Origin of the sequence: Marinobacter lutaoensis (genome assembly GCF_001981305.1) — a bacterium.
In the GTDB taxonomy this organism is placed as follows: domain Bacteria; phylum Pseudomonadota; class Gammaproteobacteria; order Pseudomonadales; family Oleiphilaceae; genus Marinobacter; species Marinobacter lutaoensis.
The window spans coordinates 227,157-284,827 of sequence record NZ_MSCW01000004.1; the positions used below are offsets into that span (position 1 = coordinate 227,157).

At 56.9% G+C, this 57,671-nt stretch carries 45 protein-coding genes (2 of these 45 cut by a window edge); 18 read left to right on the top strand and 27 right to left on the bottom strand.

All coding sequences use genetic code 11. The features are described from left to right. The 4 genes from recC to BTO32_RS05705 form a co-directional block, all read left to right on the top strand. A protein-coding gene (gene recC / locus BTO32_RS05690) for an exodeoxyribonuclease V subunit gamma (RefSeq protein WP_076723550.1) crosses the window boundary here: on the top strand, positions 1–690 show its final stretch. It extends 2,898 nt beyond the left edge of the window; 690 of the gene's 3,588 nt are visible here — the last part of the coding sequence; its start codon lies off the left edge, out of view; it ends in the stop codon at positions 688–690. Continuing rightward, the gene (recB, locus tag BTO32_RS05695; protein ID WP_076723552.1) at positions 687–4,397 is read left to right on the top strand and encodes an exodeoxyribonuclease V subunit beta; all 3,711 of its coding nucleotides are present in this window, start codon (positions 687–689) and stop codon (positions 4,395–4,397) included. The genes recC and recB overlap by 4 nt, the downstream gene beginning before the upstream one ends. Next, the gene (recD, locus tag BTO32_RS05700; RefSeq protein ID WP_076723555.1) at positions 4,394–6,574 is read left to right on the top strand and encodes an exodeoxyribonuclease V subunit alpha; all 2,181 of its coding nucleotides are present in this window, start codon (positions 4,394–4,396) and stop codon (positions 6,572–6,574) included. Before recB ends, recD begins: the two co-directional genes overlap by 4 nt. A 136-nt stretch (positions 6,575–6,710) precedes the next feature. Further along, the gene (locus BTO32_RS05705) at positions 6,711–7,499 is read left to right on the top strand and encodes a VC0807 family protein (protein WP_076723557.1); all 789 of its coding nucleotides are present in this window, start codon (positions 6,711–6,713) and stop codon (positions 7,497–7,499) included. Positions 7,500–7,585: 86 nt separating this feature from the next. Here the strand turns inward: BTO32_RS05705 and gyrB are convergent, their stop codons facing one another. The 5 genes from gyrB to dnaA all read right to left on the bottom strand — a co-directional run bounded on the left by gyrB (position 7,586) and on the right by dnaA (position 15,278). After that, positions 7,586–10,000, bottom strand: a complete 2,415-nt coding sequence (gyrB, locus tag BTO32_RS05710; protein ID WP_076723559.1) for a DNA topoisomerase (ATP-hydrolyzing) subunit B — start codon at positions 9,998–10,000, stop codon at positions 7,586–7,588. Positions 10,001–10,083: 83 nt separating this feature from the next. Then, positions 10,084–11,199: a DNA replication/repair protein RecF gene (gene recF, locus BTO32_RS05715; RefSeq protein ID WP_076723561.1), complete on the bottom strand. Its 1,116-nt coding sequence runs from the start codon at positions 11,197–11,199 to the stop codon at positions 10,084–10,086. Positions 11,200–11,315: 116 nt separating this feature from the next. Continuing rightward, positions 11,316–12,587, bottom strand: coding sequence for an ABC1 kinase family protein (locus tag BTO32_RS05720; RefSeq protein ID WP_076723562.1), 1,272 nt, complete (start codon positions 12,585–12,587; stop codon positions 11,316–11,318). A 63-nt stretch (positions 12,588–12,650) separates the two neighbouring features. After that, on the bottom strand, positions 12,651–13,754 hold the full coding sequence (gene dnaN, locus BTO32_RS05725; RefSeq protein ID WP_076723565.1) for a DNA polymerase III subunit beta: 1,104 nt from the start codon (positions 13,752–13,754) through the stop codon (positions 12,651–12,653). A gap of 54 nt (positions 13,755–13,808) precedes the next feature. After that, positions 13,809–15,278, bottom strand: a complete 1,470-nt coding sequence (gene dnaA / locus BTO32_RS05730; protein WP_076723567.1) for a chromosomal replication initiator protein DnaA — start codon at positions 15,276–15,278, stop codon at positions 13,809–13,811. Between the two features lie 647 nt (positions 15,279–15,925). Here dnaA and rpmH point away from each other — a divergent pair. From rpmH to BTO32_RS05760, 6 genes are all read left to right on the top strand, one after another. Further along, entirely contained in the window at positions 15,926–16,060 is a 135-nt protein-coding gene (gene rpmH / locus BTO32_RS05735) for a 50S ribosomal protein L34 (RefSeq protein WP_008940054.1), read from the top strand. A gap of 14 nt (positions 16,061–16,074) precedes the next feature. Next, complete coding sequence (gene rnpA, locus BTO32_RS05740; protein WP_076723569.1) at positions 16,075–16,482, top strand: ribonuclease P protein component; 408 nt, start codon at positions 16,075–16,077, stop codon at positions 16,480–16,482. Beyond that, complete coding sequence (yidD, locus tag BTO32_RS05745) at positions 16,482–16,730, top strand: membrane protein insertion efficiency factor YidD (RefSeq protein ID WP_076723572.1); 249 nt, start codon at positions 16,482–16,484, stop codon at positions 16,728–16,730. The genes rnpA and yidD overlap by 1 nt, the downstream gene beginning before the upstream one ends. Before the next feature lie 4 nt (positions 16,731–16,734). Continuing rightward, positions 16,735–18,447, top strand: coding sequence for a membrane protein insertase YidC (gene yidC / locus BTO32_RS05750; RefSeq protein ID WP_076723574.1), 1,713 nt, complete (start codon positions 16,735–16,737; stop codon positions 18,445–18,447). 88 nt (positions 18,448–18,535) lie between these two features. Next, positions 18,536–19,906 carry a tRNA uridine-5-carboxymethylaminomethyl(34) synthesis GTPase MnmE gene (gene mnmE / locus BTO32_RS05755; protein WP_076723577.1) on the top strand — a complete coding sequence of 457 codons (1,371 nt, stop codon included), beginning with the start codon at positions 18,536–18,538 and terminating at the stop codon, positions 19,904–19,906. A 203-nt stretch (positions 19,907–20,109) separates the two neighbouring features. Continuing rightward, positions 20,110–21,330 (top strand): site-specific integrase, encoded by a 1,221-nt coding sequence (locus BTO32_RS05760; RefSeq protein ID WP_068812299.1) that lies wholly within the window; start codon positions 20,110–20,112, stop codon positions 21,328–21,330. Here the strand turns inward: BTO32_RS05760 and BTO32_RS05765 are convergent. From BTO32_RS05765 to BTO32_RS05800, 9 genes are all read right to left on the bottom strand, one after another. Further along, entirely contained in the window at positions 21,320–21,697 is a 378-nt protein-coding gene (locus BTO32_RS05765; protein ID WP_197746072.1) for a helix-turn-helix domain-containing protein, read from the bottom strand. The two genes, BTO32_RS05760 and BTO32_RS05765, sit on opposite strands and share 11 nt — an antisense overlap. 586 nt (positions 21,698–22,283) lie before the next feature. Beyond that, on the bottom strand, positions 22,284–23,120 hold the full coding sequence (locus BTO32_RS05770) for a replication protein RepA (protein WP_068811996.1): 837 nt from the start codon (positions 23,118–23,120) through the stop codon (positions 22,284–22,286). Continuing rightward, on the bottom strand, positions 23,120–23,341 hold the full coding sequence (locus BTO32_RS05775) for a helix-turn-helix transcriptional regulator (RefSeq protein WP_068811997.1): 222 nt from the start codon (positions 23,339–23,341) through the stop codon (positions 23,120–23,122). Before BTO32_RS05775 ends, BTO32_RS05770 begins: the two co-directional genes overlap by 1 nt. 115 nt (positions 23,342–23,456) lie before the next feature. Then, complete coding sequence (gene traN / locus BTO32_RS05780; protein ID WP_076723579.1) at positions 23,457–26,288, bottom strand: conjugal transfer mating pair stabilization protein TraN; 2,832 nt, start codon at positions 26,286–26,288, stop codon at positions 23,457–23,459. A gap of 139 nt (positions 26,289–26,427) precedes the next feature. After that, complete coding sequence (locus BTO32_RS05785; RefSeq protein WP_076723582.1) at positions 26,428–27,015, bottom strand: FlhC family transcriptional regulator; 588 nt, start codon at positions 27,013–27,015, stop codon at positions 26,428–26,430. Then, positions 27,012–27,635 carry a flagellar transcriptional regulator FlhD gene (locus tag BTO32_RS17680; RefSeq protein WP_068893789.1) on the bottom strand — a complete coding sequence of 208 codons (624 nt, stop codon included), beginning with the start codon at positions 27,633–27,635 and terminating at the stop codon, positions 27,012–27,014. The genes BTO32_RS05785 and BTO32_RS17680 overlap by 4 nt, the downstream gene beginning before the upstream one ends. A gap of 2 nt (positions 27,636–27,637) precedes the next feature. Beyond that, entirely contained in the window at positions 27,638–27,811 is a 174-nt protein-coding gene (locus tag BTO32_RS17885) for a hypothetical protein (protein ID WP_172515170.1), read from the bottom strand. A gap of 508 nt (positions 27,812–28,319) precedes the next feature. Beyond that, positions 28,320–28,607 (bottom strand): hypothetical protein, encoded by a 288-nt coding sequence (locus BTO32_RS05795; protein WP_076723587.1) that lies wholly within the window; start codon positions 28,605–28,607, stop codon positions 28,320–28,322. Positions 28,608–28,618: 11 nt separating this feature from the next. Beyond that, positions 28,619–32,032 carry a conjugal transfer protein TraG N-terminal domain-containing protein gene (locus tag BTO32_RS05800; protein WP_076723589.1) on the bottom strand — a complete coding sequence of 1,138 codons (3,414 nt, stop codon included), beginning with the start codon at positions 32,030–32,032 and terminating at the stop codon, positions 28,619–28,621. A 213-nt stretch (positions 32,033–32,245) separates the two neighbouring features. On the opposite strand from BTO32_RS05800, the gene BTO32_RS05805 reads away from it, so the two are divergent. Beyond that, the gene (locus tag BTO32_RS05805; RefSeq protein WP_076723592.1) at positions 32,246–33,130 is read left to right on the top strand and encodes a hypothetical protein; all 885 of its coding nucleotides are present in this window, start codon (positions 32,246–32,248) and stop codon (positions 33,128–33,130) included. A 273-nt stretch (positions 33,131–33,403) separates the two neighbouring features. Here the strand turns inward: BTO32_RS05805 and BTO32_RS17685 are convergent, their stop codons facing one another. The 9 genes from BTO32_RS17685 to BTO32_RS05850 all read right to left on the bottom strand — a co-directional run bounded on the left by BTO32_RS17685 (position 33,404) and on the right by BTO32_RS05850 (position 42,260). Next, complete coding sequence (locus BTO32_RS17685; RefSeq protein WP_139339025.1) at positions 33,404–33,757, bottom strand: hypothetical protein; 354 nt, start codon at positions 33,755–33,757, stop codon at positions 33,404–33,406. A gap of 107 nt (positions 33,758–33,864) precedes the next feature. Beyond that, positions 33,865–34,056, bottom strand: a complete 192-nt coding sequence (locus BTO32_RS05810) for a DUF7706 family protein (protein ID WP_076723594.1) — start codon at positions 34,054–34,056, stop codon at positions 33,865–33,867. Positions 34,057–34,110: 54 nt separating this feature from the next. Further along, positions 34,111–34,377 carry a hypothetical protein gene (locus BTO32_RS05815; RefSeq protein ID WP_068811900.1) on the bottom strand — a complete coding sequence of 89 codons (267 nt, stop codon included), beginning with the start codon at positions 34,375–34,377 and terminating at the stop codon, positions 34,111–34,113. 1,170 nt (positions 34,378–35,547) lie between these two features. Further along, positions 35,548–36,513 (bottom strand): integrase domain-containing protein, encoded by a 966-nt coding sequence (locus tag BTO32_RS05825; RefSeq protein WP_172515165.1) that lies wholly within the window; start codon positions 36,511–36,513, stop codon positions 35,548–35,550. 1,281 nt (positions 36,514–37,794) lie between these two features. Beyond that, a complete protein-coding gene (gene corA, locus BTO32_RS05830) occupies positions 37,795–38,748 on the bottom strand; it encodes a magnesium/cobalt transporter CorA (RefSeq protein WP_076723599.1) in 954 nt (317 codons plus the stop codon). After that, a complete protein-coding gene (locus BTO32_RS05835) occupies positions 38,748–39,761 on the bottom strand; it encodes an FAD:protein FMN transferase (protein WP_076723601.1) in 1,014 nt (337 codons plus the stop codon). Before BTO32_RS05835 ends, corA begins: the two co-directional genes overlap by 1 nt. Continuing rightward, positions 39,758–40,732, bottom strand: coding sequence for a calcium/sodium antiporter (locus BTO32_RS05840; protein ID WP_076723603.1), 975 nt, complete (start codon positions 40,730–40,732; stop codon positions 39,758–39,760). The genes BTO32_RS05835 and BTO32_RS05840 overlap by 4 nt, the downstream gene beginning before the upstream one ends. Positions 40,733–40,741: 9 nt before the next feature. Then, the gene (locus BTO32_RS05845; protein WP_076723606.1) at positions 40,742–41,542 is read right to left on the bottom strand and encodes an undecaprenyl-diphosphate phosphatase; all 801 of its coding nucleotides are present in this window, start codon (positions 41,540–41,542) and stop codon (positions 40,742–40,744) included. 127 nt (positions 41,543–41,669) lie between these two features. Then, the gene (locus BTO32_RS05850) at positions 41,670–42,260 is read right to left on the bottom strand and encodes a recombinase family protein (protein WP_076723608.1); all 591 of its coding nucleotides are present in this window, start codon (positions 42,258–42,260) and stop codon (positions 41,670–41,672) included. A 319-nt stretch (positions 42,261–42,579) separates the two neighbouring features. Here BTO32_RS05850 and BTO32_RS05855 point away from each other — a divergent pair, with 319 nt between their 5' ends. Beyond that, positions 42,580–44,781, top strand: coding sequence for an AAA family ATPase (locus BTO32_RS05855; protein WP_076723611.1), 2,202 nt, complete (start codon positions 42,580–42,582; stop codon positions 44,779–44,781). 169 nt (positions 44,782–44,950) lie between these two features. Here the strand turns inward: BTO32_RS05855 and BTO32_RS05860 are convergent, their stop codons facing one another. Next, positions 44,951–45,643, bottom strand: a complete 693-nt coding sequence (locus tag BTO32_RS05860) for a LysR substrate-binding domain-containing protein (protein WP_076723614.1) — start codon at positions 45,641–45,643, stop codon at positions 44,951–44,953. A gap of 322 nt (positions 45,644–45,965) precedes the next feature. Here BTO32_RS05860 and BTO32_RS05865 point away from each other — a divergent pair, with 322 nt between their 5' ends. The 4 genes from BTO32_RS05865 (at position 45,966) to BTO32_RS05880 (ending at position 49,699) form a co-directional block, all read left to right on the top strand. Then, positions 45,966–46,841 carry a hypothetical protein gene (locus tag BTO32_RS05865; RefSeq protein ID WP_217697001.1) on the top strand — a complete coding sequence of 292 codons (876 nt, stop codon included), beginning with the start codon at positions 45,966–45,968 and terminating at the stop codon, positions 46,839–46,841. A 61-nt stretch (positions 46,842–46,902) separates the two neighbouring features. Next, positions 46,903–47,568 (top strand): LysE family translocator, encoded by a 666-nt coding sequence (locus BTO32_RS05870; RefSeq protein WP_076723616.1) that lies wholly within the window; start codon positions 46,903–46,905, stop codon positions 47,566–47,568. Positions 47,569–47,766: 198 nt separating this feature from the next. Continuing rightward, entirely contained in the window at positions 47,767–48,816 is a 1,050-nt protein-coding gene (locus BTO32_RS05875) for a cytochrome-c peroxidase (protein ID WP_076723619.1), read from the top strand. A 133-nt stretch (positions 48,817–48,949) separates the two neighbouring features. Continuing rightward, positions 48,950–49,699, top strand: a complete 750-nt coding sequence (locus tag BTO32_RS05880) for a substrate-binding periplasmic protein (protein WP_076723621.1) — start codon at positions 48,950–48,952, stop codon at positions 49,697–49,699. A 100-nt stretch (positions 49,700–49,799) separates the two neighbouring features. Here BTO32_RS05880 and thpD read toward each other — a convergent pair whose 3' ends face one another. Together thpD and BTO32_RS05890 are read right to left on the bottom strand one after the other, a co-directional pair. Then, positions 49,800–50,735 (bottom strand): ectoine hydroxylase, encoded by a 936-nt coding sequence (thpD, locus tag BTO32_RS05885; RefSeq protein ID WP_076723623.1) that lies wholly within the window; start codon positions 50,733–50,735, stop codon positions 49,800–49,802. Positions 50,736–50,884: 149 nt separating this feature from the next. After that, a complete protein-coding gene (locus tag BTO32_RS05890) occupies positions 50,885–52,705 on the bottom strand; it encodes an acyl-CoA dehydrogenase C-terminal domain-containing protein (protein ID WP_076723625.1) in 1,821 nt (606 codons plus the stop codon). A 276-nt stretch (positions 52,706–52,981) separates the two neighbouring features. Between BTO32_RS05890 and BTO32_RS05895 the strand changes: the two genes are divergently transcribed. Together BTO32_RS05895 and BTO32_RS05900 are read left to right on the top strand one after the other, a co-directional pair. After that, entirely contained in the window at positions 52,982–54,076 is a 1,095-nt protein-coding gene (locus BTO32_RS05895; RefSeq protein ID WP_076723628.1) for an efflux RND transporter periplasmic adaptor subunit, read from the top strand. A 3-nt stretch (positions 54,077–54,079) separates the two neighbouring features. After that, a complete protein-coding gene (locus tag BTO32_RS05900) occupies positions 54,080–57,232 on the top strand; it encodes an efflux RND transporter permease subunit (RefSeq protein WP_076723630.1) in 3,153 nt (1,050 codons plus the stop codon). Between the two features lie 9 nt (positions 57,233–57,241). On the opposite strand, the gene BTO32_RS05905 is transcribed toward BTO32_RS05900, so the two are convergent. Further along, positions 57,242–57,671, bottom strand: partial view of a sensor domain-containing phosphodiesterase gene (locus BTO32_RS05905; RefSeq protein ID WP_245820280.1) — the 3' end only. 803 nt of this gene lie beyond the right edge of the window; 430 of the gene's 1,233 nt are visible here — the last part of the coding sequence; its start codon lies beyond the right edge, outside the window; its stop codon occupies positions 57,242–57,244.

A 57,671-nucleotide genomic window follows, 5' to 3' on the forward strand; every position in this document is an offset into this window, starting at 1 on the left:
GCCCGACTGCCGGACCTGTATCAACGCTATCGGCGCGCCCTCAATGACTGGCCTGACGCGCTGCCCGAGCCCCTGCCGTTCGACTACCGGTACCAGGGGCCCGACGGCACGGTGACGGTGACGGACCTGATCGACTCGGTGCGCCGCGACCGCGACGGCCGGTACTGCCGACTGGTGCTGGCCCAGTCCAGCCTGCTGGCCGGTGCCGGCAACCAGCGCCGGCTGCGCTACGGCAACCTGATGCGGGACTGGGTGCTGCACCTGGCCGGCCAGCTCACCGACACCCCCTTCCAGACCCGCATCCTTGCCAAGGAAGCCGGCCGTGAGGTGCACCTGCCCAGCCTGGCGCCGGACCTCGCCCGGCACTGCCTGGACCGCCTCCTGACCCACTGGATCGCTGCCACCACCCGGCCGCTGCCACTGCACTGCGAAGCGGCCTTTGCCTGGATCTACAGCTACTACCAGAGCCGCGACTACCGCCAGGACCGGGCCCGCGCCGACGACCAGGCCCGTCAAGCGTATGAGCAAGCGCTGGCGCGCGACACCGGCTACCTCCGCGGCAGCTACGACAGTGCCGAGGCCCTGCTGGACGGCGAAGCGTTCGTCACCCTGCTGCACCAGCTGTACCTGCCGCTGTGGCAGGCCGAGCAGGGCCAGCCGCTGACCAACCCGATGGAGACCCCGGCATGAGCGACACCCCCGCTGCGGGCCTCGACCCGCTGGCGCTGCCACTGCATGGCAGCCAACTGATCGAGGCCAGCGCCGGCACCGGCAAAACCTTCACCATCGCCCTGCTGTACGTGCGCCTGGTGCTCGGCCACGGCCAGCCTGACGGCAGCCCGCTGGCGGCGGGTCTGCTGCCTCCGAACCTGCTGGTGGTGACCTTCACCGAAGCGGCGACCCAGGAACTGCGCGAACGCATCCGCGCTCGACTGACCCAGGCCGCCGAGGTGTTCTCCGACAGCGCCCCCGCGCCAACGCCGGACACCGAGCTGTTGGTGCGGCTGCGCGACCAGGGCTATCCCGACCGCAGCCAGTGGCCGGAGTGCCGCCGCAAACTGCTGCTGGCCGCCGAATGGATGGACGAAGCCGCCGTGGCCACCATTCACGGCTGGTGCCACCGCATGCTCGGCGAACACGCCTTCGACAGTGGCAGCCTGTTTCGGCTGACCCTGGAAACCGACCAGAGCGAACTGCTGGACGACGTGGTGCGCGATTACTGGCGCACCTTCTTCTACCCGCTGCCGGCGACGCTGATGGACGAAGCCCTGAACCACTGGCACACCCCGGCGGATCTGCGCGCCTCGCTGCGACCGCTGCTGTCCGAGGCCGCTGACTGGCCGCTGCCGGAACGGGACGTGGCCGCCGCCCTCGACGCCCTGGTGACACAGCGCCAGCAACAGGCCCAGGCGCTGAAACAGCAGCCCTGGACCCGGTGGCGGGAGGACGTGGCCGAGCTGCTCAACCGGCTGCACCGGGACAAGCGGCTGCACGGAGCCAGCCGCAACGCCATGCTCAAGACCTGGGACGCGCTGCTGGCCTGGGCTGACGACGCCGAAGCCCTGCTGCCGGCCAACCTCGACCGGGCCAAAGGATTCCATAACCAGACACCGGCCGGCCTGGCCGACGTGCTCAAGGGGGAGGGCGAGGTGCCGGGACACCCGGCGTTCGACACCATCGCCGAGCTGATCGCCTTCGGCCAGAGCAACGCCAGCGCCCGCGCCGATATCCTGCGCCACGCCGCCGCCTGGGTCGCCCGGCGCCTGGAGACGGAAAAACAGCAGCGCTCGGAAATGGGCTTCGACGACCTGCTCACACGTCTGGACGCCGCCCTGCAGGGCCCCCGCGGCCCCCAACTGGCTGCCACGCTGCGGCGCCAGTTCCCGGTGGCCCTGATCGACGAATTCCAGGACACCGACCCGGTCCAGTACCGCATCTTCGACCGCATCTACCGGGTCGCGGACAATCATCCGGATACCGGCCTGCTGATGATCGGCGACCCGAAACAGGCCATCTACGCCTTTCGCGGTGCCGACATCTACACCTACCTGAGCGCGCGCCGCAGCGCCGGCGACCGCACCCACACCCTGGGTCGCAACTTCCGCTCGGCCCGCGCCATGGTGGCGGCGGTAAACCGGGTGTTCGCGCACGCTGACCAACAGCGCCCGGACGGCGCGTTCCTGTTCGGCCGGGGCGACCAGTCACCGCTGCCATTCCAGCCGGTAACCGCCGAAGGCACCCGGCACCAGTGGCAGGTGGACGAGCAGCCCCAACCCAGCCTGACCTTTTGGACCCTGGACCCGGACCCTGACACCGGCCGGGGCCTGGCCAAAGGCCGCAGCACCGAGCAGCTCGCCGAAGCCTGCGCCGGCGAGATCACCCGCCTGCTGACCCTGGGCCAGCAGGGCAGGGCGGGGTTCCGCCCGGCCGACGACGGCCCGTTGCAACCGTTGCAGCCCCAGGACATCGCCGTTCTCGTCAACAACCGCGGCGAGGCCGCCGCGGTGCGGGAAGCCCTGGCACGCCGGCGGGTAAAAAGTGTCTACCTGTCCGACCGGGACTCGGTGCTGCGCTCGCCGGAAGCCACGGAAATCCTCACCTGGCTGCGCGCCTTTGCGGAGCCACGCCAGCTGGCCCTGGTGCGCGCCGCCTTGGCCACGCCCACCCTGGCGCTGGACTGGGCAGCGCTGGACCGGCTGCTTACCGACGAACTGGCCCTGGAACGGGAAATCGAACGCTTCCAGGGCTACCAGCAGCAATGGCAGACCCAGGGCGTGCTGCCAGTGCTGCGCAGCTTCTTGATGGACTTTGACGTACCTGCTCGCCTGCTGCAACGCCCAGACGGTGAGCGAAGACTCACAGACATCCTGCACATCGCGGAGCTGTTGCAGCAGGACAGCCTACAACTGGACGGCGAACACGCCCTGGTGCACCACTTCACCCAGATCCTTCGCGCCGCCGACGAAGAGAACGAGCACCGCACCCTGCGGCTGGAAAGCGACGCGGGCCTGGTGAAGGTGATCACCGTGCATAAGTCCAAGGGCCTGGAGTACCCGCTGGTGTTCCTGCCGTTCGGTACCGCCTACCGGGCCGAAACCGAACGGCGGGCGTTCGTGCGCTACCATGACGACCAGGGCCGGCTGGTCACCGTGTTCGACCCGGAACCGGAGCATCTGGCCCGGGCCGACCGGGAACGCCTGGGCGAAGACATCCGCAAGCTGTACGTCGCCCTGACCCGGGCCCGCCACGCCACTTGGGTGGGCGCCGCCGCGCTCGATGGCTGGCCCCGCAGCGGCCTCGGCTACCTTCTGGCCGGTACCGACACCGGCGCCGACACACCGCCCATCACTCCCTACCTGCAGCCCCTGGCCGAAGCCGAGCCGGCCATCGCTGTGCGCCCCGTGCCAACACCGGACGGCGACAGCTACCACCCCCCGGGGGACCCGGGCCTGGGGCCGGCCCTGGAAGCTCAACGGGAAGCCCGGGAAGACTGGTGGATCGCCAGCTATTCCGCGCTCGAATACCAGGGCCTGAGCGGCGCCGGTGGCCCGTTCACCGCCGAAGCGGAAGATCCGCAAAGCCAGAACCTGGCGGAGGAGCCGGAGATCCCGGAGTTATCCACAGGACCGGCGACAACCCAGGCCCCCCAGCACGAATTCCCCCGGGGCGCCGGCCCGGGCACCTTCCTGCATGAAGTGCTGGAGTGGTGTGCCCGGAACGGTTTCGGCCCTCTTGTGGATAACTCCGAGCCGCTGCGGGACTACCTGCACCGGCGCTGTACCAGCCGGGGCTGGGAAGCCTGGGCCGAGCCACTGACCGAGTGGCTGCTGGCGTTGTTCCGGACGCCCCTGCCCTTGGACCGGGACGGTCACACCCGGATGCCACTGGCCGGACTGACCAGCGCCCGACCGGAACTGGAGTTCTGGTACGAGAGCTGCCAGGTCAGCACCTCGGCCCTGGACCGGCTGGTCCGGCGTCACACCTTGGGTGGCGCCGACCGGCCGGCACTGGAACAGCGCCAGCTCAACGGCATGCTCAAGGGATTCGTGGACCTGGTGTTCGAGCACCAGGGCCGCTACTACCTGCTGGACTACAAATCCAACCACCTGGGCGAGGACGACAGCGCCTACACCCCGCAGGCGCTCGGGCAGACGATACTCGACAAGCGCTACGACCTGCAGTATTGCCTGTACCTGCTGGCCCTGCACCGCCTGCTCAGGGCCCGGTTGCCGGACTACGACTACGACCGCCACCTGGGCGGCGCCGTGTACCTGTTCCTGCGCGGCTACCGGGCACCGACCGCCGGCACCTTCACCGACAAGCCCCCCCGTGAGCTGATCGAACAGCTGGACGGCCTGTTCGATGGCGAACCCCGGCATCAGGAGACCGCCGTATGAACCGGCACAGCCCGCCGACGCCCCAACTGGATCTCGACCTGCCACCGCCGGAACCGGGCGACGACAACGCCCTGGCCAGCCCCGAACACACCCTGGCGCTGCTGCGACGCTGGCGCGAGGCCGGCTGGCTGCGGCCCCTGGACCTGGCCTTTGCCGAACTGATCCGCAACCTCGCCGATGAACAGGGCGAAACCGTGCAGCCACTGGTGCTGATGCTCGCCGCGCTGGTGTCACACCAGGTGGGGCGCGGCCACGTCTGCCTCGACCTCGCAGGCCTCTGCACCCGGGCGGACGCCACCCTGGCCCTGCCGCCGGCGGAGGCGCCCGCACGCGCCGGCGACGACCGGCCACCGGCACCGGAACGCCTGTTCCGGCACCTGAGCCTGGCGGACTGTCAGCAGGCCCTGGCGGCCAGCCGCGCGGTCGGCGACGGCCACCGCACCACGCCTCTGGTGATGGCCGGCGAACGCCTGTACCTGTACCGCTTCTGGCGCTATGAACAAATCATCGCCGCCGGCATCCGGCAGCGACTGGCCCCGGTGTCCAGTGTGACCGACGGCCAGGGCCCGGCGGCCCGAACCCTGGCGAAGGCCCTGTCGGTGCTGTTTCCCGACCCGGGCAACCCGGACTACCAGAAAATCGCCTGCGCCCTGGCGGCCCGGCACCGGTTCGCGGTGATCACCGGCGGCCCCGGCACCGGCAAGACCACCACCGTGGTGAAGCTGCTGGCGGCGTTGCAGGCACTGGCGGGGGAGGACCCGGCCCGGGCCGGACGGAAATACCGCATCCGCCTGGCGGCACCGACCGGCAAGGCGGCCGCCCGGCTGAACGAATCCATTGGCGGCCGGGTACGGCAACTGCCGCTGGCGCACCTGCCCGGACAGGTGACTCTGGAAGACATTCCCACCCAGGTCACCACCGTGCACCGACTGCTCGGCAGCCGCCCGGACAGCCGCCGTTTCCACCACCACCGGGACCAGCCGCTGCCGGTGGACGTGCTGGTGATCGACGAAGCCTCCATGGTGGACGTGGATCTGATGGCCTCGGTGTTCGAGGCACTGCCACCGGAGGCGCACCTGATTCTGCTGGGCGACAAAGACCAGCTCGCCTCGGTGGACGCCGGCGCCGTGCTCGGCGAACTGTGCCTGCGTGCCCAGCACGGCCATTACCGGCCGGACACCCTGGCCTGGATTCAGGCAGTCACCGGCCAGACTCTGCCCGACACCCAGGCCGATCCCGGCGGCCGGCCTCTCGATCAGGCCGTGGCCATGCTGAGGCTCAGTCACCGCTTCGGCGCCGACAGCGGCATCGGTCGCCTGGCCGAGGCAGTCAACACCGGCCGGCTCGACGATCACCTGCTTCAGTCGTGCCATGACGGCCGCCTGGAGGATGTGATCTGGCTCAACGGCCCGGCCCCGGGGCCAGACCCCGACACCACCCTGGCCCTGATCTGCCGGCACGCCCTGGACGGCAGTCCAGGTGCCTTCCGTCACCAGGGCCAGGGTCGTCACGACCACCAGGGGCCGGTACCGCCGCCGGTGGGTTACCGCCACTACCTGTCCCTGATGCGTGCTGGCAGGCCGGAGACCGACAGCCCCCGGGAAGCCTGGGACGACTTGGCGCGCCGGGTGCTGGCCGCCTTCAACGACTTTCAGGTGCTGTGCGCTCTGCGCCAGGGCCCCTGGGGCGTGGACGGACTGAACCTGCGCATCGGTCAGCAGCTGAAGGCTGCGGGGCTGATCGACCGCGCCGAGGGCTGGTATGCCGGACGTCCGGTGCTGGTCACCGCCAACGACTACAACCTGGGGCTGATGAACGGCGACATCGGCATCACCTTTGAACTGCCCTGGGGCAGGGAAGGGGAGCCGGTGCTGCGGGTGGCGTTCCCCGCCGCCGACGGCAGCGACGGCATCCGCTGGATTTCTCCGAGCCGCTTGCAGCAGCTGGAGACCGTGTTCGCCATGACGGTACACAAATCCCAGGGCTCGGAGTTCAGCCACACCTGCCTGGTGTTGCCGGATCGCCTGAGCCCGGTACTGACCCGGGAGTTGGTCTACACCGGCATCACCCGGGCCCGTTACTGGTTCAGCCTGATCACCGGCGACGCCCGGGTGCTGCGCCAGGCGGTCACGCAACGGGTGCAGCGGGCCTCTGGCCTGTCCGACCTGCTGACCTGACCCAGGAATGACGACGACCTGGCGCACTGGCCCGAAGGCCAGACCGTCGTCGCCCGAGGGGGCGAATCGTCGTATACTGGTGACCGTCACCAACGTGTGAATATCTCAGATAATTTGATTTAAATCAGGGACTTAAATGAATACAAGCAAGACCGGAACGGTTCCCGACCACAAACCACGCCCCTGGATCGACCTGCTCGTCAGCATCGTGATCCCGTCCGTGATTCTGATGAAACTCAGCGGCAGCGACTCCCTGGGCAGCGTTTACGCGCTGGTGGTGGCCCTCGCCTTTCCCATTGGCTGGGGCCTGTTCGAGCTGGTGCGTTACCGCAAGAAGAACTTCATCGCGCTGCTGGGGCTGATCAGCGTCACCCTGACCGGTGGCATCGGTCTGCTGGAGCTGAACCCGCAGTGGCTTGCTGTAAAAGAGGCGGCCGTCCCCGCAATCATCGGCCTGGCGGTCCTGATCTCCACCCGCACCCGCTATCCTTTGGTCCGGACCCTGCTGTACAACCCGTCGGTACTGGATGTGGATAAAATCCACCACCGGCTGCTGGCCGAGGGCACCGTCGAAGTGTTCGAAGCGCGGCTGCAAAAAGCCAGCTACTACTTTGCCGGCACCTTCCTGTTTTCCTCCATCATGAACTACGTACTGGCCCGCTGGATCGTCACCAGCCCCGCCGGCACCGAAGCCTTCAACGAGGAGCTGGGCCGCATGACCCTGGTCAGCTATCCGATGATCGCCATTCCATCCATGGTCATGATGATGCTGATCTTCTGGTACCTATGGCGCAGCATCCGGCGCCTGACCGGATACACCCTGGAGGAGGTGATGGCGCCGCATCTGCTGGAGAAGGAATCCCCAAAGGCCCCGACGAGCGGAGAGGCCAGCGACCGGGGGGCGAAGGACTGGAACGAGTCCTAAATCCGGTTCATCGCCGAACCGGGTAAAAAAAAGCGGTGGAGGACCGGATGCCTCCACCGCTTTTTTTGTGCGGTCAATGGCCTGGCTTATACATCCAGGTTGGTGACTTCCAGCGCGTTGGTCTGGATGAACTCCCGGCGCGGTTCCACGTCGTCGCCCATCAGGGTGGTAAAGATCTGATCGGCGGCAATGGCGTCTTCGATCGTCACCTTCATCAGGCGGCGGGTCTCCGGATCCATGGTGGTCTCCCAGAGCTGGTCCGGGTTCATTTCACCAAGCCCCTTGTAGCGCTGGATGTTCAGTCCGCGCTGGGCTTCCTTCATCAGCCAGTCCAGAGCACCTTCGAAGGACAGAACCGCCTGTTTGCGCTCTCCCCGCTGAACGTAGGCCCCGTCCTCAATCAGGCCATTGAGGGTTTCGCCCATCCGGGCGATGGCGGCGTAGGAGCCGGATTCGAAGAAGTCATGGCTGAATACGTAGTCGTGAGGAATGCCATGGACATGGAGCGTGACCTTCGGCAGGAACAGGCCCCGTTCCTCGTCCCGGGCCACCGAGAAGGTGTACTTGGTACCGGTCCGGGTGTCCAGGTCCAGCCCTTCCGCCAGGCGTCCGACCCAGCGCGCCACGGTTTCCTCGTCTTTCAGGTCCTCCGAGCTCAGGGTGCTGTTGTGCAGCATCTGCTCCAGCACCTTGGCGGGATATGCCCGTGACAGCCGCTCGATCATTGCCATCACCGCCTGGTACTCCCGCACCATGTTCTCCAGCGCCGCGCCTTTGATTGCCGGAGCCTCGGGATTGACGAACAGCTGTGCGCCCTCAAGGGCGGTCTGAGTCAGGTAGGCCTCCTTGGCCTTTTCATCCTTCAGGTACTGCTCCTGCTTGCCGCGCTTGACCTTGTACAGCGGCGGCATGGCGATGTAGACATGGCCGCGCTCGATGATTTCCCGCATCTGCCGGAACAGGAAGGTGAGCAGCAGGGTGCGGATGTGGGAGCCGTCCACATCGGCGTCGGTCATGATGATGATGGAATGATAACGGAGCTTATCGGGGTTGAACTCTTCCCGGCCGATGCCGCAGCCCAGGGCGGTGATCAGCGTGCCCACCTCAGCGGAGGACAGCATCTTGTCGAAACGGGCTTTTTCAACGTTCAGGATCTTGCCCTTGAGTGGCAGGATCGCCTGGGTCCGGCGATCCCGGCCCTGTTTGGCGCTGCCGCCAGCGGAATCACCCTCCACGATGAACAGTTCGGACAGGGCCGGGTCCTTCTCCTGGCAGTCGGCCAGCTTGCCGGGCAGGCCGGCAATGTCCAAGGCGCCCTTGCGGCGGGTCATGTCCCGGGCTTTGCGAGCGGCTTCCCGGGCCCGGGCCGCTTCGATCATCTTATTGACGATGCCTTTGGCCTCGTTGGGCTGTTCCTGCAGGTAGTCGGAGAAGGTCTGGTACATTTCCTGCTCCACCGCGGTTTTCACCTCCGAGGACACCAGCTTGTCCTTGGTCTGGGACGAAAACTTCGGATCGGGCACTTTGACGCTGATGATCGCGGTCAGGCCCTCCCGGGCGTCGTCGCCGGAGGTATGGACCTTGGCCTTCTTGCCCAGCCCTTCCTGTTCGATGTAGGTGTTCAGGGAGCGGGTGAGGGCCGCGCGGAAACCGGCCAGGTGGGTACCGCCGTCCCGCTGGGGAATGTTGTTGGTGAAGCAGTAGATGTTTTCCTGAAAGCCGTCGTTCCACTGCATGGCGACTTCCACGGTAATGCCGTCTTCCCGTTCCCGGGTGAAATGAAACACCCGGTTGATGGGGGTTTTGTTGGTGTTCAAATGCTCCACAAAAGCCCTCAGGCCGCCCTGATATTCGAACACCTCCTGCTTGCCCGTACGTTCGTCGGTCAGCCGGATACGTACGCCGCTGTTCAGGAACGCCAGTTCCCGAAGGCGCTTGGCCAAGATTTCGTAGTGGAACTTGATATGGGAGAAGGTGTCCGGCGAGGGTACGAAATGGATCATGGTACCGGTGCTGTCGGTTTCACCCACCACGGCCAGAGGCGCCTTGGGGACACCATGCAGGTAGACCTGTTCCCACACCTTGCCATCGCGCCGGATGGTCAGGGTGAGGTGAGAGGAGAGGGCGTTGACCACCGAAACCCCCACCCCGTGCAAGCCACCGGACACCTTGTAGGAGTTGTCGTCGAACTTGCCGCCGGCGTGCAGTACGGTCATGATCACCTGCGCCGCCGACACGCCTTCCTCCTCGTGCAGGTCCACGGGAATGCCCCGGCCATTGTCCTTGACTGTGACGGATTCGTCCGGATGGATGATCACCCCGATCTCGGAGCAGTAACCCGCCAGAGCCTCGTCGATGGAGTTGTCCACCAATTCAAAGACCATGTGGTGCAGGCCGGTGCCGTCATCGGTGTCCCCGATGTACATGCCCGGCCGCTTACGCACCGCATCCAGTCCTTTCAAGACTTTGATACTGGAGGAATTGTAGTTCGATTCACTCATTAGGTGACTCCTGAAGGGTGATACCGGTGCTCGCCCGGAGCTGCCGTCCGTCGGCAGCCAGGTTTCGGCACGCTGCGCCGGTTTTAATCTTCCGTCAATTTGCCATGTTCCACGTGGAACATCCGATACTCCGGCACCCGGTCCGAACGCCACAGGGAGGCGGGCTCCGGCCGGTCGATGCTGGTCAGGAAAACCTGACTGCCCAGGGCCCTCAGCTTCTCCGCCAGCATGGCCCGGTGCTCGGTGTCCAGTTCGGCGTTGATGTCGTCAAGCAAAAAGGTGACCTGCCTGCCCAGCTGGCTCAACACCATCCCTTGGGCAATTTTCATCAGGATCACCAGGGTTTTCTGTTGCCCCCGGGAAAAGGTCTCGGCCACCGGCCGACCCTGGAACTTCAACCTCAGGTCCGCCCGGTTGGGGCCATACAGGGTATGACCCATCTTGCGCTCCTGGTCCCGGTGCGCCATCAGAACCGCCTCCAAGGGGCGGTTCTGATCCCAGCCGGGGTAAAACTCCAGCTGCAAACCTTGGGTCCAGGGCACATCCAGCTCGCGCACCAGGCTTTCGAACGCCGACCGGAACGCCTCGAACGTACGGCTGCGAAACGCTGTCAGCCGCTCGCTGAGGGCACCGTACTGACGGTCCCAGACCCGCAACAGGGATTCGTCTAGTCTACCATTTCTGAGCGTCTGATTCCGCTGTGACGTGACCCGCTGGCACTGCTGCCACGTTACCGCGAACGAAGGTTCCACGTGGAACACCGCCCAATCGAGAAACTGGCGTCGCTTACCGGGACCGCCGGCGACAATATCAAACACGCCGGGGTCGATCACCGACACTGGCAGGTGTTTGGCCAGCGCCGACAGACTGCGAACCGTCTCACCATCCACCCTCAGGGTGGTTTCTTTGTCCCGAACGTCCCGGGACAGACCCAGGCGGTGAACAATGCCATCCGGGCCGTCCGCCTCGGCAGCGTCCAGTCCGCCGAATACGGTGAAGCGGCTTTCGCCATGGCGCACCACCGCCTGGTGACGACTGACCCGGAACGAGCGCCCCAACCCCAGATAGCCGATTGCTTCCAGCACGCTGGTTTTGCCGCTGCCATTGGCTCCGTACAGCAGATTGAACGACGGGGAAAAATCGACGACGCCCGAGACCAAGTTGCGGAAGTGTTCTGTCTGGAGCTTCACAAGTGCCATAGGGAAGGGGAGATCCGCAGGAGAAAAGCGTTGTTGGCCAGAACTGGAAAGGCCGCCCGTGCTCGGGCAACGGGCGGCCTTTTAGTGTACAAAAGCGCTGGCCGGAAGGCGACCGCTCAATGCAGCAGGTTCAGACGCTCGTCCATGAACACATCCATTTCCGGGGCAAGGATGTGGACGTAGCGGTCGAAATAGAGAAACTGCTTGAGCAACAACGCGAACTCCCGGGGGAAGTGAAGACCGTGGCTCTCGCCAACCTTGACCATCTCCATCAAGATATTGTTGACGTCCTCTTCGGCCTGGTCCGCCTGGTAGGGCACCTCGTCCGGGACCATCGCGTCCATCTGCCGGTACAGCCGGCGCAGATCCTCGGCCAAATCGGCAACCTTTACTCGCTGATGGGTCACACCGATCCGCACCATGGCATCGGCCATGCCATCAAAATTCCCCACCATGATCGCGGAAATAAAGTCGCTCACTGCCTGCCAGGTATCCGGCCGGATGCGCCCGACAATGCCGAAGTCGATGAAGCCGACCCGGCCGTCACGCAGCACCATCAGGTTGCCGGCGTGCACGTCGGCGTGGAAGAACTCGCACTGGGTCAGGCTGGCGAACCAGGTGTTCATCGCGGTGATCAGCGTGTGTTCCGGATCCCGGGCATACCCGCGGATGCTTTCCAGATCGGTCAGCGGCACGCCATGGAAACGCTCCATGGTGAGAATGCGGCGGGTGCTGCAGTGCTCGTACACCCGGGGACAGGTAGCGTCCTGGTTGTGGGTGTCGTGCAGGAACTGCCGAAACACCTTGAGGTTGTGGGCTTCCTTGATGAAGTCACATTCCTCCATCATGGTGCGCTGGATTTCCTCGACGATGCCGGATAGAGAGGTCCAGGACAGCTTCGGCGCCAGGGTTTCCAGCACCCGGGCCGACAGGTAGAGGAAATTCAGGTCGGTCAGCAGAATGTTTTCCACACCCGGCTTCTGCACCTTGATCACCACGTCCTCGCCGGTGACCAGCCGGGCAGCGTGCACCTGGGCAATGGATGCGGACGCCAGGGCCACCGGATCGATCTCCGCGTACACGGATTCAATCGGCCGCCCGAGCTCGTCCCGGATGATCTTACGGATGACGCCGAACGGCAGGCTCGGCGTGCGGTCCAGGCAGTACTGGAACTCCTCCACGTACTCCTTGGGGAAAAAGGTGGGCGAGCTGGCGATGAACTGCCCCAGCTTGATGTAGGTCGCACCCAGGGATTCGAATGTCTGCCGCAGCAGGCGTGGGGCCGGCGGCCGATCACCACGCAACCAGTTGACTCCGGTGCGCCCGAGAACCGCCAGAGTCTGACCAATCCGAAACGCACCCTTGATGCCGTTCGTCACCGTACCCATCCTTCGATACCCTCCTCAACGTTGCCCCCGGGAAACACGGGGGCAACGAGCTCCCGCGCCCGCCTACAACCGCATCGGCATGACCACATACAGGCAGCGGTTGTCGTTCTCCGCTTCAATGAGCGCGCTGCTGTTGGGGTTGGACAGCGTGATCCGGACCCGGTCTTCGTCCAGCGCGTTCATCACGTCCACCAGATAGCCTACATTAAAGCCGATCTGCAGGGATTCGCCCTGATACTCCACCGGCAAGGCATCTTCGGCCTGTTCCTGATCCGGGTTGTTGGCGAACACCTGCAGCTGGTCGGTCGACAGGTTCAGGCGCACGCCCCGGATGTTCTCGTGGGACAGGATGCCGGCCCGCTGCAGGGTGTTCTTGAGCGCGAGTCGGTCGGCCAGCACCACCTTGTCACCCCCCCGGGGGATCACCCGGTTGTAGTCCGGGAACTTGCCCTCGATCAGCTTGGAGGTGAAGGTGTAGGCCCCCACCGTGGCCCGCAGGTGGTTGTCGCCGATCACCAGTGTGACCGGAGTTTCCACGTCATCCAGCAACCGCGCCAGCTCCAGCACCCCTTTTCGCGGCACGATCACCTGACGCAGGTCGGCGCAGCCGGTGGCCAGCGTCAGATGCGCCAGCGCCAGGCGGTGTCCGTCGGTGGCCACGGTGCGGACATGGTCGCTGGCCACTTCCAGCAACAGGCCGTTGAGGTAATAACGGACATCCTGCTGGGCCATGGCGAAGGCGGTGGCATCCAGCATCCGTCCCAGCTCTTTCTGGGGCAGTTCCAGCCGGAAGCTTTCCGGTTCATCCTCCACGTTCGGGAAATGCTCGGCCGGCAGCGTGGATAGGGTGAAGTGACTGTTGCCCGAGCGCAGATGCAGCCGGTCTCCTTCCAGCGCCAGCTCAATCGGTGATTCATCATTGAGGGCCCGGCTGATGTCCGCCAATTTGCGCGCGGGTACGGTGATGCGGCCCGGCTGGTCCACGTGCACCGGTGTCACCCGGGCCACCAGTTCCACTTCCATGTTGGTACCGGTCAGGGTCAGGGTCGAGTCCTCGGCCACCAGCAGGACGTTGGAGAGTACCGGCATGGTCTGTTTCTTTTCTACCACGCCGGCAATGCTCTGCAGCGGGGTAAGCAGGGATTCACGGCTGATCGTCAGTTTCATGGCACTCAGCTTTCTTTTCCGTTGACAAGTGAATGGTGTCGCTAACGCCCGGCATCAGGTGGTCAGCAATCTCATAAAGTTCTGATAATCCTCACGAATCCCAGGATCTGTCTCCTGCAGCTCCTGGATTTTCTTGCACGCGTGCAGCACCGTGGTGTGGTCGCGCCCGCCAAAGGCATCGCCAATCTCCGGCAAGCTGTGGTTGGTCAGTTCCTTGGCCAACGCCATGGCGACCTGCCGCGGCCGGGTCACCGTCCGGGTCCGACGCTTGGACAGCAGGTCGGCCACCTTGATCTTGTAGTACTCCGCCACGGTACGCTGGATATTGTCGATACTGACCTGCTTCTCGTGCAATGCCAGCAGGTCCTTCAGGCTTTCCCGGATAAATGCCGGGGTAATCTCCGAACCGGTGAAGTGAGCATTCGCTATCACCAGACGAAGTGCACCTTCAAGCTCACGCACGTTGGATCGGATTTTCTGGGCGATGAAGAACGCCGCTTCGCTGCTGAGCTTGACGTTCGCCTGCTCCGCCTTCTTCATCAGGATCGCCACCCGGGTTTCCAGCTCCGGCGGCTCCACCATCACGGTCAGTCCCCAGCCAAACCGGGATTTCAGCCGCTCCTCCATATCCGAAATTTCCTTCGGGAACCGGTCACAGGTGACGATCACCTGCTGGCCCCCTTCCAGCAGCGCGTTGAAGGTATGGAAAAACTCCTCCTGGGAGCGCTCCTTGCGGGCAAAAAACTGAATGTCGTCGATCAGCAACGCGTCCACCGAGCGGTAATAGCGTTTGAACTCGTTGATCGCGTTCAGCTGCAACGCCTTGACCATGTCCGCGACGAACCGTTCCGAACGTAGATACACCACCTTCGCCCGGGGATTGCGACGCACGATCTCGTTGCCGATCGCGTGCATCAAGTGCGTTTTCCCCAGCCCCACGCCGCCATAAAGGAACAACGGGTTATAGGCGCCCCCCGGATTTTCCGCCACCTGCATGGAGGCAGCCCGGGCCAGCTGGTTGGACTTACCCTCGACAAAGGTTTCAAACGTAAAGGTCTCGTTCAGGAAACTCTGATGCTTGATGTCGCCCTCGACCTGCACCTCGCGCCGCTCGGACTCACTCTTGCTGGCCCGCACCACAGTCGCGGGCCCGGCCACGGTCGCCGCCACCCCCTGTTCCTCCTCGGTGACCGGACCGGCGGTTTCATCCGGCACATGACCGTTCACCGTTGCCCTCGGCGATTCCCGCACCGGCGCCGCCGGCGGTTCATCCGACTTCGGAGCCGATCCCACTTTCATATGCACGCGCGGTGCCTGGCCCCCGTTCAGATCCTTCAGGACTTCCTCGATCCGCCGCAGATATTTCTGGTTGACCCAGTCCATGACGAACCGGTTCGGAGCAAACAGCACCAACTGACCGTCCCGCTGATCCGACTGCAACGGCCTCAGCCAGGTGTTGAACTGTTGCGCGGGAAACTCATCCCGGAGTACTTCAAGACACTGATGCCACAAGCTGTTCGGCACGACCGCCTGCTCCCGATAAGACTGACGTTCCTATTGACCGGACAAGGAATCCGATACCAAGAGGTGACCGCCGATTCTACCGTGACGCCGTGGCCAGTAAAAGGGTGAGACTCCGGTCATAAACAGGCTGTGGAAATTTAACATTTTCAATAACAATAGCTTACGAACTTACCTACAAGGTTGTGTACAGCGAACTTTTGTCAAAAAAGTTACCCACAGGGCTGTGTGTACACCCTGCTTGCAACCCTGTTAGGAAGACCGGGAGCGTCCGGTGGATAACCCGACCCCGATCGGAATCGTCGACTTTCCCACAATCCGTCGCGTCCCCCTCCACAGAGCTCACCGGCCCTTGTCAAGACCCTTTTCAACGATACAACTTTTTGATTTTAAAGACTAAAAATGGTTTTTCCACAGAAACCTTGGAGACTAACAGCAGTAATAATTAATCCTTAAAGAATTCATAAAAGACCTACTGATTTTTTTACTGCGCCGGAGGCTCGGCGAGCCCCTCGGGAACCCCTCCAGCCACGACGCCACAAGCCATTGAACTTTTGCCGGGATTTGCATAGAATGCCGCACCTGTTTTGGCTGTACATTTTCCAGCCAGTTACTGACTTCCAAAACTTACCCGTTGTGAGATCGTCACCATGAAAAGAACGTTTCAACCGAGCGTCCTGAAGCGCAAGCGCGTACACGGCTTCCGTGCCCGTATGGCCACTGCCAACGGCCGCAAGGTTCTGTCCCGTCGTCGTGCCAAGGGTCGCGCTCGTCTGTCCGCGTAACAACCTGCTTGCTCATGAAGGCTTTGGGTTTTCCGAAAGCTCACCGTCTGTTGCGGCCCGCGGATTACAGCAAAGTCTTCAATGACGTACAGCTGAAGGTTTCGCATCGGAACTTTCTGATCCTGGCAACGCCGAACCCGTTCGGTCATGCCAGGATCGGCTTGGTGTTTTCCAAGAAACACCTTAAGCTGGCCGTCCAGAGAAACCGCGTCAAACGCCAGGTCAGGGAAACCTTCCGGCGTCAGCGGGAGTTGCCCGCCGTTGACATCGTGATTCTCGGTCGGCAGGGCCTCGCGGACCTCGACAACGCATCGCTTCAGGCCATCCTGAACGAGCTCTGGCGCCGGCTTAGAAAAAAATACCGTCAGTCATCGCCACCCGAGGCGGCTGAGTCTCAGCCTGCCGGTAGAGGAACGGGTTAATGCGCCAACTGTTGCTTCTGCCCATCCGCTTCTATCAGTACGCGATCAGTCCCCTGATGGCGAGCCACTGCCGCCACTACCCAACCTGTTCTCAATACGCGGTCGAAGCCATCAATCGTCACGGTGCCGTCAAGGGCTCCATCCTTGCACTTCGCCGTCTCGGCCGATGCCACCCCTGGAGTGAAGGCGGTTACGATCCGGTTCCAGGTACCGAGCATTCCCCTCAAACAACCCAGACCAGACAGTAATTCTATGGACATTCAACGCATTGTTTTGTTTGCCGGCCTGGCGATTGTCAGTTACCTGATGGTGCTCGCCTGGAACGAGGACTACCACCAGCAGCCCGTGGCCGCCACTGAGATGGCACAGGCCCCCGCAAGCAATGCCGGTGTCAGTGGCAACGGCGACTCGATGGTGTTGCCCGGTGAGGCCTCCGGTGATCACCCCGAGGAATTCGTCACTCCGGAAACCAGCCCGTCCGTGGCCGCTTCCGGAACCGACACCACCGCGGCTGTGGATAACCCCTACGTCACGGTCCGCACCGATGTGTTCGAGATCGTCATCAACCGGGTTTCCGGCAACATTGTCGAGAGTTCTCTGCTCCAGTACGACGCATCCCTGAACAGCAACACCCCGTTGAAACTGCTGACCCACAGCGCCAACCGCACCTACCTGCTGGAGAGCGGGCTGATCGGCAAGAACGGTCCGGACAGCCGCGCCAACGGCGAGGCTCCGGTGTACGAAGTCAGCCGTTCCGAGTACACCCTGGACGATGGCCAGGACCAGCTCGCGGTGGACCTGAGCTACACCACCGATCAGGGCGTTCGCATCATCAAGCGCTACGAGTTCCAGCGGGACAGCTACGAGATCGGTGTCAAATACCTGATCGAAAACCGCTCCGAGCAACCCTGGCAGGCCAACTTCACCGGCAAGATCGTGCGCGACGAGTCCCCCGATCCCACCAGCCAGGCCAGCATGGGCATCCGGGCGTTTCTGGGCATGGTCATGAGCTCACCGGAGGATCCCTACGAGAAATTCAGCCTCAAGGATCTGGCCGAGAAACGGGTAAACCAGCAGGTCACCAACGGCTGGCTGGCGTTCCTGCAACACTACTTCCTGACGGCCTGGGTTCCTGATCGCGACACTCCGGCGCAGTTCCAGACCACCCGCCGGGGGCCGCTGCACGTGATGGGCTTTGTCTATCCGACCACCACGGTCGCGCCTGGGGAAACCGCCGAGGTCGGGGCCCGGGCCTACGTCGGGCCGAAGATCATCGACCGTCTGGAAGCGGTGGCTCCGAATCTGGACCGTACCGTGGATTTCGGCTGGCTGTTCTTCATCTCGCTGCCGCTGTTCTACATTCTGGAGTGGTTCCACGGCCTGTTTGGCAACTGGGGGGTCTCCATCATCCTGCTGACGGTGCTGGTGAAGGCGGTGTTCTTCCATCTGTCTGCCACCAGCTACCGTTCCATGGCGAAGATGCGGGCCGTGGCGCCGCAGTTGAATCGGCTGAAGGAACTGTACGGCGACGACCGGCAGCGTATGAGCCAGGAAATGATGGCGCTGTACAAGCGGGAGAAGATCAACCCGCTTGGCGGCTGCCTGCCGGTGCTGGTGCAGATGCCGGTGTTCATTTCCCTGTACTGGGTGCTGTTCGAGAGCGTGCAGCTGCGCCATGCGCCGTTCATGCTGTGGATTCAGGATCTGTCGCAGATGGACCCGTACTTCATCCTGCCGATCCTGATGGGTGCCAGTATGTTCCTGCAGATGCACCTGAACCCGACTCCGCCGGATCCGATGCAGGCCAAGATCATGAAGCTGATGCCGTTGATCTTTACGGTGTTCTTCCTGTGGTTCCCGTCCGGTTTGGTGCTTTACTGGCTGGTCAACAACATTCTGTCGATCAGTCAGCAGTGGTACATTACCCGCAAGATCGAAGCGGAGGCGGCAGCCAGAAAGCGCTAAGGCCCGCCGCAGCCACCTGACCCGACAGAGGCTCCCTTCGTGGAGCCTCTGTCCGTTTTGTCTGTCCATCGGAAGAAGGTTTCCAGCCATGCAGGCCAGCACCGATACCATTGCCGCCATCGCCACCGCGCCCGGCCGCGCCGGCGTGGGCATTGTCCGCGTGTCCGGTGCCCGGGCCCGGGACATCGCCCGGGGCATGCTCGGCTTTGACCCCAGGCCCCGGCACGCCCACTATGGTCCGTTCCTGGATGGCGACGGCCAGCTGATCGACGAAGGCATCGCCCTGTTTTTCCCCAACCCCCATTCGTTCACTGGCGAGGATGTGCTGGAACTGCAGGGACACGGTGGTCCGGTCATCCTTGACCTGCTGTTACGGGAAGTCTGCCGCCGTGGCGCTCGGCTGGCCCGTCCCGGTGAATTCTCCGAACGCGCGTTCCTGAACGATAAGCTGGACCTGGCCCAGGCCGAGGCCATTGCCGATCTGATCGACAGCAGCTCGGAGCAGGCCGCCCGCTGTGCCGTTCGTTCCATGCAAGGGGTTTTTTCACGCCAGGTAGAGGATCTGGTGGAAGCGGTTACTCACTTACGTATGTACGTGGAGGCCGCCATCGACTTTCCCGAGGAAGAGATCGACTTTCTGGCCGACGGCAAGGTGGCCAGCGATCTGCATGCCCTGATCGGCCGGGTCGAGGGCATCCTGACCGAAGCCCAGCAGGGCTCGATTCTCCGCGAAGGCATGAAAGTGGTCATCGCCGGCCGCCCCAACGCCGGCAAATCCAGCCTGCTCAACGCCCTCGCCGGACGTGAGGCCGCCATTGTCACGGCCATTGAGGGCACCACCCGGGACGTGCTGCGGGAACATATCCACATCGACGGCATGCCCCTGCATGTCATCGATACCGCCGGCCTCCGGGACAGCCCGGATGAAGTGGAACGCATCGGCATCGCCCGTGCCTGGGAAGAAATTCGCCAGGCCGACCGCATTCTGTTGATGGTGGACGCCACCACCACCGACCAGACCGATCCCCACGCCCTATGGCCGGACTTCATTGACCAGTTGCCGCCCAGCGCTCCGGTGACCGTGATCCGCAACAAGGTGGACCTGACCGGCGAGCCGGTGGGACTCAGCGAGACGCCAGGCCAAGCCGCGCCGGTGATCCGGCTGGCCGCCAAATCCGCTGAAGGCCTGGAGGTGTTGCGTAGCCACCTCAAGGCGTGCATGGGCTTTGCCACCACCACCGAAGGCGGCTTTCTGGCCCGTCGTCGTCACCTCGATGCCCTGGAACGCGCCCGCGACGCCTTGCTTCAGGGACAGGCGCAGCTGGAAGGGTACGGCGCCGGTGAACTGCTGGCCGAGGATCTGCGCGCCGCCCAGGACGCCCTGGGCGAAATCACCGGGCGGATGACCCCGGACGACCTGCTGGGCCGGATTTTCGGCTCGTTCTGTATCGGGAAGTGAACCTCATTCTGAAGTGGTAAAGCCCCGTGAAACCCATCAAAACATATCAAAATAACTTATTGTTTTCTAAGGACAATATTCGCTTTTACCTCAAAAACCTTTTTCCCGCGTTTTCTTCTAATTTGCTCCGTTTCACTATAAATTGATCCCGATTTGCTCCAAGGTTAGAATTCGGGAGCAATGGGATCAAAATTGGAGCAAACATGAAGGTATCTGTTAACAAGAGGAACCCCAACTCGAAGGGGCTACAGCAGCTTCGCCTGGTGTACTACTACGGTGTGGTCGAAGGGGAGGACGGAAAAAAGCGGCCTAAGCGGGATTACGAGCCTCTTGAGCTGTACGTGTATCACAACCCCAAGACCCAGGCTGAGCGGCAGCACAACAAGGAGATGATGCGTCAGGCAGAAGCTGCGAGGTCTGCACGTCTCGTTGAAGCACATGCCAATAAATTCCAGCTTGAAGACCGCGTGAAACTGGCCTCAAGCTTCTTCGACTACTACGACCAATTAACCTCGACCAAAGAATCCGGAAGCGCATCTAATTATTCAATCTGGATCTCGGCAGGTAAGCACCTCAGAAACTACCACGGCAGAGCTGAACTCACCTTTGAGGAGATTGATAAGCAGTTTCTTGAAGGCTTACGGAAGTACCTACTGGAGGAGAAGCTCACCAAATCGAAAACCAAGCTTGCCAAAAATACTGCATCGAGCTACTTCAATAAGATCCGAGCTGCTCTGAATGAAGCATATCGAGAGGGCATCATCAGGGATAATCCGGTTCAACGAGTGAAAAGTGTCAAGCCAGAGAACACTAAGCGAACCTACCTCTCACTGGATGAGGTTCGAGCGTTGACAAAAGCGGAATGTCGCTACGATGTCCTGAAGCGGGCTTTTTTGTTCAGTTGCACTACCGGTCTCCGGTGGAGTGACATCAATAAACTCACATGGAGTGAAATCGAAGAGTTTGAGCCTGGCCACTATCGAATCATTTTTGACCAGAAAAAGCTTAAGAACGGTGGAAAATCCCTTGTATATCTGGACCTTCCAGATTCGGCTGTAAAGCTGTTGGATATAGATCGAAAGGGCGAACCAGAAGACAGAGTGTTCGTCGGCCTAAAATACAACAGCTACTTTAATGTGGCTTTAGAGAAGTGGGCAATGAGAGCTGGAATAACAAAGCATGTCACGTTTCACGTCGGGAGACATACATTCGCCGTAGCCCAACTTAACCGTGGTGTTGATATTTATTCTCTTTCTCGGCTCCTTGGACACTCAGAGCTGAGAACAACTGAAGACTATGCTGATATTCTCGAAAGCCGTCGAGTAACGGCCATGAGAAGCTTTCCAGACATATTCAAAGAGCGTGAAAGTGAGAATAACAGATGCTCCCATTGCGGGCAGGCAGTCCCCATGGCTATCGCTTAGGCGCTTTACGTCCAGGACGGCGAGAGTTCTTCATAAACTCCTCAACGTCGTTCTGCACATCCTTCTGAGATTTGATGCGGTTGGCCTCAACCCAATCCAAAAGGTCCGAGCGTTTAATCAATACACGATTCCCCCCCGGCTTTGTAAAGCTGATTCGCTTCTCATGAGTCAGCTTGTAGATATAGCTCCGCTTTGAACCGATCAAAGCTGCCGCCTCATCGACAGTAAGATACTCCTTTCCAGAAGGAGGGAGGTTCACGTTACTGGTGTCGCTCGACGCTGTTCCCGAAACGAAATCAGCCAAGATTTTTTTGATTTCTGCCAATTCATTCATCACGCACGATAACTGTTCTGTTTCAGACATCATTCACCCACATTGTCTTTGATTCGCTTTGATGGGTTTATGATGAAGGAGAGAGGTGCGAAACGACGGGTCTGCTTTTGCCCATTTTGGGCGGTTTGAGCGGAATTGAGAAAATTTTCTGGAAAGTGCCTACGTCAGTCCGACCGACTAACTGTCCACATTTCCCCTGTCACCAATAGTTGTAATTTATTATTTGTTTAAAACTACTTGAAAGAACTACTTGCAGACTGTCCAATGCAACGATTTTTCCTTTAGATTCATTGGTTTATTGTTAAAAAATCAATTATAGGCGTGGCGCTAGTGTCGTACAGGCGTGGCGCTAGTGACGTGACTGGCGTGGCGCTAGTGTCGTGGATAACTTGCCAAAACTCGCCGGAGCCCTTGATTTCACAGGCTTGGCTACTGCGTGGCGCTAGTGACGTGGATAACATTGGTTATAAACAGGGTTATCCACCATGGGAGCGAATTCGACTCAACCAGAATACCGCCCGTAGGGGCTGTAATTATCATAATTACCGTAATCGAAGTAGACGAGATAGGGCTTTGAATGAGGAGATGCGAACAAAGAAGGATTCGCCCCGAGGCTTTTTCACTTAGGGGCGATATGAGGGTTCGTCTTGGTAATTATCAGTTTATCGCTTTGAAAAAGCGTGCTGTTGAAAATCTCATGATGGAAAATAGACGCTAATATAGCGGCATTTTCCAGCTTTCGACGGAAGTCTCTCCGCTCCTTCGTTTCACTGCTGAACTGAAGCTTCAGGGCATCAAGCGGGATTTCAATCTGCCTTCTGCGCGACATCGAGTGGACTCGCCAATTCCACCAACAGTAGAAATCGATGGCGAGCGGGTTTTTAGTCAAAGCTTTGATCGCGTGGGCGGAAACTGGCACAGCATTGCTCAAAATGCTTTGGTAGAACTCTTCATCCAGGCTGATTGTTGATGACCAGCTTGAATTTTTGCCATGGCGCATTGAGATAAGCGCCTTACGGGATACAAGAATATTCTCAATTTCTACCCCGTTTCCAACCACTCTCTCTATCTGAAATGTAGAGCGAGCCAAACGATTGACCTGTTCGCGCAGTAGAGCTGCATATCGACCACTATTGCTTAGTCCAAGACTTTTCAGGAACTGGCTTTGGCTTGTATCAATCGCTAGCTCAGGACTCCTCTGTCGCTTGGCTTGTGTGGTTAACCATGCCAACAAAAGCCTTACCAGGCCCCCTGCGGGAACACGCTCGCTGGACAATACCGATACTTTGACATTGCCATTGGTGCGCTGAAAAAGGTTTTTATCAGTATTGGCCGCCGGTAATGGGCTAAGTTGGCAAAACAATTGCGGCATGAACCATGTTTCAGGGTTCAGCTCTTGATTTTCTGCCTGCTCAATAAGACTTTGATGGTAGGCAGTAAACGGCTTGCCTCCCATCAATCCACCTTCCGACGCTCAAGCCAATCCTCTACGTCGGCGCGCTTCCAGCGGACCGCTTTTGTGGTTACGGCAATGGGTTTTGGAAAATCAGCGTTCTTATCTGCCCGAATGCGGCTCAGCGTCGGATTTGAAATGCGTAAAAGTTGTTGGACATCACGTACCGTTAAAAGCACGTCTGACTCAACGCCAGCCCCTCGATCTTTCTTTTGGGATTTCATAAACAATAGCTCCTTCGATTTCTCTAGGAGCTATTTTCGGTTTAACTACCTTTGACCGAAGAACGCGCTTTTTACCATTTTGGGCGCATAAGGCAGTTTTTCAGTATTTTTATCGTTAGCTTCCCGGACCGCCCGGATTCACTTCTATTTTGTCCATTGCCTCCCGACGCTTTGCGTCCACGTCTATGTCATCAACGCGATCCATTGCACGCTGATCAGCAGGCAAACGGTCCCCATCAACATTGAAGACGCTGCCAGAACCTGTGAGGGCATCCATAGATAAATTGGCTCCACTGGGGAACTGACCGTTCTGCTGAAGAATAGCCAGCCACTCATCGAGATTTACCTCATCCCAATTGATTTGAGCGATTTGCTCAAAGGGAATACCTCCACAACTCGGATTCTTAGGAGTTCCGAAGTCCTGACCAAACTGAGGCCGAACCTGTTCCTGGATGATTCGAGACAGCGGTGAATTGAAGCAGCAGTACGCTTTACGCTTCTCGATACAGGCCCCAAGAACCTCTTCCTTACAGTAGGAGCCAACGTAGGTGCAGCTATCCGTTGCCCGCTTGGTGTTCATCTCCAGCTCTTCCTGCTCACAGGCGTAGACCATTTGAATTACGGCCACAGCGACCACGTACACCGTGTAGACCGTCATCGCCGCACCCAGCATAGAAGCGGCTTGGTTCGCCATTTCCGTCATTGCCTCCTCAGCCGCTCTATCTGCTGTAGCAGTGGCTGCCGCCTCGGTCGCGCCATCCTGGGCCAAATTACCCATCACGTCCTGCAACATACCTTTAGCCTGCTCCTTCAGCTTTTCTATGAGCTGGTTCTTCAGTTCCTCGATGGGCGACCATATCTCCTCAACAGCACCAGAGATGTTATCCATGTAATTTGTGAACGGCTGAGATACCTCCGTCCAAGCATTCATAACTGGATCACGAAGGGTTTGGTACGAGCTTTTGATGACGTTGGTGTCTTCAAGCGCCAATACCGCACCATCAAGCTTCGGAACCTGACGAATCATCATCAGGTAATCAGCCATGCTCACGTTAGAGGGTTTCTCACAGCAGTCCGACACTCCGCCGACTGCAATCTTGCATTCGCCAGCCTCGCCCCCGAACGCAGTACAGGTCACGTTCTCTTCACCGGTTGCGTTGCCATCGTCATCTTGGCCGGTGCAGCTCATATCCTGGGTCATGAACTGCGCCGCATTGAGCAAAGCCGAGGCTTTGGCAAAGTTCGCGGTCTGGTCGGTGGATTGTGTCGGGTCTAGGCAGTCGTCCCCCATGCAGCGGATAGCTCCACCACACTGGTATTCGGTTTTTTTCTCTATGGTGTCGATGTCCACACTACTCCCGCAGTCCCACGTCTCCTCTTTGACGTAACACACACCGGAGTTACCCTGAGCACCATCAACACACTCCGAGCTTATAAAGCCGCACTGCGGGTTTTCTTCGTACTGCTGGCACGTATTTAGATTCCCGCCTTCGTTGACCGGGCACTGCTCCTCACCGTTGACATCGGTGTAGCACTCCATATCCCCTTTGTAGAAATCGAAGTCCGCATCTACGGCGACTTTCTTGCAAAGGTTGGGGATACCAGGAATGGGAGAAGGCTTCAGGCTGTCCTCGCAGATTTTGATGCCATTCGTATAGGTGCAGCCTTCCGCGTCACGCGGGTCGTCCACGCAAGTCAGGCTCCCCTCTGCAAAACCATCCACCACGCCAGTCGCAGATTCGATGCAGCTATCTGGTGACCATTCATCTTTGATGATGGCTTTGGAGGGGTCGTACTTAATGCGGATCTTCCCGAAGCCTTCACCCTCGCCGGAGACGGATACGCGAATTTTGAAGCGAATCACCGAGTCTTCCGGCGTGTTTCGGAAGTAACTGGTCAGGTCGAGGTTAGGATTTTGGTCCCAGCTTGTACTCAGCTCACACTTACCGGCTGTCTCGGGAGGAAAATTGTTAGTGGGACCAGACCATACCTTTACTTCTTCGCCAGGCTCACCAATCCATATCTGCATGTAGTCATCCCACTTGGCACGTATCAACGTAGCCTGAGTAATGGCAGCAGGATTGACGACTTTGATTTCCGTGAATTCTTCGTAAATCGAGCAGCTACCACTCCAGTAGTTGTCTCCCACCTTACCAATCCACACGTCAGAACACCCACCGCCAGCACCATCGCATGGTGAAATGTTGTATGGACCGTCATGGTGCTTGACCACTGCCGCTTCATAGTCGTGAATGACCTCGCAGGTGGCGCTTTTGTCGGTCACACGGTCGCAGGTTTCGTACTCCGGGTTATGTACCGACATGGTGATTTCATCGAAGGTTGTTTCGGCGGAACAGTCACCAAAGCCCTCAGCGATCACATCAATGTTTTCGTATGTGGCGTTGGTGAGCCCCAACATCGGGTCGGAACTGAAATCCGGGCGACTTTGATTTGAGGAGTCCACCAGAACTTTATACGCCGCACCTGAGATAGAGGGGGTGTCGCTGTAGGCATCTTCCCAGAGGGAGTCCTTTGCCTCGCTACCGGTTTCGCCCATCCCCTCTTCCGAGTCATAGATCCCCTGGAGCTGGTCGAGGTCAGGGGCTACGCCATCAGAGAAATATTCGTTCTGCACCGAGGCATTGGAAGGGTTGCTGCCTGGGTACAGGCTTTGAACGCTGAACTGAGTTCCCCCTTGGTATTGCAGGTTACCGTTTTCGTCCATGGTGGGGATGGTGATTTGCCCGTTCTGGACCTTGGCTGGAGTGTTTTTGGCTTCGTTACCAAGCTCCATACCCAGATTCTGGCCTTCGCGACCGAGCTGACTTAAAAAGTCCTGGCTATCAACTTCAGGTGACTCTTGAGCCACGCCGTGAAGGGGCATCAGAGTCGTGGTGACAGTTAAAAGGTAGGCAATGGCTCTCATCAAGCCTGGTGAATTTCGCATAATGACCTCTCCGAAAATCTTTTCGAGAGATCATATCGAGCATCCGGCGCTCCCAGCGGATGTGTAATTTACCGTTTTGGGCGCATAACGTTAAATTGGCCAAATTTTCTTTCACATGTGAAAGTTTTTCAAAGGTAGCTCAAGCTGGCTCAGCGAAGACTTCAACCGCTGGCATCGCCGCACCCTTCGCATTCTGAGGCTGAAAACAGTGCGGGCAGTGTATTCCCGTCGCCTGATTCACAGAGGTGAAAAATTCACACCCGCAGTCGCAGCAATGCTCAAACATCGCGTCCCCAGACCGCATCTCCGACGCTAAGCACCAGGCATCCGAAATTGTGAACATCTGAAATGCCTCCTTGCCCATCGGTGAGCTGACAGGGGCAATCTCCGCGATGGCTGCACGATACATCCGATATGCGCGATTCAGCGCCGCAATGCAGGTCGAGGATTCAACGGGCCTTCCACCTATCTGTCGATAAAACCCCATCAGAAGCGAAGCATGGAGTTTGGAAAGCTGATTCGTTACCAAAGAAGCACCACTTTTGATAGCGTTGGAAGCTCTGTTTTTGCTGACATCCATCCCATCGTCTTCCAGATCTCGGTAAATCCTGCGCACCTGTTTATCGGTCAACCCAGTTTCCAGAATGATTATGCGGGTTACATAACCCATTAACGCCATCTCACGTGCATGAACCCACAGGTGCAACGGATTGTTACGGGTATTCATACGTTACCTCCTACCGACAGGCACTGCTGATACTTGATGAAGAACCCCTGTCTGCGTTTCCGAAGGTCTGCTGAAGGCAACAGGCCCTCGACAACCTGTGGGTCAAATCTTAGGGTGCAGGCTGTACAGATCTCCGTCACCAACTGACGGATTTGATTGTCAGTGGCCTCGGCCACAGCCTTCGCCAGTGACTGGCTGACACCAAATGCGGTTGCGGCCATTGGAGCGTCTCGGCGGGCCAAGTTTCTAAGTGTCAGCCAGTACGTCACGTCAAACTCTCGCTCCACACCCTCCATTCCTGCGAAACCAGGTGGAATAGCACGTTCGTATTCAGCGGACAGGAAATCACATACGTCCGGTTCCGGCGTGTGTAACTGAAAGCTTAAAACTACGCCTGAACTCAACTTGGACAATTCGTGAGATGGCGTGACAGCTAAGGCCACAACCGTACTTTGTGGTAGTGAAAACTGTTCTCTGGCCACGCTCGGAGCATGGCGGCAGAGAGTTGCCAGCAGGTTCCAAAGGGTGAGATCCAACTCAAACACATTTTTGTCTGGGCGCTGCTCAGTAATCTGAGCAGCCTGGTTATCCAGATCGGACATTGAAAGTAGAGGTGACATTGTTACGCCTCCTCTGCGAATCGCTTCTTGTAAGATTTTGGCAGATACAGAGTAAGTGCAACCCCACCGGCAACAGACAGCGCAAAATAGGCTAAATCACCTGAAGTCAGCAACTGTCCAATAACAAAGTAGATGAACCCTACAAGCACAAACCAAAGACATTTTTCAGCAAACATAACTACTCCTCAATCAAAGCAAAGCATTGCAAAACATATCAATATAAATAACACGAGATCCGGGATATGCAAGGGGTTTTACTGTGTTTTTTTACAGTATCATTTTATGGTTCTATGAACAGAATATTGAGCGACTTGCATTTATAGAGATCAGGGGTAGGATTTAAATTAGGGTAATTTTCATCGGAAAATAGGCTATGAAACTATTAATCTTCGTCCTTTCAACTTTGTTCGTTAGTTACAAACTTGCTGGCATCGGCGGCTTGATATTATCGCTCGTTCCGCTCGCGTTAATTTTGAGCTTTACTGTTAGCAAAAGGAACGCACAATCAGGTTGCAACGTACATTCATCACAGCAGGACCGCTCGTCAGTTTGGGATGACAGCCAAATAGACAGGATTCCGTTCACATCGCCAGATGGTTCAGGATCGCAATTTGAAAAATGGGACGGTCAACCTTGGACAGGCCAATAGAAGAGAGCTGGATGAAACCAGCTCTCTAAGGTAGGTTATCGAGTTAACAAAATTTCAATCCCCTTTCCCGGTAATCGCCTAGTGTCATATCTCCGCCCGATTGGTAACCGAACGCTTAGAGCTGCAATCTTCATTTCGAACGCCCTTACACCTGCTTTCTTCGCCAGCTTTTCAAGCAGAGCATTAGTCAGAATGATCGAGCGCATATTTTCTCTATGAGCGTATATTCGCATCCTCATCTTCTCCCCGCAGGGTGCCATGAATTCGCCCGCTTCCGCGTGTCTAATAATCTTATCAATCACTGCCACAGCTTCTCTTTTCATGAAACGCTCCTTTACTCTCCATTCTGTACAGCCATATAGCGGCTTACTGGCATCAGATAACCCCCGGCCTGCTCGCGCCCGGCACCCGCAGAAGCCTCAATAATGTCTGCTGCTTTGTTTGCCAGATCGGCGTCACCGCCGAACTCACTTTGAAGTTGCTGCCTGTATTCAGCTTCACGCCCGTCGCTTTCGCCCAATAACGACGAAGCAAACAATTGAGCCCCTGCTTGAGATTGGAGACCGTGTTCATGAATCGCTGTCTGAACAGCCAACTCGCGGAACTCATCACCGTACTGCTCAACAAAACGCTGTGCGTGCTCCGCACCTTCCTCTGATGCACTGGCAAACGCTGCCGCAAAGAACATCCCACGCTCCCTAATGGACATGTCTTTAGCAGCTTCCGACAAATCACTTTCTCCAGTAATCCACTCTTTGGCCGCTGTGTATCCGCTGACCCCGGCACCGATAATCGAACGCCCCAGGTCTGCGGCTCCAGTCGCGATATGACCCGCTACGCCGTACTCATCCTGGATGTACTGATCGCCACGGTTTGAATCAGCGATAAACTGGTCGCGTTCTTGGGGAGTCATGGCCGCGAGGTGCTCCATCGAACCTGCAAAATCATCCGAGAAACCGCCTGCTCCAGCACTAACCCCACCAACTACTTGATCGAAGAATCGGCCAATACCCTCGGTAGTAGAGAAGATACTCGCCGAGGTAGATGGCTCGACTTCAGACGCCATAATTTGACTTCTCAGAGCACCGAGCCGCTCTCCCCGGTAGTCGTCTCTGTTTTCAGAGTCTGCCGCTTCTACGTTGCTTAGGTTTTGGTTATGACGCTGAAGCACTGCGCTCTCCCCAGGCACGCCTGCCCTTGCCTGATTTCTTTGTTCGTTCGACATGCTCTGAGGTTCTTGAAGTTCTCGCGCACCTATACCATGCGTTATCGCTGGAGAGCTTTCCAAAAGATCTTGCTGTGCATTGGAATCTCTCACGGTTGTCGCGCTGCCCGTAGCACTTGCGATGGTTTCGGCAGCAATAGCCTGTTCCGATGCTTTACCAGAGTTAAGAAGCGCATAGAGCTGACCGCCTGCGGTTGCTCTTGCTGAATCCATTCCCAACGCTTCATAAAACTGGGATTTCTCAGCCGCAAGTTGGCGTGTTTCGGGTGAAGCCATCCGCATCCCATCTCTTAGCTGTGAATGAGCTTCAGGACTGCTGGTTACTGCCTCCGCCAGGGCCCTCATATCCATTGCACTCGTCGTTCCAATGCTCGATTGAGCGCTGGCGAGACGCTGATAAGTATTTTGTGCTGTTATGGCTTGGGTCGCGGATTCAGAAAACTGCTCACGCTGCTCCTCTCCAAGAGAGTTCGTAAAGCGCTGACCACTCTGCGTATTGACCTGACGAGCTATATCCCTAGTCAAAGCTGCTGAATCGCTGTCAGTGAAACCAACATTCTTGGCAAGCCGGTCCATATCGCCTGTAAGCTGCTGACGTTGATCGGTGGAGGTAGAAGTTGCAGAACCAGAAATTCCTCCTTTGACATCGACTGGTGCTGCCTTCGCTATTGCCATTCCAGCAGGGCCAGCCAACAGGGCTCCCGCAACCTGCCCGGCATCCACATTCGCACTGGCTTGCATACCAATCGCCCCAGCAATGGCATCTGTATGGCTCTCATTCAAACCATATTGTCGAGCGTAATCCTGAGCTTGGCCGTAAATCGCCTGTGCCTGTGAAGAGTCAGATGCACGAAGGGATTGCCCAAGCCCTTGTAAACGAGCGTAGCTTTGCTCAGCAGAGGCCCCAGAGAAAACCGAATTAGAAAGCTGGGATGCAAATGACTGTGTTGCCTGGGCTGACGATGCCTGGGAGGAACTAACCGCACTACTGAGCATGTTCCCGACATTAACTTTGTCTACCATGCTCTCGGAACCGGTAAGTTGAAGCCCTCGGAAGTCATCAAATTGAGATTTCGGCATCATGTCCAACGCCGCTGAGGGCTTAATGGCGTCGGGAGTAGAAATTTTCTCGTTGATATGGTCACCGCCATTCAAACGGCCTGCGAGAGAAGTCATTGCGTAAGTGGAGCCGGTTACAACGAACAGAGTAATCACTGGAGTGGCCGCAGCCAACATGCCTCCCGTTGCAAGCCAATTAGATGTTATCTGGTATGCCTCGCTTATCCCGTGGAAAGTGGAAAACGGGTCGTTCTCTAGGGCACTCAACGCACCTGTAGCGGACATATGAATATAGAGGTTAATAATTGACAACACCGGCATCCAGAGCTGAATCCATGCGAGTGTCACCAAATACTTTCCCACCAAACCGATACCGAACCGGCCCATCAACATAAAGAATGCAGTCAGAGGTGTTACGGCATAAACGAAACCCTCGAAAAACGTCATCATCGGGCGAACGATGGTCATAAACATTGATTGTTCAGCAGCCCATTGAGTATTCCTTTGCTGGATAGCTTGGTTCAGCATAATTGCCGACGAGAAATCCCGCATATCCTGGTACTTTCCTTGGGCAGCATCTTCATATATCGGCTTAAGCACGGCTGTTAGTATGTAGTCCTGAGCATTAGATCCCGTCATACCAAGACTCGCTAATGCATCATAAAGACGATTTGACACACCGACTCCAGCAACATCACCACTAGCGTCTCTCATACCCCGCTCGATGGCTTCATGAACCAAATAGTTGCCTTTAACTTCATTAAGTGCGTTGCTAATCGCAACAAACCCATCAGAACAGGTGTAATCCTGGGGAGAGCCACCAAGGTAAAGCCGAGTTCCATATAAGTCTGATTCAAAGCGAAGTGCCTGCATTGCAGGGGCGGTAAATAAGTCTTGGATTGACGCTTGATGCAAATCAATTTTCGTTAGCGTGCATTCTCGTATGTAGTTGTGAATTGAAAGCTCGACGTTTACACCCTCTCCACCAACAGCGTTATCCATTGCTTTAAATACAACCGGGTTAACGGCAGCATCTTGAAGCTGATTTATCAAGTGAAGGGAGTCAGCAAATCGATTCTGTGTCGAACCCGGCGAAATAAATGAATACCCCTGCTCAAACAGGCTTGTAACTGAGTACCCAACATTTGAGACAACCGAACCAACCGCTGCTGGCCCCACTGGGACATTATCAACGACCCGAACTTCGCCGGAGTATGCATCTTCAATAAGGACAGTCGTGGATGGTCCAAATGCCATAGCATAGAAAATCCATGCCACCAAAATAGTGCCAATCTGTATTTCCTTGGCTCCATTCATAATCGATTGGAAAAAAACTATTAGTACACCGATAAGCAGCCCTACCGATGCCATTTGTGTGAAATCGCCGGTTCCGGTGATCATGGAAACGGCTATCAAAACCTGCTCCAAGAATGCCGAATCACCGACAGAGTGTATGGTCCACATTGGGGAATCTCCTGTTAAAAACTCCCCCTCATACTAAATACACCTATCACTAGAGCACGCACGTGTTCTTGCCCATTTTGGGCGCAAAGCCAAATTTAGGGTAAGTTTGTACCGTCAGTACAAACCATTGTTTTTTATGGATTAACCAAAGTTTTTGGGTTGCGATTTCTTAAAGTCGTGAGACACTTTTTAAAGATAACGGAGGATAAACCCATGAAACGATACATCGAGATTGCAGCTTCTGCTGCTGTAGTTCTGTCACTGGCAGGTTGTGCAACCACCGGTTCATCCGACCCCGCAACCTATGAACCGGCTAAATCCCGTGCGTACAACCTCGCTCAGGCCGGGGGTATCACTGAAGCGCGGGATACGGAGAGAAAGCACCTTTCAGAAAACGAGCTTTACAAGGTCGCTTCCAATGCCGACATCCTCATGTGGGATCGAGGAGCAAATTGGAGCGGGGGAGAAGCACTGGGAGCTAGCCTCTTGTTTGCAGCCCTGGAGCCAACGTCGAACTTCGCGAAAGACTCTTTGTTCGGCTGGATGCCTTCCAGCATGGCGACAGATGCCGCGCAGGCCCGTGCGAAGATGTCAGAAGTGACTACCTCCGCAATGAAAAAGGCACTCGGTAGCCTTGGCTATACGTATGAAGCCACGCTAGAGAACTACGACCAAAAAGCAGTGTTTGGGGGCGGAAGCGCTTTTCTGTTCAGTCAGATAACTATTATCGACCAGGATAAGGGATGCCCAGCACCAGATTCTGTCGATCACTACTCAAAGACATGCTATGTCTCCTCTCAGATCATAGAGCCAAGTCAAGGCTTTGAACCTGCGTTCCTGGGAGGTAGTCAGGCCTGGTCGTTCAAAACTGACGGCGTGAAGGCCTCATCTGTGAAACTGAATTTCCCGGAAGGGGTGACCGTGGACAGAGTGTCCATCATCGGCGCAATCAGCGAGAATCTGCCCGATTGGGCCTACATGTTTACCCCTCAAACCGATGACACTCCTCCCATGGTCGTAAACAAGGGGAAACCCTTGTACTTTGTGGAACCGATTAGTAACGATGGTAAGAATTCGGCCAACACACAAAGCGACTGATTGGAACGATGACCTTCAGAAACTTTCACATGTGAAAGTTTCTGAAGGCATCCGATAGCAAGAAAGCGAGGTTTGCAGTCATGGCAAGAACACTAGATCAGCTCCTAGAGCAGGAGAAGCCCGAAGTTGTGGCCGAGGCCAAACGAAAGGCATCAGAAATTCTCGCCACTTTGGATCAACAATCTACAAAAGAACGGGAACGTGAAGACAATTCCGTAAACGCCCCTCCTCAGAAATAGCAAAGGGCCAGACAAGCTGGCCCTTTGTTGGTGTTTAACTACAACCTTCATCTTCAATAACAATATACCGCTCGGGATCATCATAAATCTTGATCGCTTGGTAATACGTCATTGAAGTGAGATCGGCATATACGCTCGGCTCAAGTTCTGAAGCAGGCGGCCTCTGATCGTAGACATCAATTTCGAACACTCGTATTTTGTCAATACATAGCTCCACACGGAACGCCCGATCTTTTGATTTCCAATAGTAGTACCCAGACACCTCACCAAACAAAAATGGACTGTAAAGGGCAACTGGGTCTTTACCATGGACATGGATAAAGTCTTCACTTTCCGGTATTGGGAAAGGGTCTACTCCACCATTGCGATAAAAAATCTCTGAAATCATAATTACTTTCTCCTTACGATAGGTTGTTAAATAATACCAATCTAAGTGGCTCTATAAAGAAGCCGAAATTGCCCAATAAGAGCAATTTCGACCGTTTCATAGAGTGTTTACCGTGGTGCATATCCCGATTCAGCAAGACCCTTCTGCAACGCAGATAAAGCCTCTCTCATCAAATACGCCTCGTCATCGTCAACAGCATTAATCCTCACTTCTTGCCAACCAACTCGCTTTACAAGCTGCGCTAAAGCCAAAGCCTGCGCATCGGACAGCTCAGTAAGGACGGATACTGTATTATCCATAAGGACCTCCTATGAGAAGGAGGGAAGCCCCCAAGGGCTTCCCCAGGGGCTTCATTAATTCACCGCACCGTAGTGAGATTTCGCGTAAGCAAGATCGAGCGTAAAGGTAATCTCAATCCGGTCCACGACGAGATCGAATTTACGGGCGTGTTCCAGCAGATTAGACCGGAACACTGATTCGGCGTCGTCATGCGACGTTGCGTTAACCGTCTCAGCGACCAGCTCACCTTTTCCGTTGTCGTAACAGACGTCGGTGTAGTACACACGTCCGCACACATCGAACTGGTGATTCTCTGGTTGATTTTTAATTTGTCCCAGCATGTCTTTTCTCCAAGAGTAAAAAGCCGGGACTTCGCCCTACCGGGCTTAGTACCCGGCTGGGTGGTTTAGTGCTTACCGAGGACCGGCAAGTGATTTGTTGCAGTGGAGCGCAGGTCGAATGACCTCACCATCAATGATGCGGCCAGTGATGAATCCGACAGGGGGATTCTGCTCTGATTGCTCCGGTTCAATAACGTCTCCAGAAATTGGCGACGAGGTTTGACTGACGACCCGTACGGGCCGCGCTTTGAATATTGATCGAGCGATGACGTTAAGAGTGCGAGCTACCAGCGAGGCACCAAACGCAATAACGCCAACTGTGACAATCATGACCAAAACGAATGTGGAAAAGTACATATAGAGCTCCAAACAATAGTTGATTGAAAGGGGCTCATCCGTGACCGGGAAGCCCCGGTTACGGGTTTAAATGATTTATCGGGAACGCGAAAACCAATCTGAAACTGGCTCAAACTTGTCGCCCGACTTCATTATCTCGATGAAGTCATCCTCGTTGTCACATCGGGCCAAACCGAAATAGCTTTTCGTAAATCGGCCATCAAGGCACCGAAGGACCGTGAAGTGGAGATTTCCTTTTGACTCACAGTGAGCCATGACAATCCCTCTGCGTTGATACACATGGGAATCATTCAAAGGAAGCACCAAGCCGTTGACTTCGAGTTTTTTCATCTTGCACCTCAAATAGTTTTGAGGGGTCTCCCAGTACAGGGATACCCCTGTCTGGGATGATGGTTAAACTTGCTGTTTGTTTGAGGAGGCCAGCTACCTCTCTATTTCCGGCGGTTCCGGAAATTGAAGATAGGTTATCGGACAATGGCCGTGAGGCACGAAGCTACTTTTTCCCTTTTTGGGCGCAAAGAGGTTTTTTGTCTACTTGGGCCTGGGAGGTTCGCCTGGTCTGCCTAACAGCTCCCATAGAAGTCTGAAGGCATAGAAATGATCCCGTAGGGTTGTACTGCTCAGATGGCTCTGCCGCGCATAGTACCTGTGGATATGTGCTCTACCCACCTGATTAGGCTGGCTTACGCCTTGCTCATGGGCCGCAATATCTGACAGTGCAGCAATCAGCCGTTTCACCATCGCCCGTCTGGCTGTCTTGCCACCATGGCGAACATACACATGTGCTCGCTCTCTTACCCATTTTTCCATCGCTTACCCCAAATATGAGTTTGTTACGTCAATACGACCGTGTCCCAGCTCCCGCGCTATCTCAGCACGGATCTCCTGATCCAGTGTCTTGGCCTGGGCGACCGAGATCCCCAGTTCCTTGGACAGGTATTCATGATGAGCCCGACCGTGGGCCACACCAGCGCGGATAGGGCTATCGGCCCCCATAAGGACCCTGTAGCGCTCCTGAGCATAGTGGTGGCGCTCACCATGAAAGTTCACCGGCTGACGACCAATCTCCCGATATGCCTCTTGTCGAAATTCTCTGTATGTCTGGTTGCCTGGGATCATACTGCGGCCATCCTGGATGGCCGCAGCTCTCTGAAGAGCGGTTATCTGAGCATTAGAGGTAATCGGCACCATACGCTGGCGACCACCTTTGGTTCCGTCCTTGATGGCAACAACCCCTTCTTTCTCTGCCTGTTTCAGCGCCCGAGTCGCATCAAGCTTGGCCGACTCCTCGAATCGCAGGCCAAAGTTGCGCTGCACCTCCAGCAGCGCTCCCAGCCGTTCTGAGACAGCCCCTATAGCTGCCTGGTGGGCCGCTTCCGAAACGCTCCGGTCGCTCGATGCGATCCCTGAACGCTTGGGAAGCCCGCCCTCAGCGACAGGCGCTACTCTGACTTGTCGGTCGCCACGAGCAATCTCCATCACCCGGTTTACTGCCGACAGGTAGTTCTGAGCTGTGGAGGGAGAAATCTCGCCACGCTCAAACCTATCGTTCAGATGGGCCGCATAGGCCACCAGATGGGCCTTCTCGATGTCTCGCATGTCCTTTATGCCCTGTTCGGTCTTGATCCAGGATGAAAAAACGCTCCAACGATCATGGATCGTTGCAATTGAAGCAAAGCTTCTCATCCCCTCTTTGAGCGCGTTGAGACCCGCCCGCGTCATATCACGGCTCTTAAGGCCATAGTTTCTGGCATCCGGATTGGATCGTTCTGAGCGCATAGTGCTATTCCTTCTTGTTCTGGTTCTGGCCTGCCCGAAAATCGTTGGTAAGTGATAAACGCGATTTTTTTAATCAGCTTCGCGTGCTGAGGCCAAATCAGGGTTCTTGCCCTGGCAAAGGGTGGATAAACCGAGCACCCACGGTCATTTACATACGATCAACACTGCTATGGAGCGGGCTGCTCTCGCCACTGGCTGGTCTGTTCCGTTGGAACAAACTGCCAGCAGCTCCGGCTGGTGAAGTCGCTTTTCTTGGAAAGTTAGCGCGTAGCGCTCGCCGCCTTGCGCGGCTGTGTTCGCGCACATTCGTGCGCGGGGCGAAAGCCTTGAGCCATTGAGGCACAAGGCTTTCGGCGGGGTTTGCTACCCCGTCTCTGTTTTCGCCGTTGGCGACAGAGACGGGGAGGGGCATGGTGCAAGCTCGGCATACGCCAGGCTCACATGGTTGAGGCAGAGGTGGTCCTCTGGAATTTGGCTGCTCATGATCGAGTGCCAGGTACGCCACAAATTCAAGAGAACAGCAGCGAGGAGGGGCATTTGCCAACAGCAAGCAGCGGCAACGATGACGATATAGCGTCAGGGGTTCACGAATGGGGATGAATTTCATCAGGGATACCTCCGAAGGGTTACAGACGGAGGAATGCCCACGGGGGACAGTCCCCCAGAGGGTTGGTTAGATAAAGGCAAGCGCCTTGTTTACATAAACTGCTGTTTTTCGGCCAGCTACCATTTACGCCATTAATATTAATAGGTTTTTTGGCTCGGTCAAGCCCCAAAAGTAGGTCTCGTAAAAGGCTGTTGTGAGACCCATATCCCGTCATTCCTACACTGCCCACCATTCAAACGGTGCTTGAGTCTCTTAAAGTCGCTTTTCGAGACCTTTCAGGTAAGAATTAGCACCCTTCTGGACTATGAATTACTCCAAAGGGACTCAAAAAGTTGGGTTGAGGGGATACTTAAGAGGAACGTCCCCGTCAGCTACTGTAACGGGGGAGAGGTTGAAATTCATTCGTTTTTTATTTTGATAGCAGGCTACATTCAGCGATTTCGACGGAAGAACTTGGTTGCGCAACTTTCTAACCGGTCTGCATTCACATAGAGCAAAGCACAAAGAGAAAGAATAAAGCCTATAAACCCGAATGCGGTATACATTGTTAATGAAAAATCAATCATTGGTTTCTCCCTAATGTTACTAATAACACAGTATCAGAAAAAAAGATTGGCATATTCTCCGAGCAAAAAATAATCGTTAAATAAGTTCAATGAACTGTTAGATTTATTTCATAACCACCCTTTACGTTTAAAATACCAGTAAGGTGCGATACCGGAGATGATCATCAGCCCTATTGCCCAAGGGTAACCGAGTAGCCACTTCAACTCGGGCATGTAGTCAAAGTTCATCCCATAGATACTCGCAACAAGCGTAGGCGGCAGGAATACCACGGCAGCAATCGAGAAAATTTTAATGATCTGGTTTTGTTCGATATTGATAAAGCCCTGAGTCGAGTCCATCAGAAAGTTGATTTTATCGAACAGAAAAGTGGTATGAGACATAAGAGTCTCAATATCACGCATGATCTCACGCAGGCTCTCCGACTGCTCCGACTGGGTTTTTAGATGACGCAGCAAAAACGAAATATCCCGCTGGGTATCCATCAAGCAGAGGCGGATTTTTCCGTTGCTGTCTTCCAGGCGGGCCAGTTTGCCGATGGCGTCTTCCAGCTCCGACTCTTCATCCTCCAGAACCATATAGCTGACCTTTTCCAGTTGGCGATGCAGGTCTTCCAGGGTATCGGCATGGTTCTCCACTTTCTGCTCCATCAGTGTGACCAACAGGTCTTGTGGAGACTGCACTTCCACTTGTCCACGGTGCGCTCTCATACGCAGTAGCCTAAAGTCGGCCAAATCTCCTTCACGAATAGTGATCAAGCAATTTTTTTGCAGGATACAGGCAACGGATACGGTCGTATGGCGGCCCTCGCTTTGAGCGAGAAACAGTGAGTGGACGTGTATTCCGGCCTGGTCCACGAAGCAACGGGCCGAGGCTTCGATTTCCTCCACTTCATCCGATTCGGGCAACTCGGTGCGCAGCATGTGTTGCAAGAGCGCACGTTCGTCTTCATTCGGCTCGTGGGCATCGATCCATCCGGCATTTGTCAGATGGCTACCCAAATCCTCAGGGGGACATTTAATCTCTTGGATCAAGCCACTTTCAATCTTAAACAGTCTCAGCATCAGTGAACCTCTATGGTTTTCATTGAGTGCCAGCGATGAGTCGCGGCCTCTTCGAACTGGTTATTGTGTGTGGTAATGAATAAGGCAGCGATGCCATTCTCATCCGCTGTCGTCATACCGGCTTCCCGGCCTAGGCAAAGAAGGGCCGTGGACCATGCATCCGCCAGGGTTGGATTGTCGTTGATGACAGTGACCGAGACCGTGTGGTGGGTGACTGGCCTACCCGTGCGGGCATCCAGGACGTGGCTGTAGCGCTTACCCTGCTCATCAAAGTAATGGCGATAGGTGCCCGACGTCATAACGGAAACCGGAGCATCCTGGCGGATGGTAAGGGCTTTTTGCACCGAACGGCCACCTGGCAAGGGCCTCTCGACGCCAATACGCCAAGGGGAACCGTCTGGTTTATGCCCACGGGTTTGCAATTCTCCGCCAATCTCCACCAGATAGTTTTGTACTCCGGCGGCTTCGACTACGGTGGCGATCCGGGCAACGCTGTAGCCCTGGGCAATGGAGGAAAGATCTACATGAACCTGCGGGTCAGTTTTTCGCAACTGGGTGGGTGTCGGGGTTTCCAGTTTGCTGAAACCGACGTGTTGGAGCTGCTGTACCAAAGTGGCCGGCTCTGGTGGAGTCAGGGTTTGCCCCGAGAATCCCCAAAGATCAAACAATGGTTTGATGGTCAGGTCATAGCATCCCCGGCTGGCTTGACTGATTTCCCTGGCTGCCTCCACAAGTCCGACAATCTCTGAACCCACTTCAATCGGAGCGATTGTCTTTTTGGCATTAAATCGCTCAATGTCGGAATCTGTTCGGTAGTTGGACAAGGCCCGATCTAGGCGGTCGAACTCCGCCTGAATACGGGTTTGTAACGTAGCAACATCCACCCCACCAGGCTGCCACACCGTGACATGCCAAGTCGTACCTTGAGCGGAACCAGACAGCGTCTGAACCCTGTCCTGTTGACTACATGCTGCCAGGCTGATGACAAAAAGAATAAAAACGACCGGCCTCATGCTGCCACCACCGTTGTGACCAACCAAGTGTTGTAGGCGGCAAAGACTATCAATAACAGCGTACCTTCAATTCGATTAATCCGCCCCTCGCCGCGAAAGCCATAGGCCATCACAAACAGTACGACGGTCAGTGCCAACATCACTGGCCAGTCGCGGGTCATGACATCGGGAGACAGTACGGGCATGGGCGCAATGAGACCCGCGATGCCCACTACTGCCAACAGGTTGAACATGTTGGAGCCCACCACGTTGCCAATGGCAATGTCATGTTCGCCCTTTCTGGCCGCCATCACCGAGGCCGCCAACTCCGGCAATGAGGTGCCCAGCGCAACAATGGTCAGACCGATAATCAGATCGCTGACATCCAGCGCCTGAGCAATGCTAACAGCCCCCCATACCAGAATGCGGGAGCTAGCCACCAGTAGCACCAGCCCTGCAACCAGCCAGAAAATCGCTTTGCCCAAGGTCATGGGATGGGCGGATAACTCCTGCTCGGTTTCGGTCTCCAGGGAATCCCCCCTGCCACGACGAGCGGTAAAGATAGTCCAGCCGACGAGCCCGAAAAAACCAACCAGCAACAACAAGGCTTCGGGACGATCAAGAGAGCCGTTCCAGAACAAAGCGCCGGACAGCAGCCCGATGGCGAAGAGCAGTGGCAGTTCCCGGCGCACAATCTTCGAATGCACGGCGATAGGAGCGACCAACGCCGTAACACCCAGAATCAGTCCGGTATTGACGATATTGGAGCCGAGCGCATTGCCCAGCGCCAGGTCCGGATTGCCATCCAGTGCCGCCATGGCAGACACCACCATCTCCGGAGCAGACGTACCAAAGCCCACGATCACCATCCCAATCAGCAAAGAAGGCATGCCAGCGTGTCGGGCGGTGGCTGCCGCGCCTTCGACAAAACGATCTGCGCTCCACACCAATAAAACAAAACCTCCCAGGATGGCGAGTAAAGCCCAGGTCATAATCACTCCTCAGTTCATCAACAACACATAAATGACAGCGGCCAAGGCCATTCGATAGAGCACATAGGGCCACATACCGAACCGGTTGAGCCATTTCAGAAAAAAATGGATGGCAGTCAGCGCCATGATGAAGGAGGTGAGGCCCCCAATCACGAATCCGCTCCAGTCCACGACAACATCACCGGTGGCCACTTCCATCAGTTTGGCGGAGGCCGCCAGCGCCGTGATGGGGATGGCCAGCAGGAAAGAAAAGCGGGCCGCCGACTCCCGGCTGAGACCGAGCATCAGCCCGGCGGTGATGGTTATGCCTGAGCGAGAGGTGCCGGGAATCAGTGAGAGCGCCTGAGCTGTACCGACTAACAGGGCATCCCGCCAGGTCAGTGTGGTGATAGTCCGGCGCTGGCTGGGGCGCCAATCCGCCCAGCCCAATAGCAGGCCAAAAATCAGCGTAGTAAAGAAAATGATCTCGACAGAACGCAGTTGGGTGTCAATAAGATCCAGTAAGAGCAAACCGGCCAATGCAGCAGGAACTGTACCGATGACCAGATAGCAGGCCATCAGGCCCTGTCCGATGAAGCGCTGCTGTAATAGCGATGCAACGCCATCTTTGGTCAGATTTGTCACATCACGGCGGAAGTACAACACGACGGCCAGTAAGGTGCCCACATGCACAGCTAGGTCAAAAGCCACGCCTTGGTCGGTCCAGCCAACCAGCACTGGGGTCAGAATCAGATGAGCGGAGCTAGAAATTGGTAAAAATTCCGTGATGCCCTGAATAATCCCTAGCCAAAAAGCTTGAAAAAAATCCATCAAATCTCCTGGACTAACGATGATGACTTAGATGGAATCCTATGATTGATCACGGCATCGTGTAACGAAGAAAAACGTTCTTTCGGTTTAATTCTCGATTCGACTGAGCTTTTATAATCAGACACATTCATTCTTTCTCTTTTACCCTCTCTCGGTTAGGTTTAACTACTCCAACCCTGTTATAAATAGTTGTTCTGGAAACGCCAAATCGTTTGGCAATATCAGAGACGGGAATATTCGGGTCCTTGAGTAGAGCCTTAATCTCTTTAATATCTTTTTGTTTCAATTTTTGTTTTCGTCCACCTGAACGGCCACGCGCTCGAGCAGCCTTCAGCCCTGCTTGTGTTCTCTCGCTGATTAGATTCCTCTCAAATTCGGCAAGTGCAGCAAATACATGAAAAACCAGCTTTCCAGAGGCACTTGTCGTTTCGATCTTTTCTTGAAGACTCTCAAATCCGATTTTCTGTTCTTCCAGGGTCGTCACGAGTTTGACCAAATCACCTAAGCTTCGTCCCAGACGGTCCAGCCTCCAAACTACCAACGTGTCGCCTGAACGCAGAGCTTTCAGGCAAGCCTCAAGCTCCGGCCTTTCAGTGTTCTTCCCACTGGCTTTGTCTTCATAGATGACCTGGCAGCCCGCTTTCTCCATAGCATCCCTTTGGAGGTGCAGGTTTTGATCATCCGTTGAAACGCGGGCATAGCCAATACGTTGATTCATTTACAATAAATAAACATAGAAAAATGTACAATTAATTTAACACATTGAATGCCGAGAAGCCATGCGAAAGGGCGCCTTCCCAAGGTGTTCAAAAAACGGTGGTTTTATGGACATAGACAGTATTAATTGATAAGTATCATATTCATAGATATTGCAAATCGAGCTGGTCGCCAGAAAGCAGACTCTCCTGTACTTGCTGCAAGCTCCTAGCTAAGGCAGACTAAGTTATTAAATTAGTAAAAATTTAAGGTAATCCTCTCAGCTCATTACATAGAAAGAGGATTCGCCAAAGCGAATTGTAGGTTCAGGGGAACGGGTTATGGAAAAGCTATCTATTGAGTTGAAAAATTGCTTTGGTATATCGGATTTTAATGAGACGTTCAGCTTTGAAAAATCAAACGCACACTTAATATATGCTCCTAATGGGGTAATGAAAACTTCTTTAGCTAAAACATTTGATTGCCTTAGTGTGGACGGCGGAAAGCCAAAGGAAGTTCTCTATAATCTTGAGCCTGAATGGAGCATCAAGATCGATGACCAAGAAATACTGCCAGATGAGATATTGGTAGTTAAGCCCTTTGATGCAGAGTTTGACTCAGACAATTTATCTACATTGCTTGTTAATAGCGAGCAAAAAGCCACTTATGATTCCATCTATAAAGAAATATTAAGCGCACGAAATCAACTCTCAAAAGGATTGAACAAGTTATCAAAAGTCCCCCAAGACAAAGTAGAACAGCAATTAATTGACGATTTCGAAGTTGATAATATTTTTGAAGCGATTGAAGCCGTCCAAAATTTTGATCAAGGAAACTCAGAACTTTCAAAAATTCCATATTCAAAGATATTCGACCCGAAAGTTATTGAGTTGCTAAATGATGAATCTATTCGCGATAATATAGATGAATACAGCACTCGTTATAATGAACTCGTCGATAAATCTCCTTTATTTTCTAGGGGTAAATTCAACCCAATAAATGCCGCGTCAGTTTCGAAGTCTCTTAAGAAAGAGAAGTTCTTCAATGCCGAGCATAAACTTTTGATGAAGGGGAATGATGAACCTATATGTGATCAGAAGAGTCTCGATGAGCTGCTAAAAAAAGAAAGTGAGTCTATTCTTGGCGACGGTCAACTACAAACCATATCAAATAAAATAATTTCTGGCGTCGCACCAGTTAAAGCATTTCAAGAGATCATTGAGAGTAGCCCATCAGTAACCGCGTATTTAGGAGACCTAGCGCACCTTAAGAAATTGCTCTGGTCGTCTTATTATGCGACTGACAAGTCAGGATTTGACAGCTTACTTAGCTTATTCCAAAGCAAAAAATCAGAGCTTGCAGAAATAGAAAGGCAGGCAAGCTTAGAAAACACATTGTGGCACGAATCAAAAGAAGTTTTTAAAAGGCGCTTTTACGTTCCCTTTGGAGTCGATATTGAAGATCATAAAAATGTAATTCTAGGAACATCAGCACCAAACATGGTTTTCACCTTTCCAAGGGAAAATGGTGAACCGGTTAGATTCGACAGAGGTCAACTAGATTCTCTTGATTGTCTCTCACTAGGTGAGCGGAGAGCTATGTACTTGCTTTATGTGATTTTCGAGTTCAAAGCAAGATTAAAATCAGGTCAAAGGTCAGTAATCATTATTGATGATATTGCAGATTCGTTTGATTATAAAAATAAGTATGCGATTGTCGAGTATCTGAGGGAGATGGCCGGAGAAGACCTGTTTAGATTAATTATACTGACGCATAACTTTGATTTTTACAGGACAGTTCAAGGACGAGTCCTCGATACAGCTCAATGGGATAACTCTTTCATAGCTCAAAAGAGCGAGGGGAAAATTTTACTTCTTAAAGGGGGAAGTAAGGATGTATCCAGCCCATTTGATCTCTGGAAAAAGAGTTACGATTCAAATGCCGAAATGTTCATTTCAATGATACCCTTTGTAAGAAATCTTATCGAGTACCGAGATGGATTTTCACCAGATTACAAAAAGCTAACATCAATGCTTCATATTAAAGACAATGATGATGAGCCTGATTATAAAACACGATCACTAAAAGTAGAGGATTTAGAAAATATCATTGCCAAAGTCGTACAAGGAAGAGATGTTGGCCAAAACTTCGATAAAGATGAGCCGGTCCTAGATCTTATTTACAGAACTGCTGACGATTTAGCAAACGCTCCAATTCCTACAGACACAATAGCTTTAGAGCGTAAAATAGCGCTTTCCATAGCTATACGCCTAAAAGCAGAGGAGTTTATGTGGAATCATGTGAACGATAAAACTCCCATCAAGGGTTCACAAACCGGGCGGTTGTTCAATAGAATTGTGAACGAACAGTCAGGCAACGGTGATTTTGAGCAAGTAGAGAGGGTGCTATCTCAGGTAACATTAATGACACCTGAAAATATTCACCTTAATTCGTTTATGTACGAGCCCCTAATTGATTTAGCCATGGACCATCTAATTACCCTATTCAGAGATATTAAAGCGCTCACGTTCCCTGGTGCATAAGGCTGGGTACTGTGAGTCCTGGATCTTACGAATTTTGATCCATATTTACTCCTTAAGTGATACAACCTATTGTTTTATAACGATATTGCACATTCTGCATCGGGAAGTAAAACAGCCAAAAAGATCGAAAGCATCCAACCAAATAAATGGACTTAAATTCTGGGTAGCGTCACTCGCCACCAATGGCAAAATTTGGGCTAGCCACGATTAAGTGGCGCATAACGGCATCGTATAGTTGGCCGCATATGGCGTTACGGTTTTTGTTTGGGCTTGCTAGATTCACGTTCAAAGATGGTAGCTGTGGGAGCCCATGTTGACTACCAAGACGTTTGAGTGTGGGAGGTATTGTCGATCTAGGCAAAGCAGAAACTACGGTTCCACTTTCCACCGCTGCCACAAGCCCCCCGTAACTGTAGGTCTCGTACTCCACTTGATACTCACGTCCCGAACCTTTAAGCGCGCCAAGCATTACTTCTCTGTCAGGGCAGCCGTGTTCAAACAAAGCTACGGGTACCGTACTTTGTTGCCAAGCTAACGATTGTCGGGCACATACCCATTCTAGCGGTTCGACCCTGATGGGCTCTGCGTTAATGTCAGAAGGACAATGCTGTGCCAGAGCAATATCGAACTCCCCTTTTTTATAACGCTCCCAGATACCAGTGCTAAAGCTGCAATCCAAAGTTATTTGCACATTGGGAAACTGGCATTTCCAATGCTCAAGTAGTCCTGGTAATAGGCAGCTTGCATAACAATCGGTGGTGGCAAATCGAATGATTTGTCGGTCAATGGTGTGTTGCGTCAACCACAACTCAGCTTCATTGTTTGCGGTGACGACCTTTTGCGCCCTCAAGTAGAAGGCCATTCCTTTTTCTGTGAGGGTGACAAGAATAGTAACTCGATCCTTGCCGAAGTTTGCACGCCAAACACACAATGTACACGATATACGTGGGCAAGTATCTGATGTCTTTGATTTAATGCAATTGAAGTCTAATAACAACATCGTCAGTGACCGGATCGTTGAGGTAAGCCGAATATCAGCTGGAAAACATAGTGGAAGGCTTTTAGTTCGTTACGAGACACCATGCCCTCATTGGAATCCGCCTCGCTGGATGCGTCGATCAGGAATTGTTGACGAAATTATTGTTTGCTGTGGATTCAACTATACCATGAAGAGTATATTTGACATGGATAGTGTCCGTCCAGAATGCGATAAGGCCGGTAAATATTGCCTGCTTAATTCAAGATGGGAATCTATCAACGAACCCAATTTATACTTCATTGGTGCTCCGACGCGTATAAACGATCCAGATGCAGCATCCGGCTTTGTTCATGGCTTCCGCTGCAACATACAGGCACTTGGTCATCTCATCGCCGAACAACAGGGCATGCCACTTGAGCCCCTATTCGTATGTACGCTACCATCAAACGAAGCTTCGAATGGACTTACCTCCGTTGCCGAATACCTGGTCAGTATGGTCAGCACTACAATGCCATTGTTCGAGCTTTATAGTTATTTCGGTAGTATGGTTACGTTCGAATACGATGATGGTACGGGTGCTGTACATGTCAAGGTTTGGCCACCATTCCCACGCCAATATAACCGAGAGCGATGGGGAGCAACCAAAACTTACGTAGAGGTTGTGTTCGAGTACGGTTTCTCTAGTTATGGTGATGGGACGCTGCCAACACATTACTTTACGCTTCCTGCAGATCATTTTGATTCATCTAGAAGTGCTTATATCCACCCTGTTTTCCACGTCTTCCGTGACGGCGTTGAAGTGGATCAGTTCCATATGCAGGAGAGCTTGATAGGCCGCTGGGATCTTGACGACTACGTAGATGAGGAAACCAACCCGGATCAATATAAGAATGTTGCTTTCAATGCTTGTGCGTGTGCGCTTGGGATTAATGAGCGGCGAAGCATGCTGCCCGTGTTGGAAGAATTTTTAGATGATTGCTATCCGTTAATGACCGACAAAGAGGTAGTCGAAGCGCTTAGTATACAACCGACATTGGCATTACTCTCGCCAGCTAACCAGATAGGGAAATCAAGACAATAGGCTGTTGCCCCGCTCGGAAGCACAATGATCGGGGCAACACCCACATCGAAGGAATATTTACATGCAAGATATTGGGGTATCTGTCAGCGGGATACTGGGTCTAATTATAACCAGCTCGATACTCATTGCTGTACCTGGTCCAAGCATCATGCTTTTTATTGGACAGGTAATCATGAAGGGTAGAAGCCATGCGTTGCGTGGGGTGATTGGCAATGCAATTGGTATGTTGAGCATTGCGATACTTCTCTCGTTTGGAATCGGTCCTCTAATATTGAAGTCCGACTTTGCGTTGTCTGCTATCAGAATGCTAGGTGCGATGGCTTTGCTGCTTATCGGCATAGGATATCTTGTAGCTTCGAAAACGGCGAACCCGGTTGCGGCCGAACAGCCAACAAAGAGAAAATCACCGCTCACTGCGGGAGTGATAGTCGGTATAACCAACCCCAAAGCTTTCATCATGTTTGGAACCATAGTCCCCAGCTTTCTCAGCGGTAATCTTGAGAGCCCGACAAACGTTCTGATCATGTACTCATTGATACCAATTATATTGGGCATTGTGATTGATAGCGTATGGGTTGTAACTGCTCACAGCGTAAGCTCCCGCCTTTTTTCTAATTTGAACAGTATTAAAATGGTAAACCGTATCGGAGGAGGCTTAATCATTCTGATGGCCCTTACCTTGGCATACGAGGCTGTTTCCGGTTTGTCAGTCATCTGGCAGACATGACCAGCTCACAGGAAGTAGCTCGGTTCAAGCATCGTTCCGGAGAAAGCCAGCCGGGGCCACCGGTCAGCCCCTGCCCAATTTTGATGAGCGTCAATTTGTCGATTGATTTGCCGGGCTTTTCCCCGACTCCCGCCGCCGGAACATTAAAGGTTTGTTAGGCTGGAAGCACGGACTTATGGATAGGGAGAGGGGCTTACGATGAAAACGACGATTGTCTCTATGGCATTGGCAACCACGCTGGCGGTGGCGGCCGGCACCGCGGGTGCGGATTCGCTGCGAGATCAGGCGCGCACGATGTTCAGCGCGGTGCCGCAGTACCCGCCGGTGATCGATGGCAACGAACTGACCGAAGACAAGGTCGAACTGGGGCGGATGCTGTTCTTCGAGCCCCGGTTGTCGGCCAGTCACTTGATCAGCTGCAACACCTGTCACAACGTTGGCATGGGGGGGCACGATTACCTGCCGACCTCCATTGGTCACGGCTGGCAAAAGGGACCGAGGAACGCGCCCACGGTGTATAACGCGGTGTTCAACGCCGCCCAGTTCTGGGACGGCCGTGCCGCGGACCTGGCGGAGCAGGCCAAGGGGCCGGTTCAGGCCGGGGTCGAGATGAGCAGCACCCCGGAGCGGGTGGTGGCAACGCTGAAGAGCATGCCGGCGTATGTCCGCCAGTTTGAGGCGGCGTTCCCGGGCCAGGAGGACCCGGTCACCTTCGACAACATGGCCACCGCCATCGAGGCCTTCGAGGCCACGCTGATCACGCCGGATGCCCGTTTCGACAAGTATCTGCGCGGTGACAACACCGCCCTGAACGAACAGGAGAAGGAGGGGCTGGCCCTGTTCATGAACAAGGGCTGCGCGGCCTGTCACGGTGGGGTCAACTTTGGTGGGCAGGGCTACTTCCCGTTTGGTCTGGTCACCAAACCGGGGGCGGAGATCCTGCCTGCCGGTGACAAGGGCCGGTTCGCGGTGACCGAGACCGCGTCCGACCAGTATGTGTTCCGGGCGGCGCCGCTGCGTAACATCGAGCTGACCGCCCCCTATTTCCATTCCGGCGCCGTCTGGAGCCTGGAGGAAGCGGTGGCGGTGATGGGCACGGCACAGTTGGGAACCGAGCTGGCGGACGACGAGGTGCACTCCATCGTGGCCTTCCTGAAGACCCTGACCGGCCAGATTCCGGAAATCCGTTATCCGGTGCTGCCGCCGAGCACCGACACCACGCCGAGGCCAGCTCCCATGACCCGGTAGCGGTTTTCCTTACGAAAACAAACACATTATTTGTAAACTCCTACCGGTTCCTTGGATAAACTAGGTTACGGTTTGTACAGGTCGCCTCCGGGCGACCTGCCCCCCCGGGAATACACGTGATAGGAGATACCCCTTGAGAAAGCTGCTCTGGTTTGCTTCGCTTGTTGTTGTCCTGGCGGGTATGTCGGCTCCCGCCTTGTCCTCGGAAAAGCTGTACCTCTATACCGAAAACTTCCCGCCTTACAACATGAGTGCCACCGGCCGCGCCTTTGAGCACAACGGCGACCAGATTGACGGCCTGTGCACGGAAATGGTCAAGGCGATTCTGCACAACACCGATCTGGATTACGTGATGAAGCTGCGCAACTGGGACTACGGCTACAACCGGGCCCTGAACAAGCCGAATCACGGCATCTTCTGCACCACTTACACCGAGGAGCGTGCAAACAAGTTCAAGTGGGTGGGGCCCCTGACCACCAACCTCTGGACCGTGTTCGCGGCACCGGGTGTGGACCTGAAGATGGACAGCCTGGAGGATGCTCGGGGCATGTTGTTCGGCGGTTACCGCAACGACGTCATGACCAACTACCTGCTGGAGCGCGGTTTCAATGTCTCCGCCCTGGACAGCGACGACCTGAACCCCAAGCGTCTGGAACTGGGCCAGATCGACCTGTGGATTGCCGATCGCCTGGCCGGCCCCTATTTTGCGTCGCAACAGGACGTGGAGGGGATTGTACCGGTGTTCAGCTTCAATCCGGTGGAACTGTACCTGGCCATCAACCCCCAGACCTCGGACGAGATCGTCAACAAATTGAAAGAAGGCTTGAAGCAGGTGCACGAATCGGGAATGTACCAAGCCATTCAGACCAAGTGGGGGCTCTAGCGGTCAGCCTGTGGATAACGTTCCCTGTGGATACGTTGCGGAGAACGGGATAGAGGAGGGCCTTGGCCCTCCTTTTTCGTGCCCTGTCGGCGCGGGGGCATCAGCCGGTTTGCCGAAGCTCCGGTGCGTCGAGCGGCCGCAGCGCCTCGGTACGGGTCCGGTTGCCGAGAAAGTCCGGACGTGGTTTGTTGCCACAGAACGGCTGCACCAGGCGGTTTTCCACACTGTTGAACACGAAGAACAGGTTGCTTCTGGGCCAGGGTGACAGGTTGGCGTTGGAGGCATGCAGGGTGTTGCACTCGAACAGGATCAGTGAGCCGGCCGGGCCAGTGGGGGCCTGGATGCCGTGCGCGTTGGCCAGACGGGCGATGTCCTGTTCACTGGGCACGCCCAGCTCCTGTTTCTTGAGGGAATGCCGGTAATGGTCCTCCGGTGTCCGGCCGACGCAGGGAATGAACTGCCGGTGCGAGCCCGGAATCAGCATGAGCGGGCCGTTGAACGGGGTGTTGTCGGTGAGGGTGATGGAAAAACTGACCGCCCGCATGCGCGGCATGCCGTCTTCCGCGTGCCAGGTTTCGAAATCGGAGTGCCAGTCAAAGCCCTTGCCGTGGAAACCGGGCTTGAAATTGATCCGGGACTGGTGAATGTAGGCATCGCTGCCCAGCAGCTGGTGCACCATGCCGAGGATCTCCGGATCCCGGGTCAGGCGATCGAAACGTTCGGACAGCTCGTGGATGCCGAAGATCGACCGGATTTCCTGTTTACCCGGCTCGGTGATGGTGCCCTCGGAACGGAGAATGCCCTCGTCTTCCTCGTAGGCCCGCAGATCGTCCCGGAACTTGCGCACGGTGGCCGGGTCGAGGAAGGAGCCGAGGACCAGAAAGCCGTCGCGTTCGTACTGTTTCAGCTGGCTTTCGCTGAGGGGACCGTCGGTGCGGTCACGGCCGAGGCTGTGGATAACTGGGTCCTTGCGCTCGAAGCTCGGGATCGGGCGCTCCAGCCGGGTGGGATAAAGGTCTTCGGTACGCGTTTCCATCGTCGGACCTCCTTACGTTTATCCGGTTGGGTGGCTGTATCGCTCTTTCGCCTCTGCTCATCTTGAAGGCGCAGGAGACACGCTGGGGACGTCGCCGGCGGCTTTCAAGGGCCGCACCCGACCCGGTACTGGGTCGGGCGCCCGGTGCCTCAATCGGTGAACGCCATGTGCTCCGGGGCCAGCTGCATCAGGGTGCGGGTAGGGCTGAGCATGCTGGTGGCGTGGCTTTGGGCCCGGGGCAGCAGGCGCTCGAAGTAGAACTCGGCGGTGGCCAGCTTGGCCCGGTAGAACCCCTCCGATTCGTCGCCGCCCCGGTCCAGCCGGTCCGCCGCTACCGTCGCCTGGCGCAGCCACAGGTAGGCCATGGTGACGTAGCCGCTGTACATCAGGAAATCGTGGGCGGCGGCACCGACCAGGTCCCGGTCCTTACGGGCACCGAGCAGGATGCGCAGGGTGAGCAGGTTCCACTGACCGCTGAGTTTCAGCAGCTCCAGGGCAAACGGCCGCAGGCGCGGGTCGGTCAGCTGCTTGCGGGCAAAGTTGGCGATTTTCAGGGTGAACTCGCGCACCGCCCCGCCCCGGGTCATCAGCAGTACCTTGCGACCGAGCAGGTCCAGGGCCTGGATACCGGTGGTGCCTTCGTACAGCGTGGCGATGCGGGTGTCGCGCACGATCTGTTCCATGCCGTGCTCGCGGATGTAGCCGTGCCCGCCGAACACCTGCATGCCGAGGTGAGCGGCTTCCTGGCCCAGCTCGGTCAGGAAGCCCTTGAGAATCGGGGTCAGAAAGCCCAGCTTGTCGTCGTACTTGGCCACCTTGTCGGCATCGCCCTGGGTGTGGCCTTCGACCATATGATCCGCCAAGCGGGCGGCGTAATAGAGCATGGCCCGACCACCCTCGGCGATGGCTTTCTGGGTCAGCAGCATGCGGCGCACGTCGGCGTGATGGATAATCGCGTCGGCGACCTGGTCCGGTTCTTTCTTGCCGGACAGCGCCCGCATGGAGCGGCGCTCCCGGGCGTAAGCCAGGGCCCATTGATAGGACAGCTCGGCCGGTCCCACGCCCTGGATGGCGGTGCCGATCCGGGCGGTGTTCATAAAGGTGAACATGCACTCCAGGCCCTGATTGGGCGGGCCGATGAGAAAGCCGGTGGCGCCGTCGAAGTTCATCACGCAGGTGGCGGAGGCCTTGATGCCCATCTTCTCCTCCAGACTGCCGCAGCTGACGGCGTTGCGCTCGCCTACGGCGCCCTGGCCATCCGGCAGGTACTTGGGCACGATGAACAGGCTGATGCCCTTGGTGCCCTTGGGCGCGTCGGGCAGTCGCGCCAGTACGATGTGGATGATGTTCTCGGTCAGGTCGTGGTCGCCGGAGGAAATAAACATCTTGGTGCCGGTGAGGCGGTAGCTGCCGTCCGCCTGGGGTTCGGCCCGGGTTTTCACCTGGCCCAAGTCGGTGCCGCACTGGGGTTCGGTCAGGCACATGGTGCCGGCCCATCGGCCCTCGGTCAGGGGGACCAGGTAGATCTGTTTCTGGGCGTCGTCGCCGTGCAGGTACAGGGTGTTCATGGCGCCCAGGGACAGGCCGGGATACATGGAAAACGGCCAGTTCGCGGTGCCCATCATTTCCTGCTTGAACAGGCCCATGGACGCCGGCAGCCCTTGGCCGCCGTAAGCCTCGGGCGCCGACAGCCCCTGCCAGCCGCCCTGAACATACTGCCGGTAGGCATCCCGGAAGCCCCGGGGTGTGGTCACTTCGCCGTTGTCCAGGCGACAGCCCTCGCGGTCGCCGGGTTGGTACAGCGGGCTGAGCACCTCCTCGCAGAAGCGGGCGCATTCGTTCAGGATCGCCTCCACGATGTCCGGGGTGGCCTGCTCGCCACAGGCCAGAGAGGCGTAGTGTGCGGGGTAGTCGAACACCTCGTTGAGCAGGAATTTCATGTCGCGCAGGGGCGCCTTGTAAACCGGCATATGCAATCCTCTGTACCTTGTAGTTGCGAAGGGGCCCGGGGCCGCCGATGCTATTGTTGTACGGCATTGCCCGGAGCCTGCCATTGACGAAAACCGCCGGCCCCCCTGTCAGAAAAGATAATTGGCCGAAATGACGCGCGACGTCGAATGTAAAAGTTGTGCAAAGGCGGGCGTTTCCAGGTCGCCGGGCTGGCCGGCCCGGACCGCCGCGAGTACCGTCGGTGCAGGCGCGGATTCAAGCGACGTCATCAGGAATCAGAAGGATTGTCACAAACAATGTGGAAACAATGGCTGATAGCGGTGGTGGTACTCGCGGTGGCCGTCGGCGGTGGTTGGGCGTACCGGCAGTGGTCCTCGGGTGAGCGATCGGGGCCGGTCGCGGAGCGTCCGGCGGCGGCGGTCAATGTGGTGCATCCGCACCGGGACACGGTGCGGGACGAGATCCATACCGTTGGCAGTCTGAAGGCGCTGCGGGCGGTGGAGTTGACCACCGAGGTCAGTGGCCGGGTGGTGGCCATCCATCTGGGAGCCGGTCGCCGGGTGGATCAGGGGGAGCTCCTGCTCCGGCTCGATGACCGTCAGGCCCGGGCCGACCTGGCCGAGGTGGAGGCGCAGCTGGCGGACGCCCGGCGACAGTTGGAGCGGGCAACCCGGCTGCGTTCCAACAACAGCGTCTCCCAGTCCCAGGTGGACGCGCTGCGTACCGCTGTGGATGTGGCCCTGGCCCAGCGCCAGGCGGCCCGGGTCCGGCTGGAAAATCACAGCATCCGGGCGCCCTTCGCCGGGGTCGTGGGGCTGACCGACATCACCGTGGGAGCCTATGTTACCGCCGGTACCACCATCACCACCCTCGACGCCACCGAGCGCATGGAGCTGGCGTTCGCGGTGCCGGAGCGGTTTCTCGGCCAGGTGTATCCCGGGCAGGAGGTTCGGGGCGAGTCGCCGGCGTTTCCGGACCGGCCGTTCCTGGGGGAGCTGGCCGAGCTGGGAACCCGGGTGGACGAGCTGAGCCGGACCCTGCCGGTCCGGGCCCTGATCGACAACCACGAGGGCCTGCTGCGGCCGGGCCAGTTCCTGTCTGCCAGCCTGACACTGGCACGGCGGCAGGCGCTGGTCATTCCGGAACAGGCGGTGCTGGTGCGGGGGGGCGATCACTATGTCTTCGTGGCGGAGGACGGCGTGGCACGCCGGGTCTCGGTGACCCTGGGGGCGCGCATGCCGGGGCGGGTGGAAGTGCTGACCGGGCTGTCGGAAGACGATCAGGTGATTGTCACCGGTCAGGATCGACTGGGCAGCGGTGACCGGGTGCGGATACTGGAGGGTGAGCCGGTGCTGCCGGACAACCGGTTTCTCGGCGCCGTGGGGTCCTGAGTCATGATCCTGTCCGACGTCTCCATCAAACGGCCGGTGTTCGCCACCGTGCTCAGCCTGCTGACCGTGGTGTTCGGCGTTGCCTCCCTGCTCGGGCTGCCGGTACGCGAGTATCCCGATATCGACCCGCCGGTGGTGTCCATTGCCACCGATTACACCGGCGCTGCCGCGGAGGTGGTGGACACCCAGATCACCCAGGTGATCGAGGGGGCCATCAGCGGCATCGAAGGCATTCGTGCCATCGAGTCCTCCACCGAACAGGGGGAATCCCGAACCAGCATCGAATTCAACATTTCCCGGGATGTGGATATCGCCGCCAACGACGTTCGGGATGCGGTGTCACGGGTGCTCAACCGCTTGCCCGAGGAGGCGGACGTACCGGTGGTCAGCAAGGCCGACTCGGACGCCCGGCCGATGATGTGGGTGACCCTGCGCAGCCAAGTCTGGGACAGCGCCGAGCTGAGCGACTTCGCCGACCGGGTGCTGGCGGACCGGCTGTCGGTGCTCGATGGCGTGGCCGATGTGCGGATCGGCGGTGAACGGCGCTACGCCATCCGGGTCTGGCTGGACCGGGAGCGGCTGGCGGCCCGGGACATCACCGTGGCGGAGGTGGAACAGGCGCTGCGGGCCAACAACATCGAACTGCCCGCCGGCTCGGTGGACTCATCCACCCGTAACTTCACCGTCCGGGCCGAGGGCCGGCTGTCGACCGTAGAGGAATTCCGCAACCTGGTGATCCGGCGCCAGGGCAACGAGCTGCTGCGGCTGGGGGAGGTCGCCAACGTCCAGATGGGCGTCGAGTCCGATGTCAGCCGGCTGCGCGCCAACGGTGAAACCGCCATCGGCATGGGCATCATCCGTCAGTCCAAGGCCAACACCGTGGCGGTGTCCGACGCGGTCCGGGCCGAGCTTGAGAAGATCCGGGAGACGTTGCCGCCGGAGGTGAGCATCGCCGAGAGCTACGACGAGTCCATCTTCATCCGTGCCTCGATTCGGGAAGTGATGGTCACCCTGGCCATTGCCGTGTCCCTGGTGATTCTGGTGATCTTCCTGTTCCTGCGTTCCTGGCGGGCCACCCTGATTCCGGCGGTGACCATTCCGGTGGCGGTGATCGGTGCCTTCATCGGCCTGGGGTTCCTGGGTTTCTCCATCAACGTGCTGACCCTGCTGGCGATGATCCTGGCCATTGGCCTGGTGGTGGACGATGCCATCGTCATGTTGGAGAACATCCAGCGCCGGATCGACCTGGGCGAGCCGCCCCTGCTGGCCGCTTACCGGGGCGCGCGCCAGGTGGCGTTCGCGGTCGTTGCCACCACCGTCACGCTGGTGGCGGTGTTCGTGCCCATTTCTTTCATGGGCGGCAACATCGGCCGCCTGTTCGCCGAATTTGGCTTCACCCTGGCGGCGGCGGTGGTGTTTTCCACCCTGGTGGCGCTGACCCTCACCCCCATGCTCTGTTCCAAATGGCTCAGACACAGCCCGGAACATGCCGAGGGGCACCGGCTATGGGCGGCCAGCGAGCGCCTGCTGACGGGCCTAAGCCGAGGGTACGAGCGGTTGCTGCGCCTGGCCCTGCGCCATCCGGGTTTGGTGATTGGGTTGGGGCTGGCGGGCCTGGTGGTGGCTGCGGTGGTGTACCCGGAGCTGCCCCAGGAGCTGGCCCCGACCGAGGACCGCGGCGTGATCATCATGCCGGTCAGCGCCCCCCGGGGCGCCACGGTGGAATACACCGACCACTATGTGCGCGAAATCGAGCATCAGCTGCTGCCCTACCTGGACCAGGGCACCGCCGATCGCCTGCTGTCGATCGTCGGGTTCCGGGGCGAGGAAGACAGTGCCTTCCTGATCCTCGGCTTGGCGCCCTGGGAGGCCCGCGACGTCAAGCAGCAGCAGGTGACCGGCGAGCTGCGGCAGCGGTTCCGGGACATCGCCGGGGTGCGGGTGGTGCCGGTGAACCCGCCGGGGCTGGGGCAGCGCGGGTTCAGCCAGCCGGTGCAGTTCGTGGTGGCGGGGCCGGATTACGCCTCGGTCCAGAGCTGGAGCGAGGACATCGTGGCGCGGGCCAAGGAGAACCCGAACCTGCTCAACATTGAGACGGATTTTGAACTGACCCGTCCGGAACTGCGGGTGACCATCGACCGGGAACGGGCGGCGGACCTGGACATCACCGTGGAAGACGTGGGCCTGACTCTGCAGACCATGCTGGCGTCACGTCAGGTCACCACCTATCTGGACCGGGGCCGGGAATACGACGTGATCGTGCAGGCCGCCGATAGGGACCGGGCCACGCCAGAAGACCTGGGTCAGATTTACCTCCGCCCCCGGGAGGGCGGTGCCCTGATTCCGCTCAGGGCGCTGGTGTCGGTGCAGGAAGTCGGAGCCAACCCGGACCTGCGTCGGATCGACCGGTTGCCGGCGGTGGTGATCAGCGCGTCCCTGGCCGAAGGCTATGACCTCGGGTCGGCGCTGACCTATCTGAATCGGCTGGCGGCGGACACCCTGCCGCCGGAAGCCCGGGTGAGCTACCGGGGCCTGTCCCGGGAGTTCCAGGAGTCGTCCAACGCCATTTTCGTCACCTTCGGCCTGGCGTTCGTGATCGTGTTCCTGGTGCTGGCGGCCCAGTTCGAGAGCTGGATCCACCCGCTGATCATTATGCTGACGGTGCCCCTGGCGGTCACCGGAGCGCTGCTGGCGCTGTTGTGGTCGGGCATCAGCCTGAATATCTACAGCCAGATCGGCATCATTATGCTGCTGGGGCTGATGGCCAAGAACGGCATCCTGATCGTGGAGTTCGCCAACCAGTTGCGGGATCAGGGCCTTGCGGTGCGGGAGGCGATTCTGGAGGGCGCGGTGCTGCGCTTCCGGCCGGTGCTGATGACCACCATTTCCACCATCTTCGGCGCCATTCCGCTGGTGCTGGCCACCGGTGCCGGCGCTGAGAGCCGGGCCGCCATCGGCATGGTGATTCTGGGCGGACTCACTTTCGCCACCACCTTGACGCTGTTCCTGATTCCGGTGCTCTACAACCTGTTGGCGCGCTTCGCCAAGCCAACCCACGCGGTGGCGCAGGCACTGGCTCAGGAGGCGGCCCGGGTCGACGGCGGCGGAGATTCCAGGCTGGCGAGCGACGACCCGCCGCCGGCACGGCAAGCCTGACCGGCGGGCTCAAAGGGTATCGGGGAACGCCAGCTGGCCGCCGAACACCTCATCCGGATGGATGTCCACGCACAACACCTGGGTTTGCTCCTGAAAGTGCAGGACGGTGGACAGGGTCACCGTGCGCCGGGCATCGGGCAGGCCGACGTAGGGCCGTGAGCAGTGAATGTGCTGGGGCCGCTGGCGGGCCTTCTGAAAATACTCCCGGTGCGCCCAGCAGGCCCCGGCGGACTCATACAGGGGGTTGAAGCGGACCTGCTTGATGTCCGGATGGGTGCGTGCCAAGTTGCCCTGCTGGATGCCGTTCTGGTCCAGCACGAAGCAGCGTTTGACACCGTCCATTTGCAGCAGTTGTTCACAGGCGGCCCGGAAAGGCACGCCCCGGGCCACCAGGTGGCAGGTCTCCATGATCTCGAAGCGCAGCAGGCGCAGGTAGTTT

What these genes read in the sequence shown, in the direction of transcription:
- BTO32_RS05850 (WP_076723608.1), bottom strand. Translation starts at nt 42,260, where the DNA reads ATGAATCAACGTATTGGCTATGCCCGCGTTTCAACGGATGATCAAAAC.
- BTO32_RS05870 (WP_076723616.1), top strand. Translation starts at nt 46,903, where the DNA reads ATGCAAGATATTGGGGTATCTGTCAGCGGGATACTGGGTCTAATTATA.
- BTO32_RS05845 (WP_076723606.1), bottom strand. Translation starts at nt 41,542, where the DNA reads ATGGATTTTTTTCAAGCTTTTTGGCTAGGGATTATTCAGGGCATCACG.
- thpD (WP_076723623.1), bottom strand. Translation starts at nt 50,735, where the DNA reads ATGGAAACGCGTACCGAAGACCTTTATCCCACCCGGCTGGAGCGCCCG.
- BTO32_RS05900 (WP_076723630.1), top strand. Translation starts at nt 54,080, where the DNA reads ATGATCCTGTCCGACGTCTCCATCAAACGGCCGGTGTTCGCCACCGTG.
- yidD (WP_076723572.1), top strand. Translation starts at nt 16,482, where the DNA reads ATGCGCCAACTGTTGCTTCTGCCCATCCGCTTCTATCAGTACGCGATC.
- BTO32_RS05825 (WP_172515165.1), bottom strand. Translation starts at nt 36,513, where the DNA reads ATGCGCTCAGAACGATCCAATCCGGATGCCAGAAACTATGGCCTTAAG.
- BTO32_RS05890 (WP_076723625.1), bottom strand. Translation starts at nt 52,705, where the DNA reads ATGCCGGTTTACAAGGCGCCCCTGCGCGACATGAAATTCCTGCTCAAC.
- BTO32_RS05765 (WP_197746072.1), bottom strand. Translation starts at nt 21,697, where the DNA reads ATGATGTCTGAAACAGAACAGTTATCGTGCGTGATGAATGAATTGGCA.
- BTO32_RS05815 (WP_068811900.1), bottom strand. Translation starts at nt 34,377, where the DNA reads ATGCTGGGACAAATTAAAAATCAACCAGAGAATCACCAGTTCGATGTG.
- recF (WP_076723561.1), bottom strand. Translation starts at nt 11,199, where the DNA reads ATGGCACTTGTGAAGCTCCAGACAGAACACTTCCGCAACTTGGTCTCG.
- recB (WP_076723552.1), top strand. Translation starts at nt 687, where the DNA reads ATGAGCGACACCCCCGCTGCGGGCCTCGACCCGCTGGCGCTGCCACTG.
- BTO32_RS05805 (WP_076723592.1), top strand. Translation starts at nt 32,246, where the DNA reads ATGAAACGATACATCGAGATTGCAGCTTCTGCTGCTGTAGTTCTGTCA.
- BTO32_RS05800 (WP_076723589.1), bottom strand. Translation starts at nt 32,032, where the DNA reads ATGTGGACCATACACTCTGTCGGTGATTCGGCATTCTTGGAGCAGGTT.
- dnaN (WP_076723565.1), bottom strand. Translation starts at nt 13,754, where the DNA reads ATGAAACTGACGATCAGCCGTGAATCCCTGCTTACCCCGCTGCAGAGC.
- traN (WP_076723579.1), bottom strand. Translation starts at nt 26,288, where the DNA reads ATGCGAAATTCACCAGGCTTGATGAGAGCCATTGCCTACCTTTTAACT.
- recD (WP_076723555.1), top strand. Translation starts at nt 4,394, where the DNA reads ATGAACCGGCACAGCCCGCCGACGCCCCAACTGGATCTCGACCTGCCA.
- BTO32_RS05860 (WP_076723614.1), bottom strand. Translation starts at nt 45,643, where the DNA reads ATGGCCTTCTACTTGAGGGCGCAAAAGGTCGTCACCGCAAACAATGAA.
- BTO32_RS05795 (WP_076723587.1), bottom strand. Translation starts at nt 28,607, where the DNA reads ATGAAAAGAGAAGCTGTGGCAGTGATTGATAAGATTATTAGACACGCG.
- BTO32_RS05835 (WP_076723601.1), bottom strand. Translation starts at nt 39,761, where the DNA reads ATGAGGCCGGTCGTTTTTATTCTTTTTGTCATCAGCCTGGCAGCATGT.
- BTO32_RS17885 (WP_172515170.1), bottom strand. Translation starts at nt 27,811, where the DNA reads ATGTTTGCTGAAAAATGTCTTTGGTTTGTGCTTGTAGGGTTCATCTAC.
- yidC (WP_076723574.1), top strand. Translation starts at nt 16,735, where the DNA reads ATGGACATTCAACGCATTGTTTTGTTTGCCGGCCTGGCGATTGTCAGT.
- BTO32_RS05810 (WP_076723594.1), bottom strand. Translation starts at nt 34,056, where the DNA reads ATGGATAATACAGTATCCGTCCTTACTGAGCTGTCCGATGCGCAGGCT.
- BTO32_RS17680 (WP_068893789.1), bottom strand. Translation starts at nt 27,635, where the DNA reads ATGTCACCTCTACTTTCAATGTCCGATCTGGATAACCAGGCTGCTCAG.
- BTO32_RS05775 (WP_068811997.1), bottom strand. Translation starts at nt 23,341, where the DNA reads ATGAAATCCCAAAAGAAAGATCGAGGGGCTGGCGTTGAGTCAGACGTG.
- BTO32_RS05855 (WP_076723611.1), top strand. Translation starts at nt 42,580, where the DNA reads ATGGAAAAGCTATCTATTGAGTTGAAAAATTGCTTTGGTATATCGGAT.
- rnpA (WP_076723569.1), top strand. Translation starts at nt 16,075, where the DNA reads ATGAAGGCTTTGGGTTTTCCGAAAGCTCACCGTCTGTTGCGGCCCGCG.
- mnmE (WP_076723577.1), top strand. Translation starts at nt 18,536, where the DNA reads ATGCAGGCCAGCACCGATACCATTGCCGCCATCGCCACCGCGCCCGGC.
- BTO32_RS05895 (WP_076723628.1), top strand. Translation starts at nt 52,982, where the DNA reads ATGTGGAAACAATGGCTGATAGCGGTGGTGGTACTCGCGGTGGCCGTC.
- BTO32_RS05770 (WP_068811996.1), bottom strand. Translation starts at nt 23,120, where the DNA reads ATGGGAGGCAAGCCGTTTACTGCCTACCATCAAAGTCTTATTGAGCAG.
- gyrB (WP_076723559.1), bottom strand. Translation starts at nt 10,000, where the DNA reads ATGAGTGAATCGAACTACAATTCCTCCAGTATCAAAGTCTTGAAAGGA.
- BTO32_RS05705 (WP_076723557.1), top strand. Translation starts at nt 6,711, where the DNA reads ATGAATACAAGCAAGACCGGAACGGTTCCCGACCACAAACCACGCCCC.
- BTO32_RS05875 (WP_076723619.1), top strand. Translation starts at nt 47,767, where the DNA reads ATGAAAACGACGATTGTCTCTATGGCATTGGCAACCACGCTGGCGGTG.
- rpmH (WP_008940054.1), top strand. Translation starts at nt 15,926, where the DNA reads ATGAAAAGAACGTTTCAACCGAGCGTCCTGAAGCGCAAGCGCGTACAC.
- BTO32_RS05720 (WP_076723562.1), bottom strand. Translation starts at nt 12,587, where the DNA reads ATGGGTACGGTGACGAACGGCATCAAGGGTGCGTTTCGGATTGGTCAG.
- BTO32_RS05760 (WP_068812299.1), top strand. Translation starts at nt 20,110, where the DNA reads ATGAAGGTATCTGTTAACAAGAGGAACCCCAACTCGAAGGGGCTACAG.
- BTO32_RS05840 (WP_076723603.1), bottom strand. Translation starts at nt 40,732, where the DNA reads ATGACCTGGGCTTTACTCGCCATCCTGGGAGGTTTTGTTTTATTGGTG.
- corA (WP_076723599.1), bottom strand. Translation starts at nt 38,748, where the DNA reads ATGCTGAGACTGTTTAAGATTGAAAGTGGCTTGATCCAAGAGATTAAA.
- BTO32_RS05785 (WP_076723582.1), bottom strand. Translation starts at nt 27,015, where the DNA reads ATGAATACCCGTAACAATCCGTTGCACCTGTGGGTTCATGCACGTGAG.
- BTO32_RS05865 (WP_217697001.1), top strand. Translation starts at nt 45,966, where the DNA reads ATGGATAGTGTCCGTCCAGAATGCGATAAGGCCGGTAAATATTGCCTG.
- BTO32_RS17685 (WP_139339025.1), bottom strand. Translation starts at nt 33,757, where the DNA reads ATGATTTCAGAGATTTTTTATCGCAATGGTGGAGTAGACCCTTTCCCA.